This window comes from Tepidibacillus sp. HK-1, assembly GCF_001748485.2.
GTDB classification, from domain to species: domain Bacteria; phylum Bacillota; class Bacilli; order Tepidibacillales; family Tepidibacillaceae; genus Tepidibacillus_B; species Tepidibacillus_B infernus.
Window position 1 is genome coordinate 1 of record NZ_BDGM02000010.1, and the last position, 57,671, is coordinate 57,671.

Genomic DNA, 57,671 nt, shown 5'->3' on the forward strand with positions numbered 1-57,671 from the left:
GAGTGAGGAGCAAGCGTGGATGTGGGCGAATACAAGAAAAGGCTATTGGCGTACTGCTCATAGCCCTATCTTGACAAAAGCCCTATCTAACGAGCGATTTAAGCGAGCTGGATATCTAAGTTTTAGCGAGTGTTATTCTGCGAAGTGACGTGTAAACTTTGGAAGCGCCGTATACCGAACGGTACGTACGGTGCTGTGGGAGGTCGGCTGGTCAAATAATGGCCAGCCTCCTACCCGATCCGCACTATTTTAATGAGATCCCACAAAAGTAATCGGATTTATACTTCAAAGGAAGTCGCTACTTTTGTGGGCAATCTAAAACGCTAGATAAAAGGTGATAAGATGGGAAAACTAGCAGAAAAATTAGATCATTTTACTATTTTATTAAATCATGCCAATATTCCTTTGGAAATTAGGGAAAATTATTTCAATGGGACAAAAATAGAAAAAGTAGAATTAAGTCGTAAAAATAAAGAATGGACTTTTTATCTTCAATTTCCGAGTTTGGTACCTTTTCAAATATTTGAACAAGTAACACAGCAAATCATTCAAAGTTTTCAACATATTGCTAAAATTCATTTCGTTGTTAGGTTTTCTACCGTTTCGTACATAGAGATACTCTCAGAGTATTGGCCGAAGATTATTAAACCTCTTAATGCTTTACCAAGTATTTATAATCTATTAAAAGAAGCAGAGTGGAAACTAGAAAATCAACAACTTCTAATCTTTATTCCAAATATGATGACACAAGAAATGTTTCAGCGAAAACATATTGATCTTAAAATTGCGGAATCGTTAGCGGAATGGATCGAAGAACCGATTAAAGTTGTATTTTTCCCTGCTGAAACAGATCAGAAGCTATTAAAATTTAGAGAGGATCTTAAACTAGAAGATTTCAACTATGCAAAAGAGGCACTATTACAAATCCCTGAGGCGGATGATGAAGAAGAATCAAAGATCAATGTTAATCGAACGATAAAATACGGATATGAGATTAAAGAACTACCAGTACCATTGAAACAGGTCATAGAGGAGGATAAAAATGTCATTATACAAGGGAGCGTATTTTCAGTAGAATTTAAAGAATTAAAGAGTGGACGTCATCTTTTGACCTTTAATCTAACAGATTTTACTGATTCGATAGAGGTCAAAGTATTTATTAAGGATGCGAAAGAGGATCTTCCTGTATTAAAAACAATCAAAGAAGGCCAATGGTTAAAGGTAAAAGGTCATGTCCAATTTGACACCTTTTCAAAAGAATTGGTAATGATAGCCAATGATATTAACCAAATTGAGAACAAAGGCAGAGAAGATCTAGCAGAAGAAAAAAGAATAGAATTGCATGTACATTCTACAATGAGTGCGATGGATGGAGTTGCCTCTATAAAAAAAATAGTAGAACAAGCGGCAAAGTTTGGTCATAAAGCGATAGCGATTACTGATCACGCAGTGGTTCAAGCTTTTCCTGAAGCCTATGAAGCTGGACAAAAATATGGGGTAAAAATTGTATATGGGGTAGAAGCAAATGTGATTGATGATGGTGTACCTATTGTACACCATGAAGAATCTAGAAATTTGCTAGAGGACACCTATGTTGTTTTTGACACAGAAACAACAGGTTTATCTGCCGTTTATAATACGATCATTGAGATAGGGGCAGTAAAGGTTAAAAACGGAAAAGTAATAGATCAATTTAAAATGTTTGTGGATCCACAAGAACCAATCTCTAGGAAAATCACTGAGATAACTGGGATCACAGATGAAATGGTAAAAGGTGCTCCTTTACTTGAAGAGGCTTTGCCCAAATTTAAGGAATTTATCGGTAATGCTGTATTAGCAGCACATAATGCCCGTTTTGATATGGGATTTTTGAATATGGGGTTAAAACGAATTGGGTTAGAATCATTATTGAATCCTGTCATTGATACAGTGGAATTAGCAAGGTTTTTATATCCAAAAATGAAAAATTATAAGTTGAATACGTTATGTGATGCTTTCAATATTGAATTGAATAATCATCATAGGGCATATCACGACGCAGAAGCAACAGGATATTTACTTTGGAAAATGCTTCTTGATTTACAAGAAAGAGAGATTACAAATTTAAACGAAATTAATCAACATGTAGGTAAAGGCGATTACCACCGACTACGTCCATTTCACGTAACTATTTTGGTTAAGAACGAAATTGGGTTAAAAAATCTCTATAAATTGATTTCAAAATCACATATCGAATATTTTTATCGGAATCCAAGATTACCTCGAAGTGAATTATTAAAGCATCGAGAAGGACTTTTGTTTGGTACCGCTTGTGCGCAAGGTGAATTATTTGAAGCAATGCTTAGCAAAACTCCAGAAGTAGTAGAAGAAATTGCTAAGTTTTACGACTACTTAGAAATCCAACCGATTTCCCATTATCGTCATTTGATCAAAAATGGGATTTTACAAAATGATCAAGATATTAAAAATATTCATCAACGAATTATTGAAATGGGTGAAAAATTAAATATACCTGTAGTAGCGACAGGAGATGTTCATCATGTACATCCCGAAGATGAAATTTATCGTAAAATTCTTGTCTTAAATCACAGTAGTGGTTTTAGATATCATCATGTGGATGATTTGCATTCTGCTCATTTTCGTACGACAGACGAGATGCTTGCTGAATTTGACTATTTAGAACCTCATATTGCGAAGAAAATTATTGTGGATAATCCTAAGAAAGTAATTGAAGATGTCGTCGAATTAAAGCCTTTCCCAGATGATCTTTTTACTCCTGTAATTGAAGGAGCCGAAGATGAGATTCGGAACATGAGTTATGAGACAGCTAAACATATTTATGGAGATCCTTTGCCTGAATTAGTGGAGAAAAGATTAGAGAAAGAATTAAATAGTATTATCAATCATGGATTTTCCGTAATCTATTTGATTGCACATAAACTTGTAAATAAATCCCTAGAGGATGGTTATTTAGTAGGTTCTAGGGGGTCTGTAGGTTCATCATTTGTTGCGACGATGACAAGAATAACTGAAGTAAATCCCTTACCCCCCCATTATGTATGTTCTAATTGTAAACATAGTGAATTCATTTTGGATGGAAGTGTTGGCTCAGGTTTTGATTTGCCTGATAAAAATTGTCCACATTGCCAAACAAAAATGAAAAAAGATGGACATGACATCCCTTTTGAAACCTTTATGGGCTTTAAAGGAGATAAGGTTCCTGATATCGATTTAAATTTTTCAGGTGACTACCAGCCAAGGGTCCATAAATATACAGAAGAGTTATTTGGTTCTGAATATGTTTATCGTGCTGGGACAATTTCAACTGTGGCTGAGAAAACGGCCTATGGTTTTGTAAGAAAATATGTGGATGAACAAGGGTGGAATAAACGAAATGCCGAAATTAATCGTTTGGTAACAGGCTGTACGGGCATTAAACGAACTACTGGACAGCATCCTGGTGGATTAATGGTTATTCCTCAATATAAGGATGTATATGATTTCACACCTATTCAAAGGCCTGCTGATGACTCAACGTCCGATACGATTACCACTCACTTTGATTATCATGCCATTAGTGGTCGTTTGTTAAAATTGGACCTGCTTGGGCACGATGATCCTACAGTGATTAGAATGCTACAAGATTTTACAGGAATTGATCCTAAAACGATTCCTATCGATGACCCGAACGTATATGAGATTTTTAGAAGTACAGATACATTAGGAGTCACACCTGAACAGATAGGAACCACTTTAGGCGCTTTAGGGATACCAGAGTTTGGGACTAAATTTGTTAGACAAATGCTTGAAGATACAAAACCAACAACGTTTGCCGAATTGGTTCGTATCTCTGGTCTTTCACATGGTACTGACGTTTGGCTTAATAATGCTCAAGACCTAATTAGAGAGGGTAAAGCAGTTTTAGCAGAAGTGATATCTACTCGTGATGACATCATGGTATACCTTATTCAAAAGGGTTTGGAGCCATCCGTTGCATTTAAAATCATGGAAAAAGTGCGTAAAGGTAAAGGACTTCAGCCTGAAGATATTGAAGAAATGAAAAAAAATCAGGTACCTGATTGGTATATTGATTCATGTCAAAAAATTAAGTACATGTTTCCAAAAGCTCATGCAGTTGCTTATGTTTTGATGGCGATTCGTATTGCTTATTTTAAAGTTTATTATCCTATTTATTATTATGCTACTTACTTTACGGTTCGAGCAGATGAATTTGATGTAAAACTAATGATGTCTGGTTCTAAATCGATAAGAGATAAAATTCAAGAGATCACCGAAAAAGGAATTCAAGCCTCACCAAAAGAGAAAGGACTACTTATCGTATTAGAATTGGCGCTAGAAATGATTGAACGAGGTTTTTATTTTAAAAACGTAGATTTATATCGGTCTGATGCTACGAAATTCATCGTGGAAGAAGATGAAAAAGGCTTAATCCCTCCTTTTTCAGCGATACCTGGTATTGGAGTTAACGCGGCCCAAAATATTGTCCAAGCTAGAAACGAAGGAGAGTTCTTATCGATTGAAGATCTACAAAATCGAGCTAAAGCCTCAAAGACGATTATTGAATTGTTAGATGAGCATGATTGTTTAAAAGGATTACCTAATACCAATCAACTATCCTTATTTTAATACATCTTATTTAAGTGGATTTTTATGATGCATAATGACGAAAAAACTTATTTGATAAGGAAAGATGTGTTATGATATAATCTTTTTGGTAATACTGTGTATAGAAACGTTCTTAAAGAGTGGGGAAACCCACTCTTTAGATTTATGTACATGGATCTTCGAAAAGAGTAAAAGAGAGGGAATGATATGAGTTTAAATGTTACTCAAATAGTTGAAAAAATGGTATTGCCGATATTAGAAAAAGAACACTTAGAATTAGTGGACATAGAGTACAAAAAAGAGGGGAGTAATTGGTTTTTAAGAGTTTTTATTGATAAAGAAGATGGGGGAGTTGATATCGAAGATTGTGGAAGGGTAAGCGAAGCATTAAGTGCTGAGTTAGATAAAAAGGATCCTATTCCAAATTCATACTTTCTTGAAGTTTCATCACCAGGTGCTGAGAGACCATTAAAAAAAGAAAAAGATTTCTTAAAATCAATTGGTAAACAGGTACATATTACAACTTATGAGCCTATTTCAAATCAGAAAGTATTTGAAGGGAAATTGATTCATTTTGATACAAAGATACTTGTCATTGAAGAACCTAAAAAACAAGTTGAAATCCCATATGAAAAAGTTGCTAGTGCTAGATTAGCATTGTTTTTTTAAAAAAAGAAAGGAGGAGAAACTTTTGAATAGTGATTTCATGGATGCACTTATACAGTTGGAAAAAGAAAAAGGAATTAGTAAAGATGTTTTAATTGATGCGATAGAGGCTGCTCTAATTTCAGGATACAAAAGAAATTTTCATTCTGCACAAAATGTCAGGGTAGATATTAACCGGGAAACTGGTAATGTAAAGGTCTTAGCTAGAAAAACAATAGTGGAAGAGGTGATCGACCCAAGACTAGAGATTTCCTTAGAAGCGGCGCGTCAAATTAATCCTAATTACCAATTAGATGATATTGTAGAATTAGAAGTCACCCCAAAGGATTTTGGGAGAATTGCAGCACAAACTGCTAAGCAGGTAGTGACACAACGGATCAAAGAGGCGGAACGAGGAATCATCTATGAAACTTTTGTGGATCGAGAAGAAGATATTGTTACTGGCATTGTTCAACGTCAGGATCAACGTTTCATCTATATAGACTTAGGAAAAACAGAAGCTCTTTTACCAATCAATGAGCAAATGCCAACAGAAAGATTTAAACATGGAGATCGAGTAAAGGTCTATATCACCAAAGTGGAAAAGACAACAAAAGGCCCACAAATATTTGTATCAAGGACACACCCAGGTTTATTAAAAAGACTATTCGAACTGGAAGTTCCGGAGATTTATGAAGGTGTTGTAGAAATTAAATCTGTTGCAAGAGAGGCTGGATATCGATCAAAAATTGCGGTTTATTCTCAACAAGAAGAAGTAGATCCTGTAGGAGCATGTGTTGGGCCTAAAGGTGCCAGGGTTCAAACGATTGTGAACGAGTTGAAAGGTGAAAAAATTGATATTGTAAAATGGTCAAATGATATAGAAACATATATTTCAAATGCACTTAGTCCCTCGAAAGTGGTTAGTGTTGAGGTTAATGAACAAGAAAAGATGGCAAGAGTGATCGTACCCGACTATCAATTGTCATTGGCAATTGGTAAAGAAGGACAAAATGCAAGACTTGCAGCAAAATTAACTGGATGGAAAATCGATATTAAAAGCGAATCCCAGGCTACCATGTAAAAAGGTAAGGTGATTTTGATGAAAACAAGAAAAATCCCAATGCGGAAATGTGTAGCTTGCCAAGAGATGAAGCCAAAAAAAGAGTTGATTCGGATCGTTAGAACGCCAGAAAAAGAGATAATAGTGGATTTTACTGGAAAAAAATCGGGGAGGGGCGCTTATCTGTGTCGACAAGGGGAATGCTTTCAGATTGCAAGGAAGAAAAAACAGTTGGAACGGTCCCTTGAGGTTAAAATTGATGACGATATCTATGAACAATTACAATTGGAGATTAACGGGCGAAATGAGTAATCAATCTAGAATAAGTTCTATGCTTGGATTGGCAGCTAGAGCGGGAAAAGTGATCTCAGGTGAAGAACTAGTGATAAAAGGAATTCAAAAAGGGAAGGTAACCTTTGTTATTTTATCAGGAGATGCATCTGATAACACAAGCAAAAAGGTTAAGGATAAATGTTCCTTCTATCAGGTTCCTTATCGAGTGATATTTAATCGCGAGGAACTAGGACATGCCATTGGCAAATCTTCACGGGTTGTTGTCGGAATAACCGATTACGGTTTTAGTAAACAATTAGAAAACTTAGTGGAGTAGAAATCCGGAGGTGAATGAAATTGAGAGTTTATGAGTTTGCAAAGAAGCACAATATTCTGAGCAAGGAAATGGTTAATCTTCTAAAGAAACTTAACTTTAATGTAAGTAATCATATGAGTGTGATTACTGATGAGATGGTACAAAAAGTAGATAAATATTTTCATGAGTTAAAACATGGGAAAACAAAAGAAACATCATCATCAACTACAAGCAACCATGAGAGTCATATAAGTGAACTTAAGCAAAAAAAAGACATCAAGAATAAAGACAAAGAGGGATCAAAACAAGTGAAAATCGATGATCATATTGATGTAAAAGAAGTGAATAAAGTAAAAGAAGTGAATTTTGAAGAAAGTGAATCGATTGGAAAAACGAAGAAGAAATCAAAACCTAACAATAAACGTTTTGATGACAATAAAGTTAGTGATCACCGGGATGCAACTTCAAAGATTAAGGTGAATAAAAAGAGACCTTCTTCAAATCAAAAACAACCACAGCAAATAAAACAAACAGACAAACCAATAAAGAATATTGTATATACTGGCTCATTAACAGTTGGCGAATTAGCAAAAAAATTAGGTAAAGAACCATCAGAAATCATAAAAAAATTGTTATTTTTAGGAATTATGGCTACTATCAATCAAGAAATCGAATTAGAAGCCATTCAATTGATTGCCGAAGAATATGGCGTAAAAGTTGAAGAGAAGATTGAAATTGACGAAGATCAATTTGAATTGATTGAGGATCACGATGATCCAGCTGACTTAACTGTACGTCCACCTGTGGTTACGATTATGGGCCACGTTGACCATGGGAAGACCACATTATTGGATGCGATCCGTAAGTCTAAGATTGTAGCAGGTGAAGCTGGTGGAATCACCCAACACATTGGAGCTTACCAAGTCGTTATCAATGATAAAAAAATCACGTTTTTAGATACACCTGGTCATGCAGCTTTCACTAGCATGAGAGCACGCGGAGCGAAAGTTACAGATATTACCATTCTGGTAGTTGCTGCTGATGATGGAATGATGCCACAAACAATAGAGGCCATTAACCATGCAAAGGCGGCAAACGTTCCAATTATAGTTGCGGTAAATAAAATGGATAAACCTGAAGCTAATCCTGATAGGGTTAAACAACAATTGGCTGAACATGGTCTTCTTCCTGAAGAATGGGGAGGAGATACAATTTATGTACCCGTCTCTGCTTTGAAGCAAGAAGGGTTAGATGAATTATTGGAAATGATTTTACTTGTTGCTGAGGTTCAGGAATTAAAAGCAAATCCTAATCGTTTAGCAAAAGGTACGATTATTGAATCGCAATTAGATAAAGGTCGTGGAGCTGTTGCAACTGTACTCGTTCAAAACGGTACATTACGTGTAGGTGACCCAATCGTTGCTGGGGCAACTTACGGAAAAGTGCGAGCAATGGTAAATGATCGAGGAAAAAGAATTAAAGAAGCGGGACCCTCTACACCAGTTGAGATTACTGGATTAAATGAAGTACCACATGCAGGTGATCCCTTTGTTGTATTTGAAGAAGAGAGAAAAGCTAGGGTCATTGGTGAAAAAAGGGCATTAAAGCTAAGACAAAGTGAATTAAATGCCACTTCAAAAGTTACGCTTGACGATTTATATAAGCAAATTCAAGAAGGGGAAATTAAAGAATTAAATGTCATTATTAAAGGAGACGTACAAGGTTCTGTTGAGGCCCTACAAGGTTCTTTAGAAAAAATTGATATTGAAGGAGTAAGGGTAAAAATTATCCATAAAGGTGTTGGAGCTATTACTGAGACAGATGTTACCTTGGCTTCAGCTTCCAATGCCATTATCATTGGTTTTAATGTCCGCCCTGAGCCACAGGCAAGAACATCGGCTGAGCGAGAAAAGGTGGATATTCGCCTACATCGTATCATTTACAATGTCATAGATGAGATTAAAGCAGCTTTACAGGGTATGCTTGATCCAGAATATCGTGAAGTAATTACGGGGCATGCGGAAATTCGTCAGGTATTTAAGGCGTCAAATATCGGTACAATTGCTGGTTCTTATGTAACAGAAGGGAAGATTATTCGAACTGCTCAAGCTAGAGTTATTCGTGATGGTATTGTTATCTTCGAAGGAAACATCGATTCGTTAAAACGTTTTAAGGATGATGCAAAAGAAGTTGCACAAGGTTATGAGTGCGGAATCACAATCCAAAACTTTAGTGATTTTAAAGAAGGAGATATTATTGAATCCTTCGTGATGGAAACTGTCAAAAAATAATGGGGTGATGTTATGGCAAATGTTCGGATAGGTAGGGTCGGTGAACAAATTAAGAAGGAAATTAGTCAACTAATTCAATATGATTTGAAAGATCCTCGAATTGGATTTGTCACAATCACAGGTGTTGAGGTAACTGGTGATTTTTCTCAAGCCACGATTTACCTAAGTATAATGGGCCAGGAAGATGAAGTTAAAGAGTCAATAAAAGCGCTTGAAAAAGCAAAAGGATTCCTAAGATCCGAATTAGGCAAACGAATCCGTTTAAGGCATACACCAGAATTGATATTTAAAGTGGATCAGTCCATTGCTTATGGTTCCAAAATAGAGAAGTTGCTACAAGACATTAAGGAAGAACGATAAGAAATGAAGGACTTAAATGAATATAAAAGGGAGTTATCACAGGCTGGCCAATTTATTAAGCAACATGATAACTATTTGATTGTGTCACATGTCAACCCAGATGGGGATACCATATCCTCATCTTTAACTATGGCGCTTTTACTAAGATTCCTTGGTAAATCCTTTACATTAGTCAATGAAGACCCTATTCCAGATAAATTTAATTTTTTGCCATTATCTGACCAAATTCTATCGATTTCAGAAATTAAAAATACATTCTCTCATGTCATTACTGTGGATGTGGCTGATCAGAAAAGGATGGGAATGATTTCACCTTTACTAACTGACGATGTAGAAATTCTTAATATTGATCATCATCCCACGAATGATCGTTTTGGCCATCTTAATGTGATTTTACCTACGGCGGCTGCAACCTGTGAAATCATGTATGACCTTGTAAAGGAATTAAATATACCACTTAGTCAAGATCTTGCATCATGTATCTATACCGGGTTATTAACTGATACGGGAGGATTTCGTTATACAAATACTTCTCCAAAGGTGATGAGAATAGCGGCAGAATTATTAGAATACGGTGTATCTCCGGGTGAAATTGCTGAAATTGCATTAGAAACGATAAGTAAAAATCATATTTCAGTTTTACAGATCGCTTTATCCCATTTACAAGTAATTGAGAATGGTTTTATCGCTTGGACTTATTTAAAAGCGAATGAGTTACCGCAAGACGTTACAAGTGATGATACAGAAGGAATTGTGAATTATACTAGAAATATAGAAGGCGTAGAGGTGGGTATCTTTTTTAAAGAAGTGAAAGGGAATGTCTTTAAAATTAGCCTGCGCTCTAAAAAATATGTAGATGTAGGAGCGATTGCAAAAGCTTATCATGGAGGAGGACATGCTAGAGCCTCTGGTTTCACATTTTATGGAGATTTAGAAGAAGTACTACAACAATTGATTGATGCAATTAAACAGTCTGAAGGATGGAAGTATCTTGAAAACAAATCGAATTGATGGGGTAATACCGATTTTAAAGCCTGCTGGAATGACTTCTCATGATGTTGTAGCAAAATTAAGAAGAATCATAGGCACAAAAAGGATTGGTCATACTGGGACATTAGACCCTGAGGTAACTGGTGTACTTCCTATCTGCATTGGAAAAGCGACCCGTTTATCAGAATATATTATGGAACAACCGAAAATTTATCAGGGTCAACTAACATTAGGCAAATCAACCACAACTCAAGATTTTACAGGGCAGGTCATTGAAGAAAAAAAGGTTAAACGAATTACAGAGTCTGATGTTCAACAAGTATTTCAAACCTTTATTGGTGAAATTGAGCAAATTCCGCCGATGTATTCTTCTGTTAAAATTGGAGGAAAAAAATTATACGAACTTGCTAGACAAGGGAAAGAAGTCGATAGAAAGCCAAGAAAGGTAACCATCTATGAGTTAAAAATACGACAAATAGACCTTTCAACTGAATTTCCAACGATAGATTTTCAAGTAAAATGTTCAAAGGGAACATATGTTAGAACATTATGTGTGGATATAGGAATCAAATTAGGATACCCTGCACATATGTCAAAATTGGTTAGGGAAAAAAGTGGCTCCTTTACGATTGAACAATCCTTTACATTGGAACAAGTAGAAAACTATGCTGATTTAGACCAATTAGATAAAATTATTGTATCTATGGCAAGTTCCCTTCCGCAATACCCTTCAATTATTTTATCTGAAAATGAGATTATTCATAAGGTTTTTAATGGACAACAAATTAAGGTAAGCTCTTTAATTGCATATGATGGTTTAGTAAAAGTATTAAATCAAAAAAATGATTTAGTTGCTATCTATCAAAAAAAATCACAGGTTTTAGAAGCAAAACCTGTTAAAGTTTTTAAAGAAGAAGAGAATTAGGTGACGTTTATGAAGGTCTTACAGCTTTCTTATCCACTTACACTAGACAGGTATCAACCTAGTGTAATTGCTATTGGTTATTTTGATGGCGTACATAAAGGCCATCAACAGGTGATTAAAAAGGCCTGTCAAATCGCAAAACAATATGATCTTCTTTGTGGTGTAATGACCTTTTTCCCTCACCCAAAAGAGGTCATTAGCAACGATAAAAAAATAGATCAGATTACCCCACTAGAAATGAAACTTCAACAATTTGAAAAAATGAATGTTGATCTAAGTTATGTTGTCCATTTTTCCAAAAGGTTCTCAAGAATCACACCTGAGGAATTTGTAAATGAATTTTTAGTTAAACTCAATGTAAAAGGGGTAGTTGTTGGGTTTGATTTTAAATTCGGTCATATGGGAATGGGTAATACTGAAACTTTACGAAACTTAAACCAAGGTCGATTTTCTGTTGATGTAGTACATGCTTTCCAAGATGACATTGGGAAAATTAGCAGTTCAAGAATTAGAGATTATTTGTTATCTGGACAAGTGGAACTGGCAAATCAACTACTTGGTAGAAATTATTCCTTTTCTGGTCGGGTCGTACATGGAGATAAAAGGGGAAGGATGATTGGTTTTCCCACAGCAAATTTGCAATTACTTGAAGAGTATTTGACCATTAGAAAAGGAGTATATGTAGTCAAAACTCAGTATCATGGTCGTTCTTACGCAGGGGTCATGAATATTGGTTATAAACCAACATTTTCTGATGATCAGAACCTTCCTACCTATGAAGTTTATCTTATCGATTTTGATGGGGATCTTTATGGTCAAGTATTAGAAATTGAAGTGATTAAATTTTTACGTGAAGAAAAAAAGTTCAATCACTTAAATGAATTAAAAAAACAGATCACTTATGATATTGAACAAGCAAAAAAGGCAATGATAAATATTATGATTTAATCTTTCCTTTCCTTTACTTTATATCGTTAATTATGTTATACTCTGTAATGGTTGTTTCAACTTGAAGCAATTAGTAGTGACCTTTTCTCGGATTAACGATTCACCAACGTTTCTCTGGGAATAGGTTGTAAAAACAAAGGAGGTGAATTAGGATGGCACTTAATCAAGAGCGTAAACAACAATTGATCGATGAGTACAAAGTACACGAAACAGACACTGGATCTCCAGAAGTTCAAATCGCTATCCTTACTGAAAAAATCAATTATTTAAATGAACATCTTCGTACTCATAAAAAAGACCATCACTCACGTCGTGGGTTATTGAAGATGGTTGGTCAAAGGCGTAATCTTTTAAATTATTTAAGAGAAAAAGATATTCAACGTTATCGTGAATTGATTGTTAAGTTAGGATTACGTAGATAGTTTTTTTAAAAAAGCGGGTTAATCCCGCTTTTTTTTGAATGAAAAGAAAGCACAAACAAAATCTAAATACATAATGCAAGAGAAGGAAATAATATGAAATACGTCGAAGTTCATGTTGAAATTTGAAAGGAGGCAATCTAGTAATGGATAAAAAAGTGTACCAAATGGATTTGGCTGGACGACCTCTTATTATTGAAACAGGTCAATTAGCCAAACAAGCAAACGGAGCTGTTCTAATAAGATATGGTGATACCGCTGTCTTAGTCGCGGTTACAGCCTCAAAAGATGCTAAAGACCTAGACTTCTTCCCGTTAACCGTAAACTATGAGGAACGCCTTTATGCAGTAGGAAAGATTCCAGGAGGGTTTATTAAACGGGAAGGAAGACCAAGTGAGAAAGCGATTTTAGCATCTCGATTAATCGATAGACCAATAAGACCACTCTTCCCAGACGGATTTCGGAATGATGTTCAAATTTCTGCAACAGTCATGTCTGCCGATCCAAATTGTTCCTCAGAAATCGCGGCTATGATTGGGACATCAGTAGCCTTATCTATTTCAGATATACCTTTTATGGGACCAATTGCTGGCGTGATTGTTGGACGTGTTGATGGTCAATTTATTATTAACCCAACGGTTGAAGCGATAGCAAAAAGTGATATCCATCTAGTAGTCGCTGGTACAAAAGATGCTATCAATATGGTTGAAGCAGGAGCAAAAGAAGTACCAGAGGAAGTCATGTTAGAAGCGATCATGTTTGGTCATGAAAAAATTAAAGAAATCATTCAATTCCAATCAAATATCGTTAATGAAATTGGAAAAGAAAAGATGCAAGTGGTACTTCATCAAATTGATAAACATTTGGAGCAAGTGGTTAAAGAATATGCAAAAGACCAATTAGTACAAGCTATACAAGTCGAAGAAAAACAAGCTAGACAAGATGCAATTGACCAAGTGATGAACCAAACAATTGAATATTTTACCGAAACCTATCCAGAACAATTAGGTATGATCAGTGAAATTCTCCATTATATTGTAAAAGAAGAAGTTAGAAGACTTATTCTTTTTGAAGGGAAAAGGCCTGATGGAAGGAATTTAAGCGAAATTAGACCTATTTCATGTGAAATCGGATTATTACCACGTACTCATGGCTCAGGGTTATTTACTCGTGGACAGACACAGGCTTTAAGTGTATGTACTCTTGGTGCTTTAGGAGATGTGCAAATTCTTGATGGTTTAGACCTTGAAGAATCTAAACGATTTATGCACCACTATAATTTTCCACCTTATAGTGTTGGTGAAGCCAGACCATTGCGAGGACCAGGAAGACGAGAAATTGGTCATGGGGCATTAGGGGAAAGAGCATTAGAACCAATTATTCCTCCTGAGGACGAATTCCCATATACAATCCGCTTAGTATCTGAAGTATTAGAATCAAATGGTTCTACCTCACAAGCAAGTATTTGTGCAAGCACTTTAGCATTAATGCATGCTGGTGTTCCAATTAAAGCCCCTGTAGCTGGTATTGCAATGGGATTAGTAAAAGAAGGAAATCAAGTTGCTATACTTACTGATATTCAAGGAATGGAAGACCATTTAGGAGATATGGATTTTAAAGTGGCAGGAACAAGCACTGGGGTAACTGCTTTACAAATGGATATTAAAATCAGTGGGATTGATCGTGAAATTCTAAAGAAAGCTTTGGAACAAGCAAAGATCGGAAGATTATTTATTTTAGAAAAAATGTTAGCTACTATCGATAAACCAAATGTTGAATTATCAGAATATGCACCTAAAATAACCACTTTAAAAATCAACCCTGACAAAATAAGGGATGTGATCGGTCCTAGTGGCCGTATTATCAATAAGATTATAGAAGAAACTGGGGTAAAAATCGATATTGAACAAGATGGTCGAGTCTATATTGCTTCAGTAGATCCTGTCTTAAATGAGAAAGCTAAGAAGATGATTGAAGACATTGTTCGAGAAGTTGAAGTAGGACAAACCTATTTAGGAACAGTAAAAAGAATAGAGAAGTTTGGAGCTTTTGTAGAATTGTTCCAAGGTAAAGAAGGATTGGTTCATATTTCACAGTTAGATGTAAAACGAGTTGAAAAAGTGGAAGATGTAGTTTCTGTTGGAGATCAAATTATGGTGAAAGTGACTGAAATCGATAATCAAGGTAGAATCAATCTATCTAGGAAAGCGATTTTAAAAGAACAAGAACAAAAAGATTAAAGAAGTTTGGAAGAGTCAGATTTTATTCTGTCTCTTTTTTATTTTACTGATGAAGTAAGGAAAAATTTTATAGTTTTAAATTAGGACATCACTCAATAAAATGTATTGAATAAGGAGAGTGGGGATGTCTAATGAAATGGGTTAAAATGACTGTAATTCTCTTAATAATGTTTACCCTATTTTTCAGTATTGCTAATTATAAACTAATTAACTCTTATATAAGTGTGATAAAGAAGCCAAGTAAGGAGTCAACAGAAAAATTAAGAAAAGTAATTCATAATTACGCGATCAAAAACAATATCAATCCAATTGAACCGAAAATAGATAAAATTTGGAAGTTAATCCCCGGTTATAATGGATTAGTTGTAGATGAAGAAACTACCTTAAAATTGGCTGAGAAACAAGATTTACAAGCAAACGATAAAATTCCTTATGTCTGGTTAGAAATTGAGCCGAAAAATGGGATAGATCAATTAGGGAACCACCCTATTTACCGAGGGAATCCAGAGAAGCCAATGGTATCGTTAATGATAAATGTGGCTTGGGGCACAGAATATTTAGAGTCGATGCTAGATATTTTAAATAAGGAACAAGTAAAAGCTACCTTTTTTTTAGATGGTAGTTGGTTAAAGAAAAATCCAAATGTTGCAAAGAAGATAGCTGCTAATGGGCATGAAATTGGTAATCATGCTTACTCTCATCCGCAGATGAGTAGAATCAGCAATGAAAGAATCCGTGAAGAAATTTTAAAGACAGAGAAACTGATTCAACAAACATTAAATCAATCTTCTAAATACTTTGCCCCACCTTCTGGGGATTACGACCTGAGAGTAGTTAAAATAGCTCATGAATTAAAACTTCATACTGTTTTATGGACAGTTGACACGGTAGATTGGAAGAAACCCTCGCCTGAAACGATTATCAATCGGATCGTTCCAAAGGTACAAAATGGGTACTTAATCCTGATGCATCCTACAAAATCGACTGCAGAAGCTTTACCAACTTTGATAAGGGAAATAAAGAAAAAAGGGTTAATAATCAGTCCAGTTAAAGAAACTCTATCTTCAAAAAGAGTTCTTTCTGTTGAGTCATCTCCTAAATTTTGATATAGTTATATTCACAGTCTGAAGATTTTTCCTGTATAGGAGGATTTACGTGATAAAAAGATATACATTAACAAATGGTTTAAGAGTAGTCATTGAGAAGATCCCTACAGTGCGGTCAGTGGCTATTGGGATCTGGGTAAAGACTGGATCAAAAAATGAAAATCCAATGAACAATGGGATTTCTCATTTTATTGAACATATGTTGTTTAAAGGGACAGAAAATCGTACTTCTCAGCAGATTGCAGAGGTGTTTGATTCAATTGGCGGGAATGTAAATGCCTTTACTTCTAAAGAATATACTTGTTACTATGCAAAAGTCTTAGATGAACATCTAGAAGTTGGCTTAGATGTATTATCTGATATGTTTTTTCATTCTACTTTTGATCAAGAAGAATTAAATAGGGAAAGAAATGTAGTAGTAGAAGAGATAAAGATGTATGAAGACACACCAGATGATCAAATTCATGATCTCATTTCTAATGCAGCTTTCGGAAACCATCCACTTGGTTATTCAATTTTGGGAACTGAAGAGGTCTTACATACCATTACTAAAGAAATGATCCAAAAGTATATGAATGAAAGATACACTACAGAAAATACGGTTATTACCCTTGCTGGAAACACTCCTCCACACATTGTGGAACTGATTGAAGAAGCTTTTGGTACATTTAAACTCCATGGAAAAGAGGAACAAATTTCTGTTGCAACAGTTAAAGCTAGTAAAATCATTAAAGTGAAACAAACTGAACAATCTCATATCACCTTTGGTTTACCAGGATTAGCAGTAAATGACCCAGATATCTACTCTCTAATCTTATTAAATAATATTATTGGTGGAAGTATGAGCTCCAGACTATTTCAAGAGGTTAGAGAAAAACGTGGTTTAGCTTACTCTGTCTTTTCTTATCATTCCTCTTATCAGGATGGTGGATTATTTACGATCTATGCTGGCACAGCTCCAAACCAAGTAAATGAAGTGATCAATATTATTCAGGATATCCTTTTCTCTATTCAACAAAAAGGAATTGACGAGAAAGAAATCATAAAAGGAAAAGAACAACTAAAAGGTAGCCTGATGTTAAGTCTGGAAAGTACGAACAGTAGAATGAATCGTTTAGGGAAAAATGAGCTTTTATTGGGGAAACATCCTTCTTTAGATGAAATCATCGATCGAATAAATCAGGTAAATCAGCAATCTATTGAAAAAGTAATAAAACAAGTCTTTAATCACCCTATTTCATTTGCTATGATTAGTCCATACGAAGAGGTTCCTACGACACTTAGGAGGGATTTTCTTGTACCAAATTAAAATAAAAAGGTTACCTGGAAATGAAGATTTACCGACTCCGAAGAAAATGTCGGAATATGCTAGCGGTTATGATCTCTTCGCTTCAGTTAAAGAGAATCTTTTTTTGCAACCAGGAAAAAGCATCTTAATACCTACTGGATTTGCGTTAGAGATGCCAGCAGGAATTGAAGCACAGGTCAGGCCTCGAAGTGGTTTAGCATTAAAACATGGTATAACTGTTTTAAATACTCCTGGGACGATTGATGCTGATTACCGTGGAGAGATTAAGATTATTCTTATTCATTTAGGCACGGAGGAATTTGAAATTAAACGTGGAGATCGAATTGCTCAACTTGTTTTTATGAAGTTACCTACCGTTGAGTTAATAGAAGTAGAAGAAATTAACGAAACACCAAGAGGTATAGGCGGATTCGGTCATACTGGCCAATAAGGTCAAAGTTAAATTGGTAAAGGAGCGAAGAAAAATGAAAAAAGATACGACAGAGGATCTACTTAATGAAATAGAGAATCTTCGCAACCAATTACATCGTAAAGTTGGAAATCATTCAATTGAAGATCATGAGATTCTGATGGATCATGACCTTTTACAAATGAGCAAACGTTTGGATGAGTTAATCCTTACTTATATGTCTTTGTCAAACAAAAAATAGCATGTAGAAAATAAGTGGAAGATTTATAAAGGGACTTCATGATGGAAGTCCTTTTTTTGTACTTTTTTTTACTTATATTGCATAGTAAGAGAACAGAAATGGAAAAAAGGAGAGGATCGTGATGCGTTTTAGTGAATTAAATGGCAAAGAAATTATTGATTTAAGCAGTGGAGAGCGGATTGGAACAGTTGGACATACAGACTTAATTATTGACCCTAATTCAGGAGAAATAGAAGCAATGGTCTTGCCAAAAACATCTTTTTTAAACATAGGCAAACAAAAAGAAGAAGTTTATATTCCTTGGAATGCAATTCGAAAAATAGGGCCGGAAATGATTATCGTAGAAAAAAAAGCCAGGGTAAAATCGTATGAATAATGCTTAAAGGTTACTAAATAAAATGATAGAATGTCACCACTTTCTGGGCTATCGAATATGATGTTTTAGAAATAAGCAACTTTGCAATTTCGCTTTTTTCGAGTAAAATGTTTGGAAAGGGGTAACTTGAAATTGCTCACGGAAATTCATATGGCTTTTGTCGGTGGTGATGCTCGTCAGTTAGAAGTGATTAAAAAATGTATTGAAATGGATGCAACAATCACATTAATTGGCTTCGATAACTTAGAAAGTAAATTTGTAGGAGTTCACCAAAAAGACTTAGAACCAGATATTTTTCTTAATGTAGATGCAGTGATTCTTCCGATTGTTGGTACAGATGAAGAAGGAAATGTTGAAAGTATTTTTAGTCAAAAAAAATTGGTTCTTACAGAGGAACATTTATCAAAACTTCCCAAAAAAGCTAAAATTTATACAGGTATGGCCAAACCTTACTTAAAAAAAATATGCAACGACCTACAAATAGAATTAGTGGAATTATTGGATCGTGATGACGTAGCTATCTATAACTCAATTCCAACAGTAGAAGGCACTTTAATGATGGCCATACAAAATACTGATTTTACGATACATGGTTCTAATTCAATCGTTTTGGGCTTCGGTAGAACGGGTATTACTTTAGCAAGAATTTTACAGGCTTTAGGAGCCCACGTAAAAGTAGGTGCTAGAAGACCAGAACATATTGCTAGAATATACGAAATGGGAATGGTACCTTTCTACGTAAGCCAGTTAGAACAAGTGGTTTATGATGTTGATTTACTATTTAACACCATCCCTGAAACGGTTGTGACTGCAAAAGTAATTGCGGCCATGCCACATCATTCTTTAATTATCGATTTAGCTTCAAAACCAGGTGGTACAGATTTTCGATATGCAGAAAAAAGAGGAATTAAAGCATTATTAGCCCCAGGGTTACCCGGAATCGTTGCACCTAAAACAGCTGGTCAGATTATAGCAAATGTTCTCACCAGATTAGTTTTAGAACAATTCGGCAACCAAGGGGGAAAGTAAAATGAATTTACGTGGGAAAACGATCGGTTTTGGCTTAACAGGATCTCATTGCACATTTGCAGAGGTAATGCCGGAAATAAAAAAACTGGTAGACGAAGGCGCAAATGTGATTCCAATCTTAAGCTATGCTGTTCAGACTACAGATACAAGATTTGGAGCAACATTAGATTGGCAGAAACAGTTAAAGGATATTACAGGTAACCAAATCATTATGACAATTGTTGAGGCAGAACCCGTTGGTCCAAAAGGAATATTAGATTTAATGGTCATTGCGCCAGCCACCGGAAATACGGTTAGTAAGTTAGCGAACGCCATTACTGACTCACCAGTTCTCATGGCTGCAAAAGGGCAGCTAAGAAATCTAAAACCAGTCGTTGTTGCTGTATCTACAAATGATGGCTTAGGTTTAAATGGCGTAAATATTGGACGATTATTAGCAACTAAAAATATTTTTTTAGTTCCTTTTGGGCAGGATTCTCCTACAAAAAAACCGAACTCTTTAGTAGCAAGAATGGATCTCATCAAAGATACTTGTGAAGAGGCATTAGATCATAAACAAATCCAACCTGTTTTAGTTGAAAAATTTAAATATTGATTATATTTAACTTTTAGGAGGAGAAAAAGATGAGGAAAAAAAGTAAATACAATGTGGCTGTTGTTGGGGCAACGGGAGCTGTTGGACAACAAATGATCCATTTATTGGAGAAAAGAAACTTTCCAATTGATCGTTTAAAATTACTTGCATCCAGTCGTTCCAAAGGCAAAGTTGTTCCATTTAAAGGACATGATGTCGTAATTGAAGAGGCAACTCCTGAAAGTTTTGATGATATCGACTTTGCTTTATTTAGTGCCGGTGGAAAAACAAGCAAATACTTAGCCCCGTATGCCGCGCAAAGCGGGGCTATTGTAATTGACAACAGCAATGCTTTTCGAATGGATCCCAATGTACCTTTGGTGGTTCCAGAAGTTAATCCTGAGGAAATTTTTAAACATCAAGGAATCATCGCTAATCCAAATTGTTCAACGATTCAGATGGTGACGGCATTAAAGCCGCTGTACGATAATTTTGGGATCGAACGTATTATTGTTTCCACTTACCAGGCAGTTTCAGGTGCTGGTAATCAAGCGATTCAAGAGTTAAAACAGCAATCAAAACAAGTGTTAAATGGTGAAGAAGTAAGTAAAGCTATTTTACCAGTCGGTTCTTTGCCAATAAAAAAACAAATTGCTTTTAATGCGATTCCACAAATTGATGTTTTTGAAGAGAATGGCTTTACTCTTGAAGAGATGAAAATGGTAAGAGAAACGAAGAAGATTTTTGGTGATTCATCTATAAAAGTAACTGCAACTTGTGTACGCATACCTGTCGTGTATGGGCATTCTGAGTCAGTCTATGTTGAATTAAAACAATCTTATGATCTTAAACAGGTCATAGAATTATTAAAATCAGCTTCAGGTGTTGTTGTCATAGACGATCCATTACAACAAGAATATCCTTTAGCAATTGATGCAGCTGGAAAACTCGATGTTTTTGTTGGTAGAATAAGAAGAGACCTTGACCATCCAAACGCTTTAAATATGTGGGTTGTGTCCGATAATCTATTAAAAGGTGCTGCATGGAATGCAGTACAAATTGCTGAAGAAATCATAAAAAATGCAAAATAAAAGAGGGTAAAGGAATAATGGGGATTATTGTTCAAAAGTTTGGGGGTTCATCGCTTACATCGAAAGAATTTAGGCTAAGGGCAATTTATCATATTCAAAAAGAACTTTCATTAGGACATCAGGTCGTTGTTGTGGTATCGGCTATGGGGAGAAGGGGAGATCCTTATGCGACTGATACACTAATTGATCATATTAAAGAGAATGGTAATTCTTTGCCAAATAGAGAAATGGATCTGTTATTAAATTGTGGTGAAGTGATATCTGCTACTACTTTAAGTAGTATGATGTTCCAATTAGGGGTTTCGAACACTGTTTTAACTGGAGGGCAAGCAGGCATTATTACAAATGATCATTTTTCTAACGCACAAATTAAAACAATTCGACCAAGTCGGATTTTTTATGAATTAAAGCGAAATCAGGTTGTAATCGTCACTGGGTTTCAAGGTATGACAGAATCTGGCGATATTACAACCTTGGGTCGTGGGGGGTCAGACACGACAGCCACAGCATTAGGAGTAGCTTTAAATGCTGATATGGTGGATATTTTTACCGATGTGAATGGAATTATGTCTGCAGATCCAAGAATTGTACATGATGCTGAACCACTAACTGCTGTAACTTATGATGAAATATGTAATATGGCCTATCAAGGAGCCAAGGTAATCCATCCAAGAGCAGTAGAAATTGCAATGGAAAAACAAATTCCTATCCGTGTTCGATCCACATTTACCTGTGATGAAGGAACATTGGTTACTTCCTATGAAAAGATAGTTAAAAATAAGGAACAATTTAATATCAAGGATCGTATTATCACAGGAATTGCTCATGTTCCAAATATTACACAAATAAAAGTTTTTGCTAAAGAGGGGCAATATGACTTACAACTAAAAGTTTTTAAAGCAATGGCTGATCATCAGATTAGTGTAGATTTCATCAATGTGAATCCTGTTGGTGTAGCTTTTACTGTTCATGATCAAGTGGCAGATATGGCAAACAAGATTTTAGAATCAATGGGATATATGCCACAACTTACAAGAAATTGCGCAAAAATATCAATAATCGGTGCTGGAATGGCAGGTGTTCCAGGTGTCATGGCATATATTGTTGAAGCATTAACGGAAAAGGATATTCAAATTTTGCAATCTGCTGACTCTCATACCACAATTTGGGTATTAGTTCATCAAGAGGACACAGAAAAAGCCGTGTTGGCTTTGCATCATAAATTTTTTGAAATAGGAACAGAAAAGGAGTGAGAACAAGGTGGATTTTGGCAGATTAATCACAGCTATGGTTACTCCATTTAATCAAAAATTAGAAATAGACTTAGAAAAAACAAAGAATTTGGTGAATCATTTAATCAATACAGGTACAGAGACAATTGTAGTAGCTGGCACAACAGGTGAATCACCAACTTTAACAAAGAATGAAAAATTGTTACTCTTTGAAAAGGTTATTGAATTTGCAGATGGTAGAGCAAAAGTAATTGCGGGTACAGGAACGAATGATACGAAATCGTCTATCGAATTGACAAAACAGGCAGAAGAAATCGGTGTAGACGGTGTAATGTTAGTTGCCCCATATTATAATAAACCTTCCCAAGAAGGTCTTTATCAACACTTTAAGTCTATTGCTGAAGAAACTGCATTGCCAATTATGATCTATAATATTCCTGGAAGGACAGGAATCAACATTCAGGCGAAAACAATGGTTCAATTGGCAAGTATCAGCAATATTGTTGCTGTTAAAGAGGCAAGTGGTGATTTAACACAAATGGCTGAAATCATTGCAAATGTACCTTCTGATTTCTATTTGTATAGTGGAGATGATAAATTAACATTGCCCGTATTAGCAATTGGTGGTCATGGAATTGTAAGTGTTGCAAGCCACGTAGTTGGTAACGAAATGAAAGAAATGATTGATCATTATTTTAAAGGAAATGTTAAAGAGGCAGCATTAGAGCATTTAAGATTATTACCACTTTTTGAAGCGATTTTTATTACTTCAAACCCTGCACCAATTAAGGCATTACTTGAAGAAATAGGAATAAAAGCTGGTTCTGTTAGATTACCTTTAGTCTCTGTAACTAGAGAGCAAATACAATTTGTTACAAATATTTATAATAGAACGAAAACCATTAGCTAAAACGAATAAATTATTTTTGATTTTTAGGGATCTATGTATCCCTATTTTTTATGTTCTAAAACTTCATCAGAAAAAATTGCTGGTCATACTATAGTAAATAGAAGACACTTTTTAAAAAAAAACATTACTTGTTTTTTATGTTTTCATTCATGTATAATAATTTCAAGTGACTTGTGCGGTTTTTTGTGTAACTACAACTGAATATAGGAGGTATGAAGTTGCCAAAGAACAATAAAGAAAGATTGCTTATTTTCGCTCTGGGCGGATTAGGCGAAATTGGCAAAAACATGTATGTCATACAATACGCTGATGATATCGTGGTTGTGGATGCTGGATTGAAGTTTCCAGAAGAGGAGATGCTCGGAATTGATTTGGTCATCCCCGATGTTTCTTACCTTGTTGAAAATAAAGAAAAGGTAAGAGCCATCATTCTAACCCATGGCCACGAAGATCATATTGGCGGGTTATCGTATGTATTAAAAGAGATCAACGTACCGGTATATGGAACTAAATTAACGCTCGGTCTTGTAGAAAGTAAATTAAAAGAGGCAAATATTCTCAGTGAATCTAAGCTTATTTTAGTGAACAATGAGTCGGAAATTCAATTGGGGGCATTAAAAGTTTCATTCTTTAAAGTGAACCATAGCATACCAGATGCAGTTGGAGTAGTGATTGATACTCCTGAAGGTGTTGTGGTACATACTGGGGACTTTAAATTTGATTTGACACCTGTAAATAATCAAATGGCGGATATTCACAAAATGGCTGAAATTGGCAAAAGAGGTGTATTGGCTCTATTATCAGATAGTACTAATGCTGAACGTGAAGGACATACAGGATCTGAACGTTCAGTGGGAGAGTCCATTAGTGAAGTCTTTAGAAAAGCAAAACAAAGAATCATTGTGGCCACTTTTGCTTCTAATATTCATCGAATTCAACAAGTTGTTGATGCTTCAGTCGCCTACGATAGAAAGATTACCATTGTAGGTCGGAGCATGGTGAATGTTGTGAATATCGGTATTGAGTTGGGTTATCTTCACGTCCCTGAAGGTATGATTGTGGATGTAGATGAAATTAATAAATTACCTGCTGATCGTGTTGTTATCTTATCAACGGGTAGTCAAGGTGAGCCAATGTCCGCTTTGACACGTATGGCACGTTCAACTCATCGAAAACTTGATATCATGCCTGGTGATACTGTCATCATCTCTGCAACCCCTATACCGGGAAATGAAAAATATGTCGCTCGAACTGTTGACCAATTGTTTAGAATCGGTGCCAATGTGATATATGGTGGTTCGATCTCAGGAGTACATGTTTCTGGTCATGGAAGCCAGGAAGAATTAAAATTAATGTTAAATTTTATGCGCCCAAAATTTTTTATTCCTATTCATGGTGAATATCGAATGTTACGCCTTCATTCTGATTTAGCTGAATCCATCGGAATACCAAGAGAAAATATTTTTCTGTTAGATAATGGGGATACCATAGAGATTTCTAACGGTAAGGCCCGTTATGGTTCAAAGATTCCAGTTGGGAATGTCTTAATTGATGGATTAGGTGTTGGGGATGTCGGCAATATTGTTTTAAGAGATCGTAAACTATTGTCTCAAGATGGTATATTAGTTGTTGTAGTTACACTTAGCAAACAAAATGCTACGATTTTATCGGGTCCAGACATTATTTCTAGAGGATTTGTATACGTTCGTGAATCTGAGGAACTTTTAGAAGAAGCAAATCGCCTTGTCACTGTCACTTTACAAAAATTAATGATAGAGAACGTGAATGAATGGTCTTCATTAAAAAATAGTGTAAGAGATGTATTAGGAAGGTTCTTATATGAACAAACAAGAAGAAGGCCAATGATTTTACCAATTATCATGGAAGTTTAATAAAAAAGAGCAGCCAAATTAAATGGTTGCTCTTTTCCTTTGTATGATTTTTTGTAACTGCAGTTATACTACAAACATAAGGAGGAATGGAAATGAATATGGAATTAAATCTTAATAAAACGTCAATGGAAGAATCTGAAGAAGAACAACCAAACCTGCAAGAACAGCAAAAACAAAAAACGTTAATGGATACCCTTCAGAATCTTGGCCAGACAAATGTTCCAAGTATAGAAACCAATATTTTTTCCCTAAACATCATCGGACAAATAGAAGGTCACATTGTGCTTCCACCACAAAATAAAACAACTAAGTATGAACATATTATCCCCCAATTAATTGCAGCAGAACAAAATCCAAAAATTGAAGGCATTTTAATCACATTAAATACAGTTGGTGGTGATGTAGAAGCAGGGCTAGCGATTGCCGAAATGATTTCCTCATTATCAAAACCAACCGTAACGCTTGTTCTTGGGGGAGGCCATTCTATCGGAGTACCTATTGCAGTTAGTTCCGATTACTCGTTTATTGCAGAAACAGCCACAATGACGATCCATCCTGTACGTCTAACAGGCTTGGTGATTGGTGTTCCACAGACGTTTGAATACTTAGATAAAATGCAGGATCGAGTGGTTAGGTTCATAACACAACATTCCAAAATATCTGAAGAAAAATTTAAGGAACTCATGTTTAAAACTGGTGAGCTAACTCGTGATATTGGTACTAATGTTGTAGGAACGGATGCTGTAAAATACGGGTTGATCGATGCAGTTGGTGGACTTGGCGATGCGATTAAGGAACTAAATAGAAGGATTGCTGAGTGGAAAGAAACGAAAGCAAGACAGGGCGTGGTACAATGATTTTTTATAGCACGATTCCAATTGAAACCGTTTTTGATGGATTTGACCAAATGAAACTTAACTACAAAGAGGTACAAATGGGACATATGACAATGATTGTAGAACCAACATCGGATTATCAGGCAAAAATTGTTAGATTGATTAGTCCTGTGGCACAAGATTATTTGAATCCCAAATATCAACCTGGTCAAACTCTTTATTTTAATTTTTCTGACTCTCATTAATTGCCTGTTGTTTCCTTGTTTTCCATGTTATAATGCTTATAAAAAGCAGCCTAGGTAGGCTGCTTTTTATAAGGAAGCTGATTGGAAAACGGGTGAGAAAAAATAATGGTTACAAAAAGGAAAAAAAATAGAAAACAAAGAATGAAACAACATCTTAAATTCGAAGCCTACGGTATATTACTTTTTGTGTTATTTATTATAGAATTATCCAAAATGGGCTATATTGGCGATTACCTAAATCTTTTTTTTCGATTTTTAGTGGGACAATGGGATTTTACTCTTAGTTTAATTGGCCTATACCTTTCGTTATACTTAATGACCAAAAGAAAATTTTCTTTTCATTGGTCTATGAGAAAAATTGGCCTACTCTTGATTTATATTTCACTTATTATCTTAAACCATGTAGTTTTTGTCGAAAATATTCAACTAAATGGGATGTATAAAGATATTGGAGTCTTAAAAGCAACATGGCAGCAATTTGTTCTGGAAATGAAAGATCATGGGAATGTTGATTTGGGTGGTGGAATGGTCGGAGCTTTATTTTATCAGCTATTTAATTACCTTTTTGACCATTCAGGAACAAAAGTAATATTAGTGGCACTTATTTTGGTAGGAATACTTCTTTTCTTTCATTTTTCTTATGTAGAGCTATTTAAAAAAATAAAGCTCTTTTTCCAAAACCAAATAACTGTATTAGAGGAAAAAGTCAAGGATTTTCTTTTATTACTTAATCAAAAACAACCCAAAGCAAAAAGAAGAAAATTACCACAAAAAAATAATGAAGAGCATATAGAAAATGAACCAAATTCTAATCACTTTGACCATTACGAAGAACCCATTATTCATGATTTTATGGATCGAAACGTGTCAACAAACCAGTCAACAATTAATCATAATACACATCCTTTAAATATGGATTTAGAACTAGAAAATCAAGAGGGTGACGATAATCAAGAAATTGAATTAAGTGGGATTTCTTTACAAAATGAAGAGAAAAATTATTTTATGCCTCCCTTTCATATCTTAAATTCTCCTGAATTTCAAGAACAAGGAGAAGAATTTAAAGATATTAGTAATAATGCAAAAAAATTAGAATCTACTTTAGAAAGTTTTGGTGTAAAAGCACGAGTAACACAAATACATAGAGGTCCTGCCGTTACACGCTTTGAAATTCAACCTGATGTAGGTGTAAAAGTTAGTAGGATCGTCAATTTAGCTGATGATATTGCTTTATCTCTTGCGGCAAAAGATATTCGAATCGAAGCACCTATTCCAGGAAAAGCAGCAATAGGAATTGAGGTTCCTAACTCAGAAATTGCAGTGGTTACTCTGAAAGAGGTACTAGAAAGTCAAGCATTTTATGAATCTAAGTCAAAACTAAGTCTCGGACTAGGTAGAGATATATCTGGTGAACCTATTATTGGGAATTTATCAAAAATGCCCCATTTATTAGTAGCTGGTGCTACTGGATCAGGTAAAAGTGTATGTATTAATTCAATGATTGTAAGTATTCTATATAAAGCAAAACCAAGTGAAGTAAAGTTTTTAATGATTGATCCCAAGATGGTTGAACTTAATGTTTATAATGGGATCCCCCATCTTTTATCACCAGTTGTAACTGATCCAAAAAAAGCATCAAAGGCTTTAAAAATGATTGTGAATGAAATGGAAAAAAGATATGAAAGCTTTGCTGAAAAAGGTGCACGTGATATCGAAAGATATAATGCACTTCTTATCGATGAAAGTCCTGAAAAGGCGCAAATTTTGCCATATATCGTTGTTATCATTGATGAACTAGCAGACCTAATGATGGTTGCGCCAAATGATGTAGAAGATGCAATTATTCGTTTGGCTCAAAAAGCTAGGGCTGCAGGAATTCATTTAATTGTTGCAACACAACGTCCTTCAGTTGATGTTATTACTGGCTTGATTAAAGCAAACATACCTTCACGAATTGCCTTTGGGGTTTCTTCCCAAACTGATTCAAGAACGATCATAGATATGGGGGGAGCTGAAAAATTACTTGGTAGAGGGGATATGCTTTACTTTCCTGTGGGCTACTCGAAACCTGTTCGTGTTCAAGGAGCATTTATAACTGATCTTGAAGTGGAGGCTGTTGTTCAATATGTGAAAGAACAACAACAAGCAAATTATCAAGAAGGAATTGTTACGGAACTAAATAAGCCAAATGAAGCTGAAGAAGTCGATGAGGTTCTTGATGACCTATTTTATGAAGCTGTAGAATTAGTGGTTGAAACAAAACAAGCATCTGTATCCATGTTGCAGCGAAGGTTGCGAGTTGGGTATACTAGAGCTGCAAGATTGATTGATGAAATGGAAAAGAGAGGTATTATAGGCCCTTATGAGGGAAGTAAACCACGTACTGTTCTTATTAGCATCGATCAGTATCAACAAATGAAGATCCCAATTTAAATGCTTTCATAGAAATTTTTGTTGATTTTTTGTTTAAAAAAAGTGAAAATAAATGTGAGATGTTAATGTAGTATAACGTCAGACGTCTAATATGAAAGGAATGCTTTTTAATGTCCTTAAGATCTGATCCACGGCCTCTTTATCTATTGGTTATCGATAAAATTAAGCAAGATATTGAACAAAGAATCTTAAAGCCTGGGCAGAAACTTCCATCAGAGTTTGAGTTATCTAAAGATTTGGGAATAAGTCGTGCTACCTTGCGTGAAGCTCTTCGAATTCTTGAAGATGAGAATATCATTACACGTAAACACGGAGTTGGAACATTTATCAATGCTAAACCTGTATATACAAGTGGTATTGAAGAATTATTTAGTATCACTCAAATGATTGAAAAGAATGGACAGAAAGCAGGTACTATTTATGTAAACAAAGCTTTTGCGTCTGCAACACAAGAAGATATAAAAACTTTCCATCTCGATGATTCAGATCTTGTTCTAAGAGTTGAAAGGATCAGAACTGCAGACGAAGAGCCTGTTGTTTATTGTATTGATAAAATTCCCGATAGTATATTAACGAAAGATTTTGATTTTCACCAATATGGTTCTGTATTTAAAAGCCTTGAACAACATGCTAATATTTTTATTTCCCATGCCATTACAGAAATTATTCCAATAGGTTATCATGAAAAAATTTCGCCATTATTACATTCACCACCTGAATCATCATTATTGATTTTAAAACAGCTCCATTTTGATATGAGCGATCGTCCAGTATTATTCTCAATCAATTATTTTAGGGCAGACAAGTTTAGATTTCAGGTGTTGAGAAAAAGATAAAAAGTAAGACAATTAAAGAAAACATAAATGATGTTTTCTTTTGTAAGGAGGTGTTAATAATTTAGATAGGAATTCAATGAGTTCAATTTATTTTTAACATTATTTAAAATTAAATTGGGGGTTAAATTTATGAAAAAATTTTTCACATTAATGCTTATTTTTACTCTTGCTATGACTACCTTTTTAGTAGGTTGTGGTGCTGATAAAGAAGAAACAAAAAAACCAGACCAACAAGCAACAGAAAAACAGTTAAAAGTTGCAATGGTTACTGACGTTGGTGGTGTGAATGACCAATCCTTTAACCAGTCTGCATGGGAAGGACTACAAAGAGCAGAACAAGAACTTGGAATTAAAGCTTCTTACAAAGAATCAAAACAAGATGCTGATTATGCACCAAATATGGAACAATTATTAGACGAAGAAAATGATTTAATTTGGGGAATTGGTTTCAAAATGGGAGATACTATTCTTGCTGAAGCTCAAAAAAACCCAGATCAAAAATATGCAATTATTGACTACGCTTATGATCAAACTCCAGAGAACTTAGTTGGGGTAGTATTTAAAGCAGAACAAGCTTCTTTCTTAGTTGGTTATATTGCTGGTAAGATGACCAAGACTGGAAAAGTTGGTTTTGTTGGTGGTATTGAAGGCGTTGTAATCGATGGTTTTGATTATGGTTTCCAAGCAGGTGTGAAGTATGCAAACCCTAATGTTACTGTTTTAAGACAATATGCTGAATCCTTTACAGACTCTGCAAAGGGTAAAGCAATCGCAAACTCCATGTACCAAGACGGAGCAGATATCGTTTTCCATGCTGCAGGTGGTGTAGGTGATGGAGTTATTGAAGCTGCTAAAGAACAAGGAAAATTCGCAATTGGTGTTGATAGAGACCAAAATAACTTAGCGCCAGATAATGTGATTACTTCTGCGATGAAACGTGTAGATAACGGTATTTACAACATTGTAAAACAGCTCAAAGAAGGGAATTTCCCTGGTGGGCAAACCGTCGTTTTAGGATTAGCTGAAGGAGCAGTCGATATTGCACCATCCTCTGACAAACACGTTCCTAAAGAAATTTTAGATGAAGTAAATGGTTTGAAAGAAAAAATTATCAATGGGGAAATTGAAGTACCTTACAATAAAGAAACCTTTGATAAATTTGAAGTAAAATAATAATTGTAAAGAAAAACTTAACAGCTCGGACAATTGTCTGAGCTGTTTCGATATGTAGATTGGATTGGAGGGTTCTTCTTTGAATCACATAGATTTCCAGGATAAAGTTGTTGAGATGAAAAGCATCACTAAGATTTTTGGAAATTTTAAAGCAAATGACGATATAAATCTAACTGTTCATAAAGGAGAAGTCCATGCATTATTAGGAGAGAACGGTGCTGGTAAATCAACGTTAATGAACATTTTATATGGACTTTATCAACCTACGTCTGGTGAAATATATATTAAAGGAAAAAAGATTGATATTACAAATCCAAACGTAGCGATTAAACATGGTATTGGAATGGTTCATCAACATTTTATGCTGGTAGAACCCTTTACAGTTGCAGAAAATATTATCTTGGGAATGGAAATAACCAAGGTACTCGGCAAACTAGATATGCAAAAGGCGATTCAGGATGTTCAATATTTGTCTGAAAAATATGGATTACATGTTGATCCTAATGCAAAAATTGAAGATATTACGGTTGGGATGCAACAAAGAGTTGAGATTTTAAAGGCTTTATATCGTGGAGCCGATATCTTAATTTTGGACGAACCTACTGCTGTTTTAACACCGCAGGAAATCAATGAATTGATTCAAATCATTCGTAATTTAACTGGTGAAGGCAAATCTGTCATTATCATAACCCATAAATTGAAAGAAATTAAGATGGCAGCAGATTATTGTACGATTATAAGAAGAGGGAAACATATTGATACTGTTGATGTAAGTGATACAACTGAAGAGGAATTGGCTGCTAAAATGGTAGGCAGAGAAGTAAGTTTCAAGGTGGAAAAAGAAGAAAGAGAACCTGGAAAACCAGTTTTCTCTATTGAAAACATTGTGGTAAAAGACAATAGGGGAATTAATGCCGTCAACGGATTGTCCCTTGAAATATATGCTGGAGAAATACTTGGAATTGCTGGTGTAGATGGAAATGGTCAAAGCGAACTCATTGAAGCCATAACTGGCCTTAGAAAGATTGAATCTGGCAGGATTTCAATTAATGGTAAAGATATTACCAATCGAATACCAAAAGAAATCATTGAAAATAAGATATCTACAATCCCGGAGGATCGACAAAAAAGAGGTCTTGTACTTGACTTCACCGTTGCTGAAAATATGATTCTAGAAAATTATCACAAGGAACCTTTTGCAAAAAAAGGAATATTAAATCATGATAAGATAAAAGAGTTTGCAAAAGAGTTGATCGAAAAATTCGACATCAGGCCAACAGATGAAAATGCCAAAGCAAGATCTCTGTCTGGTGGGAACCAACAGAAAGTGATCATTGCTCGTGAGGTAACAAATGACCCTGACCTGCTAATCGCAGCACAACCTACGCGCGGACTTGACGTAGGTGCTATTGAATATGTGCATAAAGCTTTAGTGGAACAAAGAGATAAAAATAAAGCAGTCCTTTTAGTGTCTTTAGAACTTGATGAAGTAATGAATGTATCAGACCGTATTGCCGTAATCTATGAAGGAAAGATTGTAGGAATTGTTGATGCAAAAGAAGCTGATGAAAACACATTAGGACTAATGATGGCAGGAGGTGGTGTCGATGTTGGAAAAAAATAAAAACAGCAAATTATTAAGTTTATTTTCCGGAACCTTTGGTTTTACGTTGATTTCTATTTTGATCGGCTTAATTATAGGTGCCATCGTACTGTCAATTGCAGGATATAATCCGTTTGAAGCTTATAGTGTCATGTTTAAAGGGATATTTAGTAAACCCAAATATATTGCATACGCTATTATTTACGCTACACCACTCATTATGACAGGTTTATCTGTTGCCTTTGCCTTTCGTACAGGACTATTTAATATTGGTGCTGAAGGACAGTTTATTATTGGGGCATTAACAGCAGCTTTGACAGGTTACTTTTTAAAGTTGCCCCCAGTTATCCATGTCCTTGTGGTATTTGTTTTGGCTGCTACTGCTGCAGGATTGTGGGGAGGTATTTCAGGTTTTTTAAAAGCAAAATTTGGTGTTCATGAAGTTATTTCAACAATCATGTTGAATTGGATCGCATTATATCTAAATAACTATGTTGTGATGTTGGAAGGCTTTAAAAAACCTCAAAGTGAGGCATCTTATGAAGTTTTAAGTACTGCTAGCATAGGACTTTTGGAAAAATGGAAATTATCTGAAGCTGGTAGAGAATGGCTTAGAAACTTTCCATTTTTGGCTGATATGATGAGAGCACCAATTAACTTAGGATTTATTATAGCTATTTTACTAGCAATCTTAGTCTGGTTTATTTTAAATAAAACGACATTGGGATATGAATTACGATCAGTGGGATTTAACAAATTTGCTGCTGAGTATGGTGGAATTGGTGTGAAAAAAAGTATTATTATCTCCATGATGATTGCTGGTGCCTTAGCAGGGATGGCTGGTGCTGTTCAAGTATTAGGTGTTACGAAAAAAGTTGCAGTATTAGCTGCGATGGAAGGTTATGGATTTGATGGAATCGCTGTATCACTAATTGGGAGTAATACAGCTTTAGGTAGTGTTTTAGCTGGTCTATTATTTGGTGGTCTTAAGTATGGGGGACCTAAAATCCAGTCTGCTTTAGGTGCCCCATCAGAGGTCGTAAACATTGTAATGGGTACGATTGTATTCTTTATTGCTATTCCAAAGTTTATTAAAATGATGCTGTCGCTAAGAAGTAAGAAACGAGGTGAACAAGATGTTAGATAGTTTAGCATTTATTATTGGAACTACTTTGATGTATGCAACACCACTTATTTATACAGCTTTAGGTGGAGTCATCTCAGAGAATTCGGGAGTGGTTAACATTGGACTTGAAGGAATGATGACGATTGGCGCCTTTACTGGGGCAACAGTGGGTTATTTTTCAGGTGATCCGTGGATAGGATTTTTGTCTGCTGGAATTGCAGGAGGTGTATTAGCATTATTTCATGCTATTGCTTCTGTCACTTTTGCTGCTGATCAAGTGGTATCTGGTATTGCCATTAACTTTCTTGGCCCAGGACTAGCTTTGTTTTTAAGTCGTTTATTCTTTGACGGGGCAACGATGACAAAGCCAATACCATTAACTAATAAAATTCCAAGACCCTTTGATGGGGTATTTCCACAAAATTCTTTTTTAGATCTAGTGTTTAATCAGTATGCAACCGTCTATCTTGCTTTTTTTCTTGTACTTGTTATTTGGTATACCCTTTACAAAACGAAACTTGGTCTAAGAATACGAGCAGTTGGTGAACATCCAAAAGCAGCTGATACGTTGGGTGTTAACATTTATAGAATTAGATATTTAGCTGTGATTATGTCAGGAGTTTTTGCAGGTTTTGGTGGAGCGGCAATGAGCATTGCTGTTGTCTCTAATTTCAGACCTACCTTAATTTCTGGGCAAGGTTTTATTGCTTTAGCTGCAATGATTTTTGGTAAATGGAAGCCTCAAGGGGCAATGTGGGCATCTCTCTTATTTGGGGCAGCACAAGGTCTAATCGTTTACCTTGGAGGAACAGGTATACAAATTTCTTCGCAAATCTTAGCGATGTTACCATATGTATTAACATTAATTATTCTTATGGGTTTTGTAGGGAGAGCAGTTGCTCCTGCAGCAGATGGGATACCTTATGAAAAAGATCAACGTTAAAAGAAGCAATAAAAAACAGTCCTTTCATGATTGAAAGGACTGTTTTTTATTGTATCAAGATTTCATGTAAAAATTATGATAAATGGGGAAAGATAAACCTAAGCAAAAATGTTAAGGAGGATGAGAAAATGTTTATACGAATTAGAGCCAAATTCCCAGAAATAGAACATATCAATCAACCAGAGGTATTTCCTCCTGCCCCTCCAGAAGCTGAGCCATTTGAGCCGCCAATGCATCCTGAAAGACCGAATATAAAGGAGTAAAATTAATTTATGAAAGAAAGAGGAATCAACATGAACAAACGAATGTTAGCTATCCTGCTTTCAATCACATTAGCGTTAACAGTTATCTATGTTTCATATGATGAATGGTTTAAATCGGACCAAGAATCCTTTGGTAAAACTATTTTAGTCCGAGGAATGAGAGGCGGAGATGTTTACGAATTACAAGGTAGATTAAAATTATTAGGATTTTATACTGGACCAGTTGATGGGGTCTTCGGCTTAAGAACGTATAGAGCTGTTCGCCTTTTCCAATATGAATTTGGTTTAAAGATAGATGGTCTTGTTGGTCCTAAGACTAAGTTAAAGCTTTGGAAAGCGACGAAACACTGGCGGCCAGAATATACTGCTCCCAAAAAGGTAGCTAAAAAGCCTACATCGACTAGAAAGGTATCTACTTATTCAAGAGGAGGTTTCTCAGCTAATGATATTCGAATGATGGCGAATGCAGTATATGGGGAGGCTAGAGGAGAGCCTTATGTTGGTCAAGTTGCTGTGGCTGCCGTTATTCTTAATCGGGTGAAACACTCTTCTTTCCCAAATACTCCTTCAGGTGTCATATTCGAACCAGGTGCCTTTACAGCGGTTGCTGATGGACAGATTTGGTTAACCCCAAATAAAACAGCTGAGAAAGCAGTAAGAGATGCTTTAAATGGTTGGGATCCAACAGGGGGGGCGATCTATTATTTTAATCCTGACACTGCAACATCTGGCTGGATCTGGTCAAGACCACAGATTAAGAAAATTGGAAAACATATTTTTGCAAAATAGTACAAGATAGTATAATAGACCATTTATTACGGGAGTGAATTTATTTGTGGAATTGTGAATATTGTGGTAGTGATAAAGGAATGTATTATAAAGATGGCCAATTTGAAGGAATGCTTTGTTTAGATCCTAATTGTGGTCGTATTAACGAAATAAAAGAGGACCAAGTCATTTATGAAAGTGATTTATAAAGTGAAGAAGGGGGTAAATAGCCTCCTTTTTATTTTGTAAAGGCAAGAATAAAGATTATAATAGAGAATATGGTGAAAGATGGTAGTTGGATGAAATAGGAAGGAGTTGTATTACCGTTGAGACTATCTACTTCTCAAATAAATAATATAACGGTTCACTATTTGCAAACAAATAAATTCAAAACAAATACGATTGTTCTAAATATCGTCCAAGAGTTAACAGAAGAGGATGTTACAAAAATATCGTTGATCCCCAATATCTTGAAAAGAGGAACTGCTCATTTACTTTCAAATCAAATGATTCAAGAAAAATTAGATCAATTATATGGAGCATTATTCCATGTCAACGTCTTTAAAAGAGGAGAAAAGCAAATCGTCCAGTTTAATTTAGAAGTAGCAAACGAAAAGTTTATCAAAGAAGCAATAAATATATTAGCACAGTCCTTACACCTATTAAGTGATTTGTTAACAAATCCTTATACAGTGGATGAGGGGTTTAACCCTGATTTTGTCCAATCAGAAAAGCAATTATTAGCGAATCGTATCAATAGTATTTTGGATGATAAAATCCAATATGCTGAAATGAAGATGATCGATCATATGTGTAAGGAAGAAAGGTACCACCTTTTACCTGATGGGAAAATTGAAGACTTGGATCATATAACCGCTAAAAATTTGTATGACTTTTACCAGAGTTGGGTAAAAACTTCCCCTATTGATTTATTTATTGTAGGGGATTTTAACTCTGAAGAACTGTTACTAGAGATTCAGCGTCTGTTTCATATTAATCATCGTAAGGTGAAATCATTGTCTCCTACACAAGTACATGTACCCGTTAATCAAGAGAAAGTCATCGTTGAAGAGCTTGATGTGAAGCAAGGAAAATTAAACATTGGTTTAAGAACCTTTACAAGTATTCAAGATGATGATTATGTTGCATTGCTCTTATATAATGGAATCCTTGGTGGTTTTTCCCATTCTAAATTATTTGTTAATGTAAGGGAAAAAGCTAGTTTAGCCTATTATGCTGTTTCAAGATTGGATAGCCATAAAGGAATCATGACCATCCAAAGTGGAATTGAAATTGAAAATTATGATAAAGCAGTTCAGATCATTAAAGAGCAATTGAAATTGATGAAAGATGGGCAGATCTCTAACCAAGAATTTGAACAAACGAAGGCTGTTTTATCTAATCAATTAAGAGAGATGCTTGATCGTCCTAGACAGTTGATTGACTTTGAATATCATTCTGTATTAAGTCAAAAAAATCGATCTTTGGATCAAATATTAAAGGGAATTGAAAGAACAACCATTGATGAGATTACCCAAGTAGCTCAAAAAATCAAAATAGATACGATTTATTTTTTAAAAGATAGAAAGGACAGATCTTGATGGAAAAAATCTTTTTTGAACAATTAGCTGAAACAGTATACTCAGAACAGTTAACAAATGGATTACGTGTTTTTGTGCTCTCTAAAAAGGATTATCAAAAAACATATGCAACCTTTACGACTAGATATGGGTCGATTGATCGTTCTTTCAAGATAGATGGGCAGTTGTTTAATGTACCGGATGGTATTGCTCATTTTTTGGAGCACAAAATGTTTGAAGAAGAAGATGGGGATATTTTTAATCGTTTTGCAATGCAGGGAGCTCAAGTTAATGCTTTTACAAGCTTTGATCGAACTACCTATCTTTTCTCAAGCACACAAAACGTAAAGGAAAATCTTAACACCTTATTAGATTTTGTTCAACATCCTTATTTTACAGATGAAAATGTTGAGAAAGAAAAGGGAATTATCGCACAAGAAATAAGAATGTATGATGATAATCCAGATTGGAGACTTTATTTTGGATTAATTCAATCTTTGTATTCAAACCATCCCATTCATATTGATATTGCTGGGTCAGTAGAATCTATTTATCAAATCACAAAGGAACAATTAGATCTTTGTTATCAAACATTTTACCATCCAAGCAATATGGTACTTTTTATTGTTGGTGGAATTGATCCAATAGAAATTCTCAAAGTAGTTGAAGAAAATCAATCTCAAAAAGTCTTTACTAAAAGAAAAAAAGTTGAGCGAAATTACCCTCCACAAGATGCTGAAGTGAAAGATCGCAACAAGCTTCAGTTAACAGTTTCAATACCAAAAGTTTTAGTTGGATTTAAAGATCAACAAATTGGGTTAACTGGTAAAGATTTTTTAAAAAGAGAACTTGGTATTCAAATTTTGTTAGAAATGATCTTTGGTACTGGATCGGATTTATATCAGGAACTTCTTGATCAAGGATTAATTGATGAAGATTTTGGCTTTGAATATCAAATAGAGAATCAATATGGTTTTTCTTTAATTGGGGGTAATAGTAAGGATCCAGACAAATTTATCAATCGAGTGAAAGAGGTATTAGAAAAGAAAAAAACAGGTGGGTTAAATCTTGATGATTTTAATCGAGTTAAGAAAAAGAAAATTGGGGACTTCCTAAGGAAAATGAATTCCCCTGAATATATTGCAAACGAATTTACACGATATATTTTTAATGAAGCGATATTGTTTGATGTATTGCCAACTCTTGAGAGTTTAAACCTATCAGATATTACAGTTCAACTAGAACATTTCAATTTTGAGCAAATGGCTGTTTCAATTGTACATTCTTAGGGAAAGCTGAGGAGAAAAACGGGAATGAAAAATATAGCGTTAGTTACTGGTGCTTCAGGTACCATTGGCTCTGCAATTGCAAAACATTTACTACTGAATAATATCGAAGTTATTATGCAATATCACCAACATCTTGATCGAATAAAAGAAATAGAACAACAGTTTATTAATCATCAGGTTAGGTTGTGGACGATACAAGCAGATTTATCAACAATAGAAGGGATCAATAATCTGTTTTTACATATTGCCCGACTTGGGTTACATCCTAGTATTCTTATAAATGCAGCAGGAATTTCTCATTATGGTCTTATCCAAGATGTCAGTTTTAAGGAATGGCAAAAGGTCATTCATTCACATGTATTGAGTGCGTATTTTTGTTCACAAAAAGTGATTCCAGAAATGATAAAGAATAAATATGGGAGAATCGTTAATATTTCTTCAATCTGGGGTGAAAAAGGAGCAGCCAATGAAGTTTTATATTCAATGGCAAAAGGAGCAATCAATACATTCACGAAAGCGCTAGCAAAAGAACTTGCTCCTTCAGGCATTACCGTTAATGCAATTGCTCCAGGAATAGTGATGTCGGATATGATGGCGAATTTTTCTCAGCTGGAACTTGAGGAAATGAAGAAAGAGATACCACTTCAACGTTTTGCTAGTCCATCTGAAATTGCAGAATGGGTTTATCATTTTTTAGATTCAAATTCCGCTTACGTAACAGGTCAAATTATTCATATCGATGGTGGCTGGAATTAAGCTTTACATCAAGAAAGAAATCAATCGATGATTTTAATTGATCCAAATCTACTAATGTATTTGTGCAAGGACCTTCTGGGCGAGTGTTGGCAATTGCAAGCACTGGAATATGTGAAGGCACATCTTTTACTCCTGCGTACAGGTCACGTTCACAAGCAACAGCGATAATACCTTTTGACTTCTTTTCTTTTAATATTTCTCTCGCTTGCGACCCACCAGCTGCGATATGAAAGTTTAAATGATAACTTTTGGTAAGCTCTATAAGTTCTTCCCTCGTTTGCTTTGATAAGCAACGAGGGACTAAAATTAAAAGTTCATCTTTTGCAATCGGTTGATAGAGAATACGTGTCAAATGATTCCCAACCTGTAGCATGGAATGGACGATCCGATCGTATGAAAAACCTAATTTTTTTCCTATTCCTAATGAGATTTTGGTGATTATTAAATCTGCTAATTGTTTATCTTTGAGATAAAAAACAAAAGGTTTTTTCAACCATAATGTTAATAGAAACAAAATAAAATAAGTAAGGATAAGAACAGTTATACTGATTGTAAGCCAATTTATAAAATTATGAGTCATAAAATTAGATATATGAGGTCGTATAAAAAAATAGACTGTCCAAATCAACCCTAGTAAAAGGATATTTGTGAGTGAGACTAGAGATAAAAATAATTTCGAATCTGTTGCAAGATTCCCCTCATTTTGTTCAATTTGCCCATTCCAATTTTCCCATTCATCACCTAATCGTCTTGGTTTAAGTTCAACGTATTCTTGCTTAGAATTCATTTCATCAATCCCTTTCATTGTTAATATATCAATATTTTGTAACGTATTATTCTTTTTTATTCACCTTTTTTTGTATAAAATATGTTAAAAACATACATATTACAAAATGAACGGAAAAACTATCCGTAAAATTCTAAACAGGAGGTTAAAAAATCTATGTCAGTATTAGATAATTTTTCTAATTGGAAGAATTTTTTAAATGAACGGGTGGATCAAGCTCAAAAAATGGGAATGAATAATGAAACCATTTCTAATCTTGCATACCAGATAGGAGATTATTTAGCAGCACAAGTAGATCCAAAAAATAATGAAGAAAGATTATTAAAAGAATTATGGGATGCAAGTAACGAAGAGCAACAAAAAACATTAGCACAAGTTATGGTAAATATGGTTGATAAAAAACAATAATAAAAACCCTTCAAAAAATTGCCCCTCTGATGGGGCTTTTTTTTCAGTTTTTTTTTAAAATTAAAAGGAAATCTATCCATGATGTAGAATAACTCACAGTATGAAACTAAGCTGAGTGAGGTTTTAAAATGAATGTTGAACATCAATGGTATCTGGAATATCAAATTCATAAAAATAGGCCGGGACTATTAGGAGATATTTCTTCGATTTTGGGTATGATGTCTATTAACATTGTTACAATAAATGGAGTAGACCTGCAAAAAAGAGGAATGATTCTTCAAACGAATGACGAAGAGAAAATCAAATTATTAGGTGATGTGTTAAAATATATTGAAAATATTACAATCACTGCTTACAGGCCTCTAACTATACTCGATCGTCTTGCTGTAAGACACGGTCGGTATATTTGTAGGGATGTAACTGATAATAAAACATTTCGTTTTACTAGAGACGATCTAGGTTTATTAGTCGATTTCTTAAGCGAAATATTTAAGAAGCAAGGACATCAAGTAATTGGAATTAGAGGAATACCGAGAGTAGGAAAAACGGAATCTGTTGTAGCTGGTAGTGTCTCTGCGAATAAACGATGGACCTTTATCTCTTCTACATTACTTAGACAAACGGTTAGAAACCAATTAGCAGATGATGAATTTAACACAGATAATGTTTTTATTATTGATGGAATCGTATCTACTCTTCGATCTAATGAAAGACACCATTCATTAGTAAGAGAAATTATGAGAATGCCTGCAACAAAAGTAATTGAGCACCCAGATATTTTTATTAGAGAAACAGAATTTGACAATGATGATTTCGATTATATCATTGAACTACGCAATCATAATGATGAGGAAATCAGTTACGATTTGATCAACACAGGATTTTCATCTTTTGATATTAGTTAGAATGGAGGTGTATTTATGTCTGAATTAGGAAATATGCTTAAAGAAGTACGCATAAAAAAGGGGTATACAATTGAAGAGATACAAGAAATTACGAAGATACGTTCAAGATATATTCAGGCAATAGAAGATGGGAATTTGGATAAACTGCCAGGACAATTTTATGCCAAAGCCTTTATTAAAAGTTATGCAGAAGTATTGGAACTGGACCCAAGTGTGTTGGAAGAATACGAATCCTCGCTTAACTATTCAAAACCTGAGGAGATCACCATACACCAAGATTATCAATCCATGGCTGGACCTCCATCAAAATGGGGAAAATGGTTAGTTAAATCCCTTGTTTATATCTTAATAGGATTAATTTTATTGTTTATTTACAGGTTTATCGTTACCAATTTTGAAAAACAGCCAGAAACCATACCTGGGAAATCGATCGAGAAAATTGACTTTAGCACTACAGAACCACCACCTAAAAAACAGGAACAGGATCAAACTTCTACAAATAATGGGCAAAATTCAACAATAAATCCTGGAAAAGAAAACCAGCAAACAAAGTCTAATCTACAAATAACGAAGGTAAATTCTTCTACTTATAAAAATAGACCAATGGATGTATATGAAATTTTAGCACCAGTAAATGAAAAGGTGGAACTCCAATTAAAATTTATTGGAGAAAGTTGGTATGATATTCGTCAAGTTGATGCAAAGGGAAAACAGATCATGACAGGAATAATGAACAATGGCCAAGAAACTGAAAAAATAAAGTTAGACCAACCAATATGGGTTCATTTGGGTTATGCTGCTAATGTTGAACTCTATATAAACGATGAAAAAATAAAGGCAGGAATTGAAGATGGACCCAAATACATTTCTATAGTAAGGAAGGAACCTTCAACACAAGTAAATCAATAGGAACAGACTAGACCTAGGCCTCCTCTTTGAGGCCTTTTTGACACTTTTTTTTTCTTGTATTATACTTGGTGAAGAATTAAGGCTTGGTAGAAAGTTGGGGGAATGAATGAAGCAAAAAAAGGTGTCAATTGTTACTTTAGGGTGTGAAAAAAACTTAGTAGATTCTGAGATTATGTTAGGCTTAGTGGAAAAAGAGGGTTACTCCATTACACAAAATAAAGATGAAGCTGATGTTATTATTGTTAATACTTGTGGTTTTATTGATGCTTCTAAAGAAGAGTCAGTGAATACCATATTAGATATGGCAGATTACAAATCGACTGGGAGGTTAAAGTCGTTAATTGTTACAGGATGTCTAAGCCAACGATACAAAGAGGAATTATTAAAGGAAATGCCTGAAATTGACGGAATCGTTGGCACTGGTGACTTTGATCAAATAGTAGAAGTAATTAAAGACTCTTTAGCTGGGAAAAAACCAATTCTTATTGGTAATCCAGTATTTTCTTATGAACAATCTTTACCTCGAAAACGATCAACACCTTTTTATTCTGCTTATATCAAAATAGCTGAAGGTTGCGACCATTCTTGTACTTTTTGTGTGATTCCTTCATTAAGAGGAAAGTTTAGAAGTCGTGGAATTCCATCCATTATTAACGAAGCAAAAGATCTTGTTGCTCAAGGAGTTAAAGAAATTAGTATCATTGCACAAGATACTACATATTATGGGATGGATAAATATGATAAAATAATGTTACCGGAACTTATTAATGAATTATCAATGATTGAAGACTTAGAATGGATTCGCCTTCACTATCTGTATCCGGGATACTTTTCTGATGAACTAATTGAGCTTTTTGCAACGAACCCCAAGTTATGCAAATATATTGACATGCCATTACAACATAGTGAAGATCATATTCTAAAAAAAATGCGTAGACCTGGACAACAAACCGATATAAGGGCATTAATTGAAAAAATCCGCACTCGTGTTCCCGATGTTGCATTAAGAACCTCTATTATTGTTGGATTTCCAGGAGAAACTGAAGAGGATTTCCAATCGCTACTTCATTTTGTTCAGGAAGTTCAATTTGATCGCTTAGGGGTTTTTACTTATTCGGAAGAAGAAGGTTCCCCAGCAGCTCGCCTTCCTCAACAAGTCCCTCAAGATGTAAAAGAGAAGAGAGCAAATATTTTGATGGAAGTTCAGCGGGAAGTCGCAAAAAAAAGAAACGATCGTTTTATAGGTAAAGAATTAAAAGTATTATTAGAAAAATTTGACGAAAAAAGCCAAGTTTTTGTTGGTAGATCACAATTTGATGCTCCAGAAATTGATGGGGAAGTATTTGTGAGCATCAACAAGGCAAATATTGGAGATATCGTTAATGTGAAAATTACACATTCTTTTGAATTTGACCTCTTTGGGGAGGGTATAGAAAGTGAATCTTCCAAATAAAATTACACTTGCCAGAATTTTTTTAGTTCCACTAATCATGGTTTTTCTACTTATCAAATTTGATTTTGGAGAAATTATGATAGCTGGGAAAATTACAACATACAGTGAATTGATAGCGACGATCATCTTTATTATTGCAGCCAGTACAGATGGTTTAGATGGTTATATTGCTAGAAAAAGAAAGTTAGTTACGAACCTAGGGAAATTTTTAGATCCTTTGGCAGATAAATTACTAGTTACTGCTGCACTCATTTCCCTTGTTGAAATGCAACGTTTACCTGCTTGGATTGCTATTGTGATTATCAGTAGAGAATTTGCAGTCACTGGTTTACGCCTAGTTGCAGCAGCTGAAGGAAATGTGATTGCGGCAAGTAAACTTGGCAAATTAAAGACTGTGACACAAATTATTGCGATTGTCCTATTAATGCTTAACAATTTTCCATTTTCTTATTTTAATATTGCCGTAGACCAATGGATGATTTGGATTGCTGTTTTAATGACGATTCTTTCAGGTGTTGATTATTTTCTGAAAAATAGGCATGTGATTAGAATAACTAAACACAGTTAAGAAAAATAGTAGGTAATAGCCTACTATTATCTTTTGGAAATGGAAGGAAGGAAAACGGTCATGTTAAAAGGTGAGGTTATTGCAGTAGGAACAGAACTTTTGTTAGGGCAAATTGCAAATACAAATGCACAGTATATCTCGCAAAAAATGGCTGAATTAGGGGTTCCGATCTATTATCATGTAACTGTTGGAGATAACGGTGAGCGACTTAAAGAAGTCATTAAACAAGCTCAGACACGTTCAAACTTGATCATATTAACAGGTGGTTTAGGGCCTACACAAGATGATCTTACAAAAGAGAGTGCTGCAGAGTTGTTAAATCTTCGTATAGTCCTTGACGAGCCTTCATTTGCGAAGATCATTTCTTTTTTTGAACAGAGAAAGACCACAATGACAGAGAACAATAAAAAACAAGCAATGGTGATTGAAGGAAGTGAAATTTTTCCTAATGATCACGGTTTGGCTCCTGGTATTGCTGTTCAAAAGGAAGGAATTCATTATATTTTCCTTCCTGGACCCCCAAGTGAAATGAGACCAATGGTTGACCGATACCTTGTACCGTGGATAAAAAAACAATACCAAGGACATATTTTTTATTCCAAAGTGATGAGATTTATGGGAATCGGCGAATCAGCCCTTGAAGAAAGGATTGTTGACTTGATAGAAAAACAAGAGAACCCTACGATAGCACCCTTGGCAAAAGATGGGGAAGTAACTATTCGTTTAACAGCACATGCAAGTACAGAAAATGAAGCTTTAAGCATGATTGAACCGGTTGAAAATGAGATCCATCATCGTTTGAAAAATCACCATTATGCTAATGGTGAGGAAGGAATAGAAGAAGTTGTTTTTCACTTATTAGATCGCCTACAGTTAACCTTATCTGCTGCAGAAAGTTGTACAGGTGGATTGCTTGGAAGACAATTAACAAGGATTTCTGGAAGTTCAAAAGTATATAAAGGCGGGGTCATCTGTTACAATAATGAAATCAAACACCATATACTTCATGTGCCAATAGAAATTCTTGATAGTAAGGGTGCTGTAAGCATGGAGACTGCTGAAATTTTGGCAAATGAAAACCGTAAATTATTCAATACTGATCTATCTGTATCTATAACCGGTATTGCTGGTCCTGATCCGGTTGAAAATAAACCAGTTGGTTTGATTTATATTGGAATTAGTGAAAAAGGAAAGAACACGGTAGTAAAAGAAATCCATCTGTCTGGAAGTCGGACATTTATTCAGCTCCGGGCAGCCAAATATGCTTATTATTACTTATGGGAAAGACTAAAAGAAAGGTTGACATAAGATTTATGAATCAATTTTCACAATTATCGTTACAACAAGATATTAATCGAGCTATTCATGAGATGGGATTTGAAGAACCCTCTCCTATTCAGCAGGCATGTATTCCCGTCATATTAAAAGGTAAAGATGTAATTGGTCATGCTCAAACAGGTACAGGAAAAACAGCAGCATTTGGTATTCCAATCGTTCAACTCGTTACAAAACAACCAAAAGTTCAAAGTATTGTTCTTACTCCTACTCGAGAATTAGCAATTCAAGTATCAGAAGAACTGAGGAAAATTGCCAAATACAAACGACTTAAAGTATTGCCTATTTATGGAGGACAATCAATAGGACATCAAATTCGTGCACTTAAACAAGGAGTACATATTGTAATAGGTACACCTGGCAGAGTTCTAGACCATATACGTAAAAACACATTACAACTACAGGATGTAAAGATGTTTGTATTGGATGAAGCAGATGAAATGCTAGACATGGGTTTTATTGATGATATTGAAGAAATCATTCGTAAGACACCTAATGATCGACAGACATTATTATTCTCAGCAACCATGCCATATGAAATTAAAAAACTAGCAAATCGCTACTTAAAAAATCCTGAAGTTATATCTATGAACAGAGGTGAAGTCACAGCACCTTCTATTGAACAAGTTTATTATAAAGTTTTGGAAAATAATAAATTAGATAGTCTATGTCGGATTATCGATCATCACGAAGTAGATTTAGGTATTATCTTTTGTCGAACCAAAAAGACTGTGGATGAGCTAACTGAATCATTGCTTGCAAGGGGATATATTGTCGATGGTTTGCATGGGGACTTAAGCCAAAATCAACGGGACAAAGTGATGAAGAGATTTAGGGAAAAAACAATTGAATTTTTAATTGCGACAGATGTTGCTGCTCGGGGAATAGATGTCGGGAACGTATCTCATGTTATTAACTATGATATCCCACAAGATCCTGAAAGTTATGTCCATCGCATAGGTAGAACAGGAAGAGCTGGAAAGACTGGTATTGCCATTACTCTTGTGACACCAAGGGAAATCAAATTGTTGAAAACAATTGAACAAGAAGTAAAAAATAAAATCACCCCACAGGAATTACCTACTATTGAAGAACTAAAATTGATTCAACAGAAACAATGGAAAAAACAATTGATTGATATAATAGAAAACAATCAAGAGAAGTTAGCAGATTTTAACCTTTTATTGGACGAGTTAGCGCAACAATATGATTGGAAAGAAATTGTTTCTGCTGCATTCAACTTGGCTTTTGTAGATAAATTTCTTTCCCAAAGTGTTCAAGATGAATACGATTTTGGAGAAACAGGTGCGAGACCTGGAATGGTTAGGTTTTTTATGAATATAGGACGAAATGTAGAGTTAACTCCGAAAGAGATTGTTCATATGATTTCAGAGGAGGTTGATATACCAGCACAATCGATTGGTAAAATCAACATTTTTGAAAAATTTTCATTTATTGAGGTTCCTGAGGAAGTAGCTCCATTTGTATATGAGGCTTTAAGATATTCAAGAGTAAATGGATATCGAATTGTTTTAGAGCCTGCTAGACCTAAATCACAAAAAGTTTAGTTAAACAGCAAGAGAATAAACGTTCGTAAAAAACTCTTGTATATTTTTTAAATTCGGTATAAGATAAGTTTAAAGAGTGGTAGAAAATATTTTAGAAAAGGGGAGAAGACGGTGAGTGATCGTAAAGCTGCATTAGACATGGCGTTACGTCAAATAGAAAAACAATTTGGAAAAGGCTCCATTATGAAACTCGGGGAAGCCCATGCAGCCATGCAAGTTGAAACTGTATCAAGTGGATCTTTGGCTTTAGATATTGCTTTAGGCATTGGTGGATATCCAAAAGGACGTATCATTGAGTTATATGGCCCTGAATCCTCAGGTAAAACAACTGTTGCTTTGCATGCAATTGCAGAAGTTCAAAAAATTGGTGGACAAGCTGCATTTATTGATGCTGAACATGCTTTAGACCCTCAGTATGCCAGGAATTTAGGAGTTAATATTGATGAACTTTTACTTTCCCAACCTGATACTGGTGAACAAGCTTTGGAGATTGCTGAAGCTTTAGTACGTAGTGGTGCAGTTGATATTATTGTTATCGACTCAGTTGCAGCCTTAGTCCCAAAAGCTGAGATTGAAGGCGAAATGGGTGATTCTCATGTAGGATTACAAGCAAGGTTAATGTCTCAGGCTTTAAGAAAATTATCAGGAGCTATTAGTAAATCAAAAACAATCGCTATTTTTATTAACCAAATTCGTGAAAAAGTTGGAGTGATGTTTGGCAACCCTGAAACAACACCTGGGGGTAGAGCATTAAAATTCTACAGCAGTGTTCGCTTAGAGGTTAGACGAGCTGAAACGATCAAACAAGGTAATGATATGGTGGGTAACAAGACAAAAATAAAAGTTGTAAAAAATAAGGTTGCTCCGCCATTTAAACAAGCTGACGTAGACATAATGTACGGTGAAGGTATTTCTAAAGAAGGTAGTTTATTAGATATCGGTTCGGATTTGGATATTATTGTAAAAAGTGGTGCGTGGTATTCTTTTAATGATGAGCGTCTTGGACAAGGCAGGGAAAATGCGAAACAATATCTAAAAGAGCATCCAGAGATTGCCGAATCAATAGAACAGAAGATAAGAGAATATCACAGTTTAGGTAAGGCTGTTTCTAAAAGTGCAACGGAAGAAGAGGAAGAAGAAGCATTATTTGAAGTCTAAATGGGTATAGAATAAAGCACCTTTTTAAGGGTGCTTTATTTAATAATATTATTTTTTCTAGTGGTGAACGAGATGTCAAAATTAAAGATGATAACTAAAGTAGAACAGCAAAAAAATAACGCTAAGCGTTTTAATATTTATTTAGATGAACATTATGCATTTTCTGTTCACGAAGATATCTTAATCTCTTTTCGACTACTTAAAGGCAAAGAAATAGATGAAGAACTATTTATTAAAATCTTAGAAGAAGAAGAAAAGAATAAAATCAGGCAAAAAGCTTTGAAATATCTAAGTTATAGACATAGAACTGAAAAGCAAGTAAAACAACATTTGTTGGAACAAGGGTATGAGTTTGAACTTGTTCTCCATGTCATACGCCAATTAGAAGAACAGAAATGGATAAATGATAAACAATATGCAAATCAATTTGTTGAGCAAAGGATTCGTTTAAAACCGAGGGGGAAAAAATTAATAGCTTTAGAATTAAAAAGTAAAGGGTTAAATGATGAAGATATTGAAGAATCTTTAAATCAAATCGATGATGAAAAAGAATACCAGCTAGCATTACAATTAGCGAAAAAAAAGGTACATCAGTATCTTCATCTAGAATGGCATCAAGTTCAAAAGAAATTAGCATTTTTTTTGCAGAGAAAAGGGTTTTCCTATCCCATTATTAACCAAGTACTCCAAGAATTAAAGGATTGGTTTTTTGGACATCTTGACAACTATTCGCATGAATAATACAATTATGGTGCATATCTAGATTTGATATGATTATCATTTTCATATTTTTGTAAATTCTAGTTGAATAAGAAAAGATGAAATGAACGAGTTCAAAGGCCGAGCTGGGATCGGTCTTGTTTTTTAGGTAAGCAAAAGGAGGTGAACGTTATGGATTTTACAGAGATCGCCCTTTTGCTTGCGTCAACAACTGCAGGAATAGGTGTAGGTTATTTTATTCGCCGGTCCATTGCAGAAGCGAAGATCTCCAGTGCTGAGGAAGCAGCGAAACAAATCGTAGAAACAGCAAAGAAAGATGCTGAAGCTTCTAAAAAGGAAGTGATTTTAGAAGCAAAGGATGAGGTTCATAAGCTTAGAAGTGAAGCTGATCGAGATATTCGTGAACGCAGAAACGAAATTCAACGTCTAGAAAGAAGGTTATTGCAAAAAGAAGAAACCTTAGACAAAAAAATAGAATCGTTGGAGCGTAAAGAAGAAACTCTGAATCAAAAGGAGAAAAACATATTAGAGACGCGAGCAAAAGTTGAAGAATTATTACAGGAACAAGTTGCGGAATTAGAGAGAATCTCCGGACTAAGTACAGAAGAAGCAAAGCAAATGATCCTGGATAATGTTGAACGCGAAGTACGTCATGATGCTACTATGATGGTAAAAGAGATCGAGCAACAAGCTCGTGAGGAAGCAGATAAGAAAGCAAGAGAGATTATCACCACGGCTATACAACGTTGTGCAGCTGACCATGTTGCTGAAACCACAGTTTCCGTTGTAGCTCTTCCAAATGACGAAATGAAGGGTCGTATTATAGGGAGAGAAGGTAGAAATATTAGAGCCCTAGAAACTTTAACAGGGATCGACCTTATCATAGATGATACCCCTGAAGCAGTTATTCTTTCAGGATTTGACCCGATTCGACGTGAAATCGCAAGAACGGCATTGGAAAAGTTGGTAGCGGATGGTCGAATTCATCCAGCACGAATTGAAGAAATGGTTGAAAAGGCACGTAAAGAAGTTGATGAGCGAATTCGTGAATATGGTGAACAGGCCACTTTTGAAGTTGGGGTGCATAATTTACATCCTGACTTAATTAAAATCTTAGGACGACTTAAATTCAGAACAAGTTATGGTCAAAATGTATTGAAGCATTCGATAGAAGTTGCCCATCTATGCGGACTTATGGCTACCGAATTAGGTGAAGATGTTACATTAGCAAAACGAGCAGGATTACTTCATGATATTGGAAAGGCGATCGACCATGAAGTTGAAGGATCTCATGTTGAGATTGGGGTAGAGTTAGCGAAGAAATATAATGAACATCCTGTAGTGGTAAATGGTATTGCATCCCATCATGGAGATGTAGAGCCTACTTCAATTATCGCGGTATTAGTAGGGGCAGCAGATGCGCTTTCTGCCGCAAGACCTGGCGCGAGAAGAGAGACTCTTGAAACTTATATCAAACGATTAGAGAAATTAGAAGAGATATCAGAATCCTTTGATGGCGTGGAAAAGTCTTATGCTATACAAGCTGGTAGAGAAGTTAGAATAATGGTTAATCCAGAGCATATTGATGATAATGAATCCTATATTCTTGCTAGAAATATTACAAAACGAATCGAAAATGAGCTCGATTATCCTGGGCATATCAAAGTAACCGTAATTAGGGAGACAAGAGCTGTAGAATATGCAAAATAAAGTGGCGAATGCCACTTTATTTTTTTCAGATATGATTCAGTTATGATATTGTATAAAAAGGTATGATTAGTAAATGATTTTAAGATGGTATACATAAAATCAAGGAGTGAAAATCGTTGAGAATTTTATTTTTTGGTGATATTGTCGGTTCGATTGGGAGATCTGCTTTAAAAGATCATTTATTGAAAATTAAGGAGAGATATCAACCGCATATCATCATAGCAAATGCTGAGAATGCAGCTTCAGGAAGGGGCATTAATAAGAAAATTGTAAAAGAATTCTTCGAATTGGGGATTCATGTGCTCACGATGGGAAATCACACATGGGATCAGAAAGAGATTTATGAGTTTATTGATGATTATAAAAATTTAATACGGCCTGCTAACTTTCCTATCGGGACACCGGGAAATGGATACACAATTATCAACTTTAATGCATATAAATTAGCAGTAATCAATATTCAAGGAAGAACTTTCTTGCCTCCTTTAGATTGTCCATTCCGAAAGGCAAATGAAATTATAGAAAAAATTAAAAGTATAACCCCAAATATCATTGTCGACTTCCATGCAGAAGCGACATCTGAAAAACAAGCAATGGGTTGGTATTTAGACGGTCTAGTTTCTGCAGTTGTTGGTACACATACCCATGTCCAAACAGCTGATGATCGAATTCTACCAAAAGGTACAGCTTATATTACAGATATCGGAATGGTTGGCTCTTATGATGGGATCCTTGGTATGAGTAAAGAAGCTGTAATTGATAAATTTCTTACGTCTTTACCACAAAGGTTTGAAGTTGACAAGAATGGAAGGTGGCAAATCAATGCCGTTATGATCGAACTTAATTCTGATACTGGCAAAGCAAAAAGTATAGAAAGAATTCGAATTGATCAAGAACATCCGTTATGGAATATGTAATGAAAGTTATTCGAAATTTTTTGATATTTTTCTTGGACTAGAAGGAATTTTTTAAGTATTGAACGAATATATATCATAGTAGTGTTCATCATCCATCATTCAAGGAGGGTTACAATCCATGGAAGTATTAAAAGTTTCAGCAAAATCTAGCCCCAACTCTGTTGCTGGTGCACTAGCTGGGGTGCTACGCGAACGTGGTGCCGCTGAGATTCAAGCGATTGGTGCAGGTGCACTTAATCAAGCTGTAAAAGCAGTAGCAATTGCTAGAGGTTTCGTTGCACCAAGTGGTGTTGACCTTATTTGCATCCCTGCATTTACAGATATTGTGATTGATGGCGAAGAAAGAACCGCTATTAAGTTGATCGTTGAGCCTAGATAAGTCCGACATTGAGAACCTGTTTTCCCCAAGGAAGACAGGTTTTTCTCCGTGTTTAGGAAAATGGAATGAAAAAAAACCTCAAGAAAGGAAAGAAATAAATTGATCATTGATGCGCACACAGATGTCCTTTGGAAAATGTTAAATCATCCAGATATTGATTTTTATGAGGCAAGCAATCAATTAGATGTGAACTTTCCCAATATGGAAAAGGGAAATATCGACGTTCAGGTATTCGCTATTTTTGTTTCAACTTATTCTAAGACGTCTAGGTTTTCCATTGCTATGCAATCCATAGATGATTTTTATGAAAAGATTTTAAGACCTAATCAAATTCAATTAGCTACTAATTTTAAACAAATTGAATCCGGTTTAAAATTAGGGAGAAAAATAGCTTTATTATCACTAGAGGGTGCTGAAGCAATCGAAGGAGATTTGAGAAAACTAAGAGCCTTTTATCGTCTTGGTGTGAGAGCAATGGGTTTAACATGGAATCATGCTAATGAGGTTGCTGATGGAGTTGGAGAATCTAGAAATGGAGGGCTTACCTCGTTTGGCAGACTTGTTGTAGAAGAAATGAATCGCTTAGGAATGATGATCGATGTTTCCCATTTATCTGAAACAGGGTTTTGGGAGGTTATTGAATTAACCAAAGCTCCTATTATTGCCTCACATTCAAATAGTAGACAAATTTGCAACCACCCAAGGAATTTAACAGATGAACAAATTCAAGCAATCATCGAAAATGGTGGTATGATCGGGGTTACCTTTGTTAGAGATTTTACAGCTCATAAGGAAGACCCAAATATTGAGGATTTAGTCAAACACATTGAACATATTGCAGAATTAGGGGGAATATCGAATATTGGATTAGGTTCCGATTTTGATGGTGCAACTCCAGTAGTTGGTTTGGAAAACGCCAGCAGAATAAATTGTTTAACGAATGTATTATCTAAACATTACCCAGATGATCAGGTGCAAGGCATTTTAGGTAAGAATTGGTTAAATTATTATAAAAAAATCTTATAATAATTACTAAACATTATTAAATATTGCGAAAAATGTAAAGATTCTTTGAAATAATGAGGAAATAACCGTTGATTTTAGAAAATAAGCAATATATTTTGTTCCTGCATCTTCTAAAAACAAATACAATATTGTAAACGGTTTGCATTTTTCTTGAATAAAGCATACACTTGAATAAGTTTCAGGTAATTGTAGATGTGAGGTGAAGGGGAGAAATTGAAAAAATAGTAGTTTCATAGAAACAGTTTTTATTTAACCATTTCAAAGGGGTGGAGAAAATGATTAATCAACTTTCTTGGAAAGTTGGCGGACAGCAAGGGGAAGGAATTGATAGTACAGGGGAAATTTTTGCTATTGCATTAAATCGTTTAGGATATCATTTATTTGGTTATCGTCATTTTTCATCCAGAATTAAAGGTGGTCATACAAACTATAAAATTCGTGTAAGCACTGAATCTATGAGAGCGATTTCAGACGACTTAGATATTTTAATAGCTTTTGATCAAGAAACCATTGATTTGAACAGTAAGGAATTACGAAATGGTGGCGTCTTAATCGCAGATTCTAAATTTAATCCAGTTGTGACAAAAGAAAATATTCGTTTCTTTTCAGTCCCAATCACTGAAATTGCCCAGAATCTTGGTACTTCATTGATGAAAAACATGGTTGCTCTTGGTGCAACAAGTGCATTGCTGGGTTTACCTACAGAGATATTTAAAGAAATAGTAGAAGAAATGTTTTTGAAGAAAGGTCAAGAAGTTGTAAATAAAAATATGGAAGCACTTAATCAAGGTGCAGAATTTATCAATAAAGAAACAAATGGACCCTTAGAGGATTTTCAACTTGCCAAAGCAGATGGGAAAAAGCGGCTCTTTATGACTGGTAATGAGGCTGTTGCACTCGGATGTATTTCAGCTGGAGTTCGCTTTATGTCAGCTTATCCAATTACACCTGCAACTGAAGTAATGGAATATTTGATTAAAAAATTGCCTCAGTTGAATGGTTCAGTTGTCCAAACTGAAGATGAAATAGCTGCTATTACGATGGCCATCGGTGCATCATATGGTGGTGCCCGTTCAATGACATCTACTTCTGGACCTGGTCTTTCTTTGATGCAGGAAGCAATCGGTTTAGCTGGTATTACAGAGACTCCTATTGTTATTATCGATGTGCAAAGAGGAGGCCCAAGTACAGGCTTACCCACAAAAAATGAACAAAGTGACTTTAATGCGGCTCTCTACGGAAGTCATGGAGAAATTCCAAAAATTGTAATTGCACCAAACTCTGTTGAGGATGCATTCTATGATACAGTGCAAGCTTTTAATTTAGCTGATCAATATCAATGTCCTGTTATTGTGCTTACAGACTTAGCGTTAGGTATGGGGAAACAAACGGTGGAACCTCTAGATTATGATCGGATAGAAATTGATCGTGGCAAATTCTTAGGAAATGAAGAATTACCCGAATTGGAAGGCCCAATGTATAAGAGATATTTATTTACTGAGGATGGAATTTCTCCACGTGTCATTCCAGGTCAAAAACATGGTATTCATCATGTAACTGGAGTTGAACATGCTGAAACTGGAAGCCCTTCAGAAAATCCATTAAATCGTAAAAAGATGATGGATAAACGTCTAAATAAAATTAAGAATGTTAAATTTAATACCCCTGTTTATACTAATGCGATGCATGATAATGCAGACCTATTAATTGTTGGTATTGGATCAACCCAAGGTGTTATTGCTGAAGCAATTGGTCGTTTAGAAAATGAAGGATTAAAAGTAAACCAAGCACATATTCGTTTGGTTGCACCATTCCCTAAGGATGAAATGAAAGCGTTAATGAGTAAAGCAAAAAAAGTAATTGTTGTTGAGAACAACGGTACAGGCCAAATTGCTAACTTGATCAAATTAAATGTTGGGATGGCTGAAAAAATTCAAAGTCTCTTAAAATATGATGGTAATCCATTCTTACCTTCGGAAATTTATAATGGATGTAAGGGGTTGATGTAAATGGCAACATTTAAAGATTTTCGTAATGATATCAAACCAAACTGGTGTCCAGGCTGTGGAGATTTTGCTGTTCAGGCTGCTATTCAAAGAGCTGCAGCAAATATAGGAATAGAACCAGAAAATTTTGCTATTGTATCTGGAATTGGTTGTTCAGGGCGTATTTCCGGCTATATTAATGCTTATGGATTTCATGGTATCCATGGTCGTGCCCTTCCTATTGCACAAGGCTTAAAAATGGCAAATCGTGAATTAACGGTTTTAGCAGCTGGTGGTGATGGAGATGGATTTGCGATTGGAACCAACCATACCATTCATTCGATTCGTAGAAATATTGATATTACTTATGTGGTTATGGATAACCAAATTTATGGTCTAACAAAAGGTCAAACATCACCAAGAAGTGCTTTTGGTACAAAAACAAAAAGTACGCCAAAGGGATCAATTGAACCATCAATTCGACCTCTAGAATTAGCCATCTCAGCTGGAGCAGGATTTGTAGCACAAGGATTTTCAGGAGATTTAGCACAATTAACTAAAATAATTGAAGAAGGTATGAAGCATAAAGGCTTTGCTTTTATCAATGTTTTTAGTCCTTGTGTAACTTTTAATAAGGTTAATACTTATGAATGGTTTAAAGAAAATATTATAAATCTTGATAACGATCCGGATTTTGATTCTTCTAACCGTTCATTGGCAGTGCAAAAGGTAATGGAACATGATGGATTGGTAACCGGTATTATTTATAAAGACAGCGAAAGAGAATCTTATGAAAATTTAGTTCCTAATTTTAAACAAACACCACTTATTAAGCAAGATATGAGCTTATCGCGGGAAGATTTTACATCTTTTTTAAAGGAATTTGAATAAGAAAATAGTTGAATAAAATAAAAGACCACCTTTTGGTGGTCTTTTATTTATAATATAAGAGGGTCAAGTAAAGGGTATTTCTCCCTATATCTAGGATATCCAAACTTTTGCTCATTTATACAAAAAAAGAATTATTTTTCGTATAAATTGATATGATATTCAAAATATAAGCTTGTATTTCATTCGGTTTAATTTGTCATCTTGATAAAAAATAAGGTATAATATGTATTGGTTTTTTTTCATCACATATTAGGAAGGAGTTTTCATGATGAAAGTACCTGTAGGTATTTCCAATCGTCATATTCATCTCTCACGTAAAGATTTAGATATTCTATTTGGTGAAGGGTACGAGTTAACTGTACTCAAAGACCTATCCCAACCAGGTCAATTTGCTTCAGAAGAAGTTGTTACCATCGAAGGGCCAAAAGGAAAAATCAATAATATTCGTATTCTTGGACCGGTTAGAAAAGAAACACAAATTGAAATCTCAAGAACAGATAGTTTTGTTTTAGGGGTCAAACCACCTGTTCGTGATTCAGGCTATCTTGAAGGTACTCCAGGGGTTAAGGTTATTGGCCCAAAAGGAGAAGTTGAATTAGAAAAAGGTGTAATTATTGCTGCTCGCCATATTCATTTTCATACAACAGATGCCGAAAAATTTGGTGTAAGAGATCAAGATCGTTTACGTGTAGTTGTTGAAGGTGAACGTGGAGTTATTTTTGAAAATGTTTTGGCAAGGGTATCTCCTAATTATGCTTTAGATTTCCATGTAGATACAGATGAAGGGAATGCAGCTGGATTAAAAAATGGAGATATGGTTGAAGTATTAAAATATGAGGAATAAGATGAAAGCTTCCTATAAGGGAGCTTTTTCTCTAAGGGGGATTACAAATGAAGGTAACTGTTATAGGTTATCAATCACCATATCCTGGACCAGATCACGCCGGTCCTGGTTTTTTGTTAGAGCATGAGAAAAAGTATTATTTAATTGACGTAGGAAGTGGAGTACTTTCTCGTTTACAAAAAATGATTGATTTAAATAAACTAGATGCTGTCTTTATTTCACATTTACATCATGATCATATGAGCGATTTTCTTGTTCTTCAATACGCAATTCAAATGCAATTTATTATGGAAAGAAGGACAAAGCCATTACCAGTTTATTTTCCTGGCATTCCAAATCAAATTGCAGATCTGATCCCTTTTCAACATTTTATTGATCCACATATCATTGATGAGCAAACATTGTTATATTTAAATGACTTAGAAATTTCTTTTTTACGTACAGAGCATGCAGTACCTTGTTTTGCTATGAAATTTAAAACGAGGGAAAAAACTTTTGTTTATGGCGCAGATTCTGGCACCGGTACAAAGTGGTCTCCTTTTGCAGACCAAACAGATTTACTTATTTTAGAATGTACATATATGCAAAAAGACAGGCCTGCACGACCATCAGCCCATTTGGCAACATCTGATGTGGCAGAGATTAGCCAATGGTTAAAACCGAAACAGCTATTATTAACCCATTTTTATCCTAAGTATGATCCAAAGGAAATTGAAAAAGAAGTAGTTGACTATGGTGTTTTAGGAACGTTACATCTACCTGAGTTTGGAAAGGTTGTATTTGTCTAATGACTTTGTTTCATATCTTAACCTTTGCTCAAAACTTATTAAAGGAAAGAGTTCAGACTGGCGACATCGTGGTTGATTGCACCTGCGGAAACGGAAATGATACCCTTTTTTTAGCTCAATTGGTAGGAAAGAGTGGGAAAGTATATGGTTTTGACATCCAGCAACAAGCTATAGAAAAAACGAAGGAGTTATTAAAAGAGCACC

At 35.0% G+C, this 57,671-nt stretch carries 56 protein-coding genes (1 of these 56 running past the window's edge); 55 read left to right on the forward strand and 1 reads right to left on the reverse strand.

The features are described 5' to 3' along the window. Positions 1-342 precede the first annotated feature (342 nt). The 37 genes from BEN26_RS06540 to ymfI all read left to right on the forward strand — a co-directional run bounded on the left by BEN26_RS06540 (position 343) and on the right by ymfI (position 39,116). Complete coding sequence (locus BEN26_RS06540) at positions 343-4,647, forward strand: PolC-type DNA polymerase III (RefSeq protein ID WP_069799944.1); 4,305 nt, start codon at positions 343-345, stop codon at positions 4,645-4,647. A 186-nt stretch (positions 4,648-4,833) separates the two neighbouring features. Next, positions 4,834-5,295: a ribosome maturation factor RimP gene (rimP, locus tag BEN26_RS06545; protein ID WP_069799946.1), complete on the forward strand. Its 462-nt coding sequence runs from the start codon at positions 4,834-4,836 to the stop codon at positions 5,293-5,295. A 22-nt stretch (positions 5,296-5,317) separates the two neighbouring features. Then, positions 5,318-6,355: a transcription termination factor NusA gene (nusA, locus tag BEN26_RS06550; protein WP_068723910.1), complete on the forward strand. Its 1,038-nt coding sequence runs from the start codon at positions 5,318-5,320 to the stop codon at positions 6,353-6,355. Positions 6,356-6,373: 18 nt separating this feature from the next. Continuing rightward, the gene (rnpM, locus tag BEN26_RS06555) at positions 6,374-6,646 is read left to right on the forward strand and encodes an RNase P modulator RnpM (RefSeq protein ID WP_068723913.1); all 273 of its coding nucleotides are present in this window, start codon (positions 6,374-6,376) and stop codon (positions 6,644-6,646) included. Then, a complete protein-coding gene (locus tag BEN26_RS06560) occupies positions 6,639-6,944 on the forward strand; it encodes a YlxQ family RNA-binding protein (RefSeq protein ID WP_068723916.1) in 306 nt (101 codons plus the stop codon). The genes rnpM and BEN26_RS06560 overlap by 8 nt, the downstream gene beginning before the upstream one ends. Before the next feature lie 14 nt (positions 6,945-6,958). After that, on the forward strand, positions 6,959-9,214 hold the full coding sequence (infB, locus tag BEN26_RS06565) for a translation initiation factor IF-2 (RefSeq protein ID WP_068723919.1): 2,256 nt from the start codon (positions 6,959-6,961) through the stop codon (positions 9,212-9,214). A gap of 12 nt (positions 9,215-9,226) precedes the next feature. Next, the gene (gene rbfA, locus BEN26_RS06570) at positions 9,227-9,574 is read left to right on the forward strand and encodes a 30S ribosome-binding factor RbfA (protein ID WP_068723921.1); all 348 of its coding nucleotides are present in this window, start codon (positions 9,227-9,229) and stop codon (positions 9,572-9,574) included. 3 nt (positions 9,575-9,577) lie between these two features. After that, positions 9,578-10,585: a DHH family phosphoesterase gene (locus tag BEN26_RS06575; RefSeq protein WP_069799947.1), complete on the forward strand. Its 1,008-nt coding sequence runs from the start codon at positions 9,578-9,580 to the stop codon at positions 10,583-10,585. Beyond that, a complete protein-coding gene (gene truB / locus BEN26_RS06580) occupies positions 10,566-11,489 on the forward strand; it encodes a tRNA pseudouridine(55) synthase TruB (protein WP_181482229.1) in 924 nt (307 codons plus the stop codon). The genes BEN26_RS06575 and truB overlap by 20 nt, the downstream gene beginning before the upstream one ends. 9 nt (positions 11,490-11,498) lie before the next feature. Next, positions 11,499-12,437, forward strand: a complete 939-nt coding sequence (locus tag BEN26_RS06585) for a bifunctional riboflavin kinase/FAD synthetase (protein WP_069799951.1) — start codon at positions 11,499-11,501, stop codon at positions 12,435-12,437. 152 nt (positions 12,438-12,589) lie between these two features. After that, entirely contained in the window at positions 12,590-12,859 is a 270-nt protein-coding gene (rpsO, locus tag BEN26_RS06590; protein ID WP_068723931.1) for a 30S ribosomal protein S15, read from the forward strand. Between the two features lie 143 nt (positions 12,860-13,002). Beyond that, entirely contained in the window at positions 13,003-15,096 is a 2,094-nt protein-coding gene (pnp, locus tag BEN26_RS06595) for a polyribonucleotide nucleotidyltransferase (RefSeq protein ID WP_068723933.1), read from the forward strand. A 131-nt stretch (positions 15,097-15,227) separates the two neighbouring features. After that, on the forward strand, positions 15,228-16,202 hold the full coding sequence (locus BEN26_RS06600; RefSeq protein ID WP_069799953.1) for a polysaccharide deacetylase family protein: 975 nt from the start codon (positions 15,228-15,230) through the stop codon (positions 16,200-16,202). Positions 16,203-16,254: 52 nt separating this feature from the next. Continuing rightward, positions 16,255-17,511: a M16 family metallopeptidase gene (locus BEN26_RS06605; RefSeq protein WP_084818856.1), complete on the forward strand. Its 1,257-nt coding sequence runs from the start codon at positions 16,255-16,257 to the stop codon at positions 17,509-17,511. Continuing rightward, a complete protein-coding gene (gene dut, locus BEN26_RS06610) occupies positions 17,498-17,941 on the forward strand; it encodes a dUTP diphosphatase (protein WP_068723937.1) in 444 nt (147 codons plus the stop codon). Before BEN26_RS06605 ends, dut begins: the two co-directional genes overlap by 14 nt. 34 nt (positions 17,942-17,975) lie before the next feature. Continuing rightward, positions 17,976-18,161 (forward strand): aspartyl-phosphate phosphatase Spo0E family protein, encoded by a 186-nt coding sequence (locus BEN26_RS06615; RefSeq protein ID WP_068723940.1) that lies wholly within the window; start codon positions 17,976-17,978, stop codon positions 18,159-18,161. 121 nt (positions 18,162-18,282) lie between these two features. Next, positions 18,283-18,537, forward strand: coding sequence for a YlmC/YmxH family sporulation protein (locus tag BEN26_RS06620; RefSeq protein ID WP_069799957.1), 255 nt, complete (start codon positions 18,283-18,285; stop codon positions 18,535-18,537). Between the two features lie 132 nt (positions 18,538-18,669). Continuing rightward, the gene (gene dpsA, locus BEN26_RS06625) at positions 18,670-19,566 is read left to right on the forward strand and encodes a dipicolinate synthase subunit DpsA (RefSeq protein WP_069799959.1); all 897 of its coding nucleotides are present in this window, start codon (positions 18,670-18,672) and stop codon (positions 19,564-19,566) included. A gap of 1 nt (position 19,567) precedes the next feature. Continuing rightward, a complete protein-coding gene (locus BEN26_RS06630) occupies positions 19,568-20,161 on the forward strand; it encodes a dipicolinate synthase subunit B (RefSeq protein WP_068723944.1) in 594 nt (197 codons plus the stop codon). Between the two features lie 29 nt (positions 20,162-20,190). After that, positions 20,191-21,231, forward strand: a complete 1,041-nt coding sequence (locus BEN26_RS06635) for an aspartate-semialdehyde dehydrogenase (protein ID WP_069799961.1) — start codon at positions 20,191-20,193, stop codon at positions 21,229-21,231. A 17-nt stretch (positions 21,232-21,248) separates the two neighbouring features. Further along, the gene (gene dapG, locus BEN26_RS06640) at positions 21,249-22,484 is read left to right on the forward strand and encodes an aspartate kinase (RefSeq protein ID WP_069799963.1); all 1,236 of its coding nucleotides are present in this window, start codon (positions 21,249-21,251) and stop codon (positions 22,482-22,484) included. A gap of 7 nt (positions 22,485-22,491) precedes the next feature. Further along, entirely contained in the window at positions 22,492-23,373 is an 882-nt protein-coding gene (dapA, locus tag BEN26_RS06645; protein WP_084818851.1) for a 4-hydroxy-tetrahydrodipicolinate synthase, read from the forward strand. Positions 23,374-23,585: 212 nt separating this feature from the next. Beyond that, the gene (gene rnjA, locus BEN26_RS06650; protein ID WP_220126419.1) at positions 23,586-25,265 is read left to right on the forward strand and encodes a ribonuclease J1; all 1,680 of its coding nucleotides are present in this window, start codon (positions 23,586-23,588) and stop codon (positions 25,263-25,265) included. 92 nt (positions 25,266-25,357) lie between these two features. Continuing rightward, positions 25,358-26,122 (forward strand): ClpP family protease, encoded by a 765-nt coding sequence (locus BEN26_RS06655; protein ID WP_399168105.1) that lies wholly within the window; start codon positions 25,358-25,360, stop codon positions 26,120-26,122. Next, entirely contained in the window at positions 26,083-26,346 is a 264-nt protein-coding gene (locus tag BEN26_RS06660; RefSeq protein ID WP_255421868.1) for a YlzJ-like family protein, read from the forward strand. The genes BEN26_RS06655 and BEN26_RS06660 overlap by 40 nt, the downstream gene beginning before the upstream one ends. Positions 26,347-26,451: 105 nt before the next feature. Next, the gene (locus BEN26_RS06665) at positions 26,452-28,779 is read left to right on the forward strand and encodes an FtsK/SpoIIIE family DNA translocase (protein WP_069799969.1); all 2,328 of its coding nucleotides are present in this window, start codon (positions 26,452-26,454) and stop codon (positions 28,777-28,779) included. A 110-nt stretch (positions 28,780-28,889) separates the two neighbouring features. Then, complete coding sequence (locus BEN26_RS06670) at positions 28,890-29,615, forward strand: GntR family transcriptional regulator (protein WP_068723956.1); 726 nt, start codon at positions 28,890-28,892, stop codon at positions 29,613-29,615. 129 nt (positions 29,616-29,744) lie between these two features. Then, the gene (locus BEN26_RS06675; RefSeq protein ID WP_069799971.1) at positions 29,745-30,788 is read left to right on the forward strand and encodes a BMP family lipoprotein; all 1,044 of its coding nucleotides are present in this window, start codon (positions 29,745-29,747) and stop codon (positions 30,786-30,788) included. Between the two features lie 115 nt (positions 30,789-30,903). Continuing rightward, positions 30,904-32,412, forward strand: a complete 1,509-nt coding sequence (locus BEN26_RS06680; RefSeq protein ID WP_069800118.1) for an ABC transporter ATP-binding protein — start codon at positions 30,904-30,906, stop codon at positions 32,410-32,412. Continuing rightward, positions 32,396-33,538: an ABC transporter permease gene (locus BEN26_RS06685; protein ID WP_069799973.1), complete on the forward strand. Its 1,143-nt coding sequence runs from the start codon at positions 32,396-32,398 to the stop codon at positions 33,536-33,538. Before BEN26_RS06680 ends, BEN26_RS06685 begins: the two co-directional genes overlap by 17 nt. Continuing rightward, positions 33,528-34,460: an ABC transporter permease gene (locus BEN26_RS06690; RefSeq protein ID WP_181482230.1), complete on the forward strand. Its 933-nt coding sequence runs from the start codon at positions 33,528-33,530 to the stop codon at positions 34,458-34,460. The genes BEN26_RS06685 and BEN26_RS06690 overlap by 11 nt, the downstream gene beginning before the upstream one ends. 128 nt (positions 34,461-34,588) lie before the next feature. Further along, positions 34,589-34,723: a hypothetical protein gene (locus tag BEN26_RS14100; RefSeq protein ID WP_255421869.1), complete on the forward strand. Its 135-nt coding sequence runs from the start codon at positions 34,589-34,591 to the stop codon at positions 34,721-34,723. Positions 34,724-34,753: 30 nt separating this feature from the next. Continuing rightward, complete coding sequence (gene sleB / locus BEN26_RS06695; protein ID WP_069800121.1) at positions 34,754-35,512, forward strand: spore cortex-lytic enzyme; 759 nt, start codon at positions 34,754-34,756, stop codon at positions 35,510-35,512. Between the two features lie 44 nt (positions 35,513-35,556). After that, complete coding sequence (locus BEN26_RS06700) at positions 35,557-35,700, forward strand: hypothetical protein (protein ID WP_181482231.1); 144 nt, start codon at positions 35,557-35,559, stop codon at positions 35,698-35,700. Positions 35,701-35,817: 117 nt separating this feature from the next. Continuing rightward, the gene (gene yfmF / locus BEN26_RS06705; RefSeq protein ID WP_069799974.1) at positions 35,818-37,092 is read left to right on the forward strand and encodes an EF-P 5-aminopentanol modification-associated protein YfmF; all 1,275 of its coding nucleotides are present in this window, start codon (positions 35,818-35,820) and stop codon (positions 37,090-37,092) included. Beyond that, entirely contained in the window at positions 37,092-38,360 is a 1,269-nt protein-coding gene (gene yfmH / locus BEN26_RS06710; RefSeq protein ID WP_069799976.1) for an EF-P 5-aminopentanol modification-associated protein YfmH, read from the forward strand. Before yfmF ends, yfmH begins: the two co-directional genes overlap by 1 nt. A 24-nt stretch (positions 38,361-38,384) precedes the next feature. Further along, a complete protein-coding gene (gene ymfI, locus BEN26_RS06715) occupies positions 38,385-39,116 on the forward strand; it encodes an elongation factor P 5-aminopentanone reductase (RefSeq protein WP_068723969.1) in 732 nt (243 codons plus the stop codon). On the opposite strand, the gene BEN26_RS06720 is transcribed toward ymfI, so the two are convergent. Beyond that, on the reverse strand, positions 39,088-39,903 hold the full coding sequence (locus BEN26_RS06720) for a DUF116 domain-containing protein (protein ID WP_068723972.1): 816 nt from the start codon (positions 39,901-39,903) through the stop codon (positions 39,088-39,090). The two genes, ymfI and BEN26_RS06720, sit on opposite strands and share 29 nt — an antisense overlap. A 156-nt stretch (positions 39,904-40,059) precedes the next feature. Here BEN26_RS06720 and BEN26_RS06725 point away from each other — a divergent pair, with 156 nt between their 5' ends. The 18 genes from BEN26_RS06725 to mnmM all read left to right on the forward strand — a co-directional run. Continuing rightward, positions 40,060-40,311 carry a DUF3243 domain-containing protein gene (locus BEN26_RS06725; protein ID WP_068723974.1) on the forward strand — a complete coding sequence of 84 codons (252 nt, stop codon included), beginning with the start codon at positions 40,060-40,062 and terminating at the stop codon, positions 40,309-40,311. 128 nt (positions 40,312-40,439) lie between these two features. Continuing rightward, positions 40,440-41,216: a DUF3388 domain-containing protein gene (locus tag BEN26_RS06730; RefSeq protein WP_068723976.1), complete on the forward strand. Its 777-nt coding sequence runs from the start codon at positions 40,440-40,442 to the stop codon at positions 41,214-41,216. Positions 41,217-41,231: 15 nt separating this feature from the next. Then, positions 41,232-42,125, forward strand: a complete 894-nt coding sequence (locus BEN26_RS06735) for a helix-turn-helix domain-containing protein (protein WP_068723978.1) — start codon at positions 41,232-41,234, stop codon at positions 42,123-42,125. A gap of 106 nt (positions 42,126-42,231) precedes the next feature. Next, positions 42,232-43,578, forward strand: a complete 1,347-nt coding sequence (gene rimO, locus BEN26_RS06740) for a 30S ribosomal protein S12 methylthiotransferase RimO (protein ID WP_069799978.1) — start codon at positions 42,232-42,234, stop codon at positions 43,576-43,578. Beyond that, positions 43,562-44,146, forward strand: a complete 585-nt coding sequence (gene pgsA, locus BEN26_RS06745; RefSeq protein ID WP_068723984.1) for a CDP-diacylglycerol--glycerol-3-phosphate 3-phosphatidyltransferase — start codon at positions 43,562-43,564, stop codon at positions 44,144-44,146. The genes rimO and pgsA overlap by 17 nt, the downstream gene beginning before the upstream one ends. Before the next feature lie 60 nt (positions 44,147-44,206). Beyond that, positions 44,207-45,454 (forward strand): competence/damage-inducible protein A, encoded by a 1,248-nt coding sequence (locus BEN26_RS06750; protein WP_069799980.1) that lies wholly within the window; start codon positions 44,207-44,209, stop codon positions 45,452-45,454. A gap of 5 nt (positions 45,455-45,459) precedes the next feature. Further along, the gene (locus BEN26_RS06755; protein WP_068723988.1) at positions 45,460-47,049 is read left to right on the forward strand and encodes a DEAD/DEAH box helicase; all 1,590 of its coding nucleotides are present in this window, start codon (positions 45,460-45,462) and stop codon (positions 47,047-47,049) included. A 111-nt stretch (positions 47,050-47,160) separates the two neighbouring features. Further along, positions 47,161-48,207 carry a recombinase RecA gene (recA, locus tag BEN26_RS06760; protein ID WP_068723990.1) on the forward strand — a complete coding sequence of 349 codons (1,047 nt, stop codon included), beginning with the start codon at positions 47,161-47,163 and terminating at the stop codon, positions 48,205-48,207. Between the two features lie 72 nt (positions 48,208-48,279). Next, the gene (locus BEN26_RS06765; protein ID WP_069799982.1) at positions 48,280-48,948 is read left to right on the forward strand and encodes a RecX family transcriptional regulator; all 669 of its coding nucleotides are present in this window, start codon (positions 48,280-48,282) and stop codon (positions 48,946-48,948) included. 150 nt (positions 48,949-49,098) lie between these two features. After that, a complete protein-coding gene (gene rny, locus BEN26_RS06770; RefSeq protein WP_068723995.1) occupies positions 49,099-50,637 on the forward strand; it encodes a ribonuclease Y in 1,539 nt (512 codons plus the stop codon). 116 nt (positions 50,638-50,753) lie between these two features. Beyond that, complete coding sequence (locus BEN26_RS06775; RefSeq protein WP_068723997.1) at positions 50,754-51,554, forward strand: TIGR00282 family metallophosphoesterase; 801 nt, start codon at positions 50,754-50,756, stop codon at positions 51,552-51,554. Between the two features lie 118 nt (positions 51,555-51,672). Beyond that, positions 51,673-51,933: a stage V sporulation protein SpoVS gene (gene spoVS, locus BEN26_RS06780; protein ID WP_068723999.1), complete on the forward strand. Its 261-nt coding sequence runs from the start codon at positions 51,673-51,675 to the stop codon at positions 51,931-51,933. Positions 51,934-52,032: 99 nt separating this feature from the next. Then, on the forward strand, positions 52,033-52,959 hold the full coding sequence (locus BEN26_RS06785) for a dipeptidase (protein WP_069799984.1): 927 nt from the start codon (positions 52,033-52,035) through the stop codon (positions 52,957-52,959). A 275-nt stretch (positions 52,960-53,234) separates the two neighbouring features. Then, the gene (locus BEN26_RS06790) at positions 53,235-54,968 is read left to right on the forward strand and encodes a 2-oxoacid:acceptor oxidoreductase subunit alpha (RefSeq protein ID WP_181482232.1); all 1,734 of its coding nucleotides are present in this window, start codon (positions 53,235-53,237) and stop codon (positions 54,966-54,968) included. Beyond that, positions 54,969-55,835 carry a 2-oxoacid:ferredoxin oxidoreductase subunit beta gene (locus BEN26_RS06795; protein WP_068724001.1) on the forward strand — a complete coding sequence of 289 codons (867 nt, stop codon included), beginning with the start codon at positions 54,969-54,971 and terminating at the stop codon, positions 55,833-55,835. It abuts the gene before it with no gap. 265 nt (positions 55,836-56,100) lie between these two features. Further along, positions 56,101-56,679, forward strand: a complete 579-nt coding sequence (gene pduL / locus BEN26_RS06800; protein WP_068724004.1) for a phosphate propanoyltransferase — start codon at positions 56,101-56,103, stop codon at positions 56,677-56,679. 47 nt (positions 56,680-56,726) lie between these two features. Further along, complete coding sequence (locus BEN26_RS06805) at positions 56,727-57,467, forward strand: MBL fold metallo-hydrolase (RefSeq protein WP_068724006.1); 741 nt, start codon at positions 56,727-56,729, stop codon at positions 57,465-57,467. Further along, positions 57,467-57,671, forward strand: the 5' end (the start) of a protein-coding gene (mnmM, locus tag BEN26_RS06810) for a tRNA 5-(aminomethyl)-2-thiouridylate-methyltransferase MnmM (protein ID WP_069799985.1). The gene runs 356 nt beyond the window's last position; 205 of the gene's 561 nt are visible here — the first part of the coding sequence; the start codon lies at positions 57,467-57,469; the stop codon falls past the right edge of the window. Before BEN26_RS06805 ends, mnmM begins: the two co-directional genes overlap by 1 nt.

Coding starts and splice junctions, on each gene's coding strand:
- BEN26_RS06540 (WP_069799944.1), top strand. CDS start 343: ATGGGAAAACTAGCAGAAAAATTAGATCATTTTACTATTTTATTAAAT.
- rimP (WP_069799946.1), top strand. CDS start 4,834: ATGAGTTTAAATGTTACTCAAATAGTTGAAAAAATGGTATTGCCGATA.
- rnpM (WP_068723913.1), top strand. CDS start 6,374: ATGAAAACAAGAAAAATCCCAATGCGGAAATGTGTAGCTTGCCAAGAG.
- BEN26_RS06560 (WP_068723916.1), top strand. CDS start 6,639: ATGAGTAATCAATCTAGAATAAGTTCTATGCTTGGATTGGCAGCTAGA.
- infB (WP_068723919.1), top strand. CDS start 6,959: ATGAAATTGAGAGTTTATGAGTTTGCAAAGAAGCACAATATTCTGAGC.
- rbfA (WP_068723921.1), top strand. CDS start 9,227: ATGGCAAATGTTCGGATAGGTAGGGTCGGTGAACAAATTAAGAAGGAA.
- BEN26_RS06575 (WP_069799947.1), top strand. CDS start 9,578: ATGAAGGACTTAAATGAATATAAAAGGGAGTTATCACAGGCTGGCCAA.
- BEN26_RS06585 (WP_069799951.1), top strand. CDS start 11,499: ATGAAGGTCTTACAGCTTTCTTATCCACTTACACTAGACAGGTATCAA.
- rpsO (WP_068723931.1), top strand. CDS start 12,590: ATGGCACTTAATCAAGAGCGTAAACAACAATTGATCGATGAGTACAAA.
- pnp (WP_068723933.1), top strand. CDS start 13,003: ATGGATAAAAAAGTGTACCAAATGGATTTGGCTGGACGACCTCTTATT.
- BEN26_RS06600 (WP_069799953.1), top strand. CDS start 15,228: ATGAAATGGGTTAAAATGACTGTAATTCTCTTAATAATGTTTACCCTA.
- BEN26_RS06615 (WP_068723940.1), top strand. CDS start 17,976: ATGAAAAAAGATACGACAGAGGATCTACTTAATGAAATAGAGAATCTT.
- BEN26_RS06620 (WP_069799957.1), top strand. CDS start 18,283: ATGCGTTTTAGTGAATTAAATGGCAAAGAAATTATTGATTTAAGCAGT.
- BEN26_RS06630 (WP_068723944.1), top strand. CDS start 19,568: ATGAATTTACGTGGGAAAACGATCGGTTTTGGCTTAACAGGATCTCAT.
- BEN26_RS06635 (WP_069799961.1), top strand. CDS start 20,191: ATGAGGAAAAAAAGTAAATACAATGTGGCTGTTGTTGGGGCAACGGGA.
- dapG (WP_069799963.1), top strand. CDS start 21,249: ATGGGGATTATTGTTCAAAAGTTTGGGGGTTCATCGCTTACATCGAAA.
- rnjA (WP_220126419.1), top strand. CDS start 23,586: ATGAAGTTGCCAAAGAACAATAAAGAAAGATTGCTTATTTTCGCTCTG.
- BEN26_RS06655 (WP_399168105.1), top strand. CDS start 25,358: ATGAATATGGAATTAAATCTTAATAAAACGTCAATGGAAGAATCTGAA.
- BEN26_RS06665 (WP_069799969.1), top strand. CDS start 26,452: ATGGTTACAAAAAGGAAAAAAAATAGAAAACAAAGAATGAAACAACAT.
- BEN26_RS06670 (WP_068723956.1), top strand. CDS start 28,890: ATGTCCTTAAGATCTGATCCACGGCCTCTTTATCTATTGGTTATCGAT.
- BEN26_RS06675 (WP_069799971.1), top strand. CDS start 29,745: ATGAAAAAATTTTTCACATTAATGCTTATTTTTACTCTTGCTATGACT.
- BEN26_RS06680 (WP_069800118.1), top strand. CDS start 30,904: ATGAAAAGCATCACTAAGATTTTTGGAAATTTTAAAGCAAATGACGAT.
- BEN26_RS06685 (WP_069799973.1), top strand. CDS start 32,396: ATGTTGGAAAAAAATAAAAACAGCAAATTATTAAGTTTATTTTCCGGA.
- BEN26_RS06690 (WP_181482230.1), top strand. CDS start 33,528: ATGTTAGATAGTTTAGCATTTATTATTGGAACTACTTTGATGTATGCA.
- BEN26_RS14100 (WP_255421869.1), top strand. CDS start 34,589: ATGTTTATACGAATTAGAGCCAAATTCCCAGAAATAGAACATATCAAT.
- sleB (WP_069800121.1), top strand. CDS start 34,754: ATGAACAAACGAATGTTAGCTATCCTGCTTTCAATCACATTAGCGTTA.
- yfmH (WP_069799976.1), top strand. CDS start 37,092: ATGGAAAAAATCTTTTTTGAACAATTAGCTGAAACAGTATACTCAGAA.
- ymfI (WP_068723969.1), top strand. CDS start 38,385: ATGAAAAATATAGCGTTAGTTACTGGTGCTTCAGGTACCATTGGCTCT.
- BEN26_RS06720 (WP_068723972.1), bottom strand. CDS start 39,903: ATGAATTCTAAGCAAGAATACGTTGAACTTAAACCAAGACGATTAGGT.
- BEN26_RS06725 (WP_068723974.1), top strand. CDS start 40,060: ATGTCAGTATTAGATAATTTTTCTAATTGGAAGAATTTTTTAAATGAA.
- BEN26_RS06730 (WP_068723976.1), top strand. CDS start 40,440: ATGAATGTTGAACATCAATGGTATCTGGAATATCAAATTCATAAAAAT.
- BEN26_RS06735 (WP_068723978.1), top strand. CDS start 41,232: ATGTCTGAATTAGGAAATATGCTTAAAGAAGTACGCATAAAAAAGGGG.
- rimO (WP_069799978.1), top strand. CDS start 42,232: ATGAAGCAAAAAAAGGTGTCAATTGTTACTTTAGGGTGTGAAAAAAAC.
- BEN26_RS06750 (WP_069799980.1), top strand. CDS start 44,207: ATGTTAAAAGGTGAGGTTATTGCAGTAGGAACAGAACTTTTGTTAGGG.
- BEN26_RS06755 (WP_068723988.1), top strand. CDS start 45,460: ATGAATCAATTTTCACAATTATCGTTACAACAAGATATTAATCGAGCT.
- BEN26_RS06765 (WP_069799982.1), top strand. CDS start 48,280: ATGTCAAAATTAAAGATGATAACTAAAGTAGAACAGCAAAAAAATAAC.
- rny (WP_068723995.1), top strand. CDS start 49,099: ATGGATTTTACAGAGATCGCCCTTTTGCTTGCGTCAACAACTGCAGGA.
- spoVS (WP_068723999.1), top strand. CDS start 51,673: ATGGAAGTATTAAAAGTTTCAGCAAAATCTAGCCCCAACTCTGTTGCT.
- BEN26_RS06790 (WP_181482232.1), top strand. CDS start 53,235: ATGATTAATCAACTTTCTTGGAAAGTTGGCGGACAGCAAGGGGAAGGA.
- BEN26_RS06795 (WP_068724001.1), top strand. CDS start 54,969: ATGGCAACATTTAAAGATTTTCGTAATGATATCAAACCAAACTGGTGT.
- pduL (WP_068724004.1), top strand. CDS start 56,101: ATGATGAAAGTACCTGTAGGTATTTCCAATCGTCATATTCATCTCTCA.
- BEN26_RS06805 (WP_068724006.1), top strand. CDS start 56,727: ATGAAGGTAACTGTTATAGGTTATCAATCACCATATCCTGGACCAGAT.